At 55.3% G+C, this 56693-nt stretch carries 56 protein-coding genes and 1 pseudogene (2 of these 57 cut by a window edge); 27 read left to right on the top strand and 30 right to left on the bottom strand.

Annotation, left to right across the window (positions count from 1 at the left end; all coding sequences use genetic code 11):
- The 6 genes from E0L35_RS04200 to E0L35_RS04180 all read left to right on the top strand — a co-directional run.
- On the top strand, positions 1 to 2337 hold the 3' portion of the coding sequence (locus E0L35_RS04200) for an acyl-[ACP]--phospholipid O-acyltransferase (RefSeq protein WP_138799704.1). It extends 1137 nt beyond the left edge of the window; only the last 2337 of its 3474 coding nucleotides appear in the window; its start codon lies off the left edge, out of view; it ends in the stop codon at positions 2335 to 2337.
- 232 nt (positions 2338 to 2569) lie between these two features.
- Complete coding sequence (locus E0L35_RS04195) at positions 2570 to 2914, top strand: DUF952 domain-containing protein (RefSeq protein ID WP_138799703.1); 345 nt, start codon at positions 2570 to 2572, stop codon at positions 2912 to 2914.
- Between the two features lie 340 nt (positions 2915 to 3254).
- The gene (locus E0L35_RS04190; protein ID WP_212751657.1) at positions 3255 to 4502 is read left to right on the top strand and encodes a flavin monoamine oxidase family protein; all 1248 of its coding nucleotides are present in this window, start codon (positions 3255 to 3257) and stop codon (positions 4500 to 4502) included.
- Positions 4472 to 4840: an FAD-dependent oxidoreductase gene (locus tag E0L35_RS26435; RefSeq protein ID WP_212751656.1), complete on the top strand. Its 369-nt coding sequence runs from the start codon at positions 4472 to 4474 to the stop codon at positions 4838 to 4840. The genes E0L35_RS04190 and E0L35_RS26435 overlap by 31 nt, the downstream gene beginning before the upstream one ends.
- Positions 4841 to 4853: 13 nt before the next feature.
- Positions 4854 to 5255 carry a cytochrome c gene (locus E0L35_RS04185; RefSeq protein WP_138799702.1) on the top strand — a complete coding sequence of 134 codons (402 nt, stop codon included), beginning with the start codon at positions 4854 to 4856 and terminating at the stop codon, positions 5253 to 5255.
- 61 nt (positions 5256 to 5316) lie between these two features.
- Positions 5317 to 5808 carry a RidA family protein gene (locus E0L35_RS04180; RefSeq protein ID WP_035538940.1) on the top strand — a complete coding sequence of 164 codons (492 nt, stop codon included), beginning with the start codon at positions 5317 to 5319 and terminating at the stop codon, positions 5806 to 5808.
- A gap of 99 nt (positions 5809 to 5907) precedes the next feature.
- On the opposite strand, the gene E0L35_RS04175 is transcribed toward E0L35_RS04180, so the two are convergent.
- The 3 genes from E0L35_RS04175 to E0L35_RS04165 form a co-directional block, all read right to left on the bottom strand.
- A complete protein-coding gene (locus tag E0L35_RS04175; RefSeq protein ID WP_138799701.1) occupies positions 5908 to 6672 on the bottom strand; it encodes an acyl-CoA thioester hydrolase/BAAT C-terminal domain-containing protein in 765 nt (254 codons plus the stop codon).
- A gap of 77 nt (positions 6673 to 6749) precedes the next feature.
- The gene (locus E0L35_RS04170) at positions 6750 to 7499 is read right to left on the bottom strand and encodes an RES family NAD+ phosphorylase (RefSeq protein WP_022519609.1); all 750 of its coding nucleotides are present in this window, start codon (positions 7497 to 7499) and stop codon (positions 6750 to 6752) included.
- On the bottom strand, positions 7496 to 7867 hold the full coding sequence (locus tag E0L35_RS04165; protein WP_022519610.1) for an antitoxin Xre-like helix-turn-helix domain-containing protein: 372 nt from the start codon (positions 7865 to 7867) through the stop codon (positions 7496 to 7498). Before E0L35_RS04165 ends, E0L35_RS04170 begins: the two co-directional genes overlap by 4 nt.
- A 227-nt stretch (positions 7868 to 8094) precedes the next feature.
- Between E0L35_RS04165 and E0L35_RS04160 the strand changes: the two genes are divergently transcribed.
- A complete protein-coding gene (locus E0L35_RS04160; protein ID WP_138799700.1) occupies positions 8095 to 8871 on the top strand; it encodes an aspartate/glutamate racemase family protein in 777 nt (258 codons plus the stop codon).
- 16 nt (positions 8872 to 8887) lie between these two features.
- Here the strand turns inward: E0L35_RS04160 and E0L35_RS04155 are convergent, their stop codons facing one another.
- From E0L35_RS04155 to E0L35_RS04130, 6 genes and pseudogenes are all read right to left on the bottom strand, one after another.
- Complete coding sequence (locus E0L35_RS04155; protein WP_022519612.1) at positions 8888 to 9319, bottom strand: transcriptional regulator; 432 nt, start codon at positions 9317 to 9319, stop codon at positions 8888 to 8890.
- A gap of 92 nt (positions 9320 to 9411) precedes the next feature.
- Positions 9412 to 11147: pseudogene (locus E0L35_RS04150) on the bottom strand (mechanosensitive ion channel domain-containing protein).
- 189 nt (positions 11148 to 11336) lie between these two features.
- Positions 11337 to 11870: a GDYXXLXY domain-containing protein gene (locus tag E0L35_RS04145; protein ID WP_138799699.1), complete on the bottom strand. Its 534-nt coding sequence runs from the start codon at positions 11868 to 11870 to the stop codon at positions 11337 to 11339.
- Positions 11867 to 12937: a DUF4401 domain-containing protein gene (locus tag E0L35_RS04140; protein ID WP_138799698.1), complete on the bottom strand. Its 1071-nt coding sequence runs from the start codon at positions 12935 to 12937 to the stop codon at positions 11867 to 11869. The genes E0L35_RS04145 and E0L35_RS04140 overlap by 4 nt, the downstream gene beginning before the upstream one ends.
- On the bottom strand, positions 12934 to 13905 hold the full coding sequence (locus E0L35_RS04135) for a DUF2157 domain-containing protein (protein WP_138799697.1): 972 nt from the start codon (positions 13903 to 13905) through the stop codon (positions 12934 to 12936). Before E0L35_RS04135 ends, E0L35_RS04140 begins: the two co-directional genes overlap by 4 nt.
- A 58-nt stretch (positions 13906 to 13963) precedes the next feature.
- The gene (locus E0L35_RS04130; protein ID WP_022519617.1) at positions 13964 to 15619 is read right to left on the bottom strand and encodes an FMN-binding glutamate synthase family protein; all 1656 of its coding nucleotides are present in this window, start codon (positions 15617 to 15619) and stop codon (positions 13964 to 13966) included.
- A 173-nt stretch (positions 15620 to 15792) separates the two neighbouring features.
- Here E0L35_RS04130 and msrP point away from each other — a divergent pair, with 173 nt between their 5' ends.
- The 3 genes from msrP to E0L35_RS04115 all read left to right on the top strand — a co-directional run bounded on the left by msrP (position 15793) and on the right by E0L35_RS04115 (position 19321).
- The gene (gene msrP, locus E0L35_RS04125) at positions 15793 to 16809 is read left to right on the top strand and encodes a protein-methionine-sulfoxide reductase catalytic subunit MsrP (RefSeq protein ID WP_138799696.1); all 1017 of its coding nucleotides are present in this window, start codon (positions 15793 to 15795) and stop codon (positions 16807 to 16809) included.
- The gene (gene msrQ / locus E0L35_RS04120; RefSeq protein WP_138799695.1) at positions 16809 to 17426 is read left to right on the top strand and encodes a protein-methionine-sulfoxide reductase heme-binding subunit MsrQ; all 618 of its coding nucleotides are present in this window, start codon (positions 16809 to 16811) and stop codon (positions 17424 to 17426) included. The genes msrP and msrQ overlap by 1 nt, the downstream gene beginning before the upstream one ends.
- Before the next feature lie 101 nt (positions 17427 to 17527).
- Positions 17528 to 19321, top strand: coding sequence for a S8/S53 family peptidase (locus E0L35_RS04115; protein WP_138799694.1), 1794 nt, complete (start codon positions 17528 to 17530; stop codon positions 19319 to 19321).
- A gap of 88 nt (positions 19322 to 19409) precedes the next feature.
- On the opposite strand, the gene E0L35_RS04110 is transcribed toward E0L35_RS04115, so the two are convergent.
- Positions 19410 to 19988, bottom strand: a complete 579-nt coding sequence (locus tag E0L35_RS04110; protein WP_138799693.1) for an NAD(P)H-dependent oxidoreductase — start codon at positions 19986 to 19988, stop codon at positions 19410 to 19412.
- A 183-nt stretch (positions 19989 to 20171) separates the two neighbouring features.
- On the opposite strand from E0L35_RS04110, the gene E0L35_RS04105 reads away from it, so the two are divergent.
- A complete protein-coding gene (locus E0L35_RS04105) occupies positions 20172 to 21074 on the top strand; it encodes a LysR family transcriptional regulator (RefSeq protein ID WP_022519622.1) in 903 nt (300 codons plus the stop codon).
- A gap of 9 nt (positions 21075 to 21083) precedes the next feature.
- Here the strand turns inward: E0L35_RS04105 and E0L35_RS04100 are convergent, their stop codons facing one another.
- The 6 genes from E0L35_RS04100 to E0L35_RS04075 all read right to left on the bottom strand — a co-directional run bounded on the left by E0L35_RS04100 (position 21084) and on the right by E0L35_RS04075 (position 27732).
- Positions 21084 to 21953: an alpha/beta hydrolase-fold protein gene (locus E0L35_RS04100; protein WP_138799692.1), complete on the bottom strand. Its 870-nt coding sequence runs from the start codon at positions 21951 to 21953 to the stop codon at positions 21084 to 21086.
- Between the two features lie 31 nt (positions 21954 to 21984).
- Positions 21985 to 24393, bottom strand: coding sequence for a TonB-dependent siderophore receptor (locus E0L35_RS04095; protein ID WP_230804683.1), 2409 nt, complete (start codon positions 24391 to 24393; stop codon positions 21985 to 21987).
- Positions 24394 to 24476: 83 nt separating this feature from the next.
- The gene (locus E0L35_RS04090; protein ID WP_022519625.1) at positions 24477 to 25451 is read right to left on the bottom strand and encodes a FecR domain-containing protein; all 975 of its coding nucleotides are present in this window, start codon (positions 25449 to 25451) and stop codon (positions 24477 to 24479) included.
- Positions 25448 to 25972 carry a sigma-70 family RNA polymerase sigma factor gene (locus E0L35_RS04085; RefSeq protein ID WP_022519626.1) on the bottom strand — a complete coding sequence of 175 codons (525 nt, stop codon included), beginning with the start codon at positions 25970 to 25972 and terminating at the stop codon, positions 25448 to 25450. The genes E0L35_RS04090 and E0L35_RS04085 overlap by 4 nt, the downstream gene beginning before the upstream one ends.
- Positions 25973 to 26240: 268 nt before the next feature.
- Positions 26241 to 26855 carry a LysE family translocator gene (locus tag E0L35_RS04080; RefSeq protein WP_212751655.1) on the bottom strand — a complete coding sequence of 205 codons (615 nt, stop codon included), beginning with the start codon at positions 26853 to 26855 and terminating at the stop codon, positions 26241 to 26243.
- 217 nt (positions 26856 to 27072) lie between these two features.
- Positions 27073 to 27732, bottom strand: a complete 660-nt coding sequence (locus E0L35_RS04075; RefSeq protein WP_138799690.1) for an NAD(P)-binding domain-containing protein — start codon at positions 27730 to 27732, stop codon at positions 27073 to 27075.
- Positions 27733 to 27832: 100 nt separating this feature from the next.
- Here E0L35_RS04075 and E0L35_RS04070 point away from each other — a divergent pair, with 100 nt between their 5' ends.
- Complete coding sequence (locus tag E0L35_RS04070; protein WP_138799689.1) at positions 27833 to 28726, top strand: LysR family transcriptional regulator; 894 nt, start codon at positions 27833 to 27835, stop codon at positions 28724 to 28726.
- Between the two features lie 9 nt (positions 28727 to 28735).
- Here the strand turns inward: E0L35_RS04070 and E0L35_RS04065 are convergent, their stop codons facing one another.
- On the bottom strand, positions 28736 to 29590 hold the full coding sequence (locus tag E0L35_RS04065; RefSeq protein WP_138799688.1) for a helix-turn-helix transcriptional regulator: 855 nt from the start codon (positions 29588 to 29590) through the stop codon (positions 28736 to 28738).
- A 144-nt stretch (positions 29591 to 29734) separates the two neighbouring features.
- On the opposite strand from E0L35_RS04065, the gene E0L35_RS04060 reads away from it, so the two are divergent.
- Complete coding sequence (locus E0L35_RS04060; RefSeq protein ID WP_138799687.1) at positions 29735 to 30901, top strand: MFS transporter; 1167 nt, start codon at positions 29735 to 29737, stop codon at positions 30899 to 30901.
- A gap of 68 nt (positions 30902 to 30969) precedes the next feature.
- On the opposite strand, the gene E0L35_RS04055 is transcribed toward E0L35_RS04060, so the two are convergent.
- Positions 30970 to 31866, bottom strand: a complete 897-nt coding sequence (locus E0L35_RS04055; protein WP_138799686.1) for an NAD(P)/FAD-dependent oxidoreductase — start codon at positions 31864 to 31866, stop codon at positions 30970 to 30972.
- Positions 31867 to 32014: 148 nt separating this feature from the next.
- Complete coding sequence (locus E0L35_RS04050) at positions 32015 to 32464, bottom strand: Rrf2 family transcriptional regulator (RefSeq protein ID WP_053856872.1); 450 nt, start codon at positions 32462 to 32464, stop codon at positions 32015 to 32017.
- A 266-nt stretch (positions 32465 to 32730) separates the two neighbouring features.
- Between E0L35_RS04050 and E0L35_RS04045 the strand changes: the two genes are divergently transcribed.
- From E0L35_RS04045 to E0L35_RS04035, 3 genes are read left to right on the top strand one after another with little or no spacing between them, the layout of a single operon-like run.
- Positions 32731 to 32949 (top strand): DUF1656 domain-containing protein, encoded by a 219-nt coding sequence (locus E0L35_RS04045; protein WP_022519635.1) that lies wholly within the window; start codon positions 32731 to 32733, stop codon positions 32947 to 32949.
- Positions 32950 to 32972: 23 nt separating this feature from the next.
- Complete coding sequence (locus E0L35_RS04040; RefSeq protein WP_138799685.1) at positions 32973 to 33857, top strand: HlyD family secretion protein; 885 nt, start codon at positions 32973 to 32975, stop codon at positions 33855 to 33857.
- A 3-nt stretch (positions 33858 to 33860) separates the two neighbouring features.
- Entirely contained in the window at positions 33861 to 35936 is a 2076-nt protein-coding gene (locus tag E0L35_RS04035; protein WP_138799684.1) for an FUSC family protein, read from the top strand.
- A gap of 56 nt (positions 35937 to 35992) precedes the next feature.
- On the opposite strand, the gene E0L35_RS04030 is transcribed toward E0L35_RS04035, so the two are convergent.
- Entirely contained in the window at positions 35993 to 36919 is a 927-nt protein-coding gene (locus E0L35_RS04030) for a LysR family transcriptional regulator (RefSeq protein WP_022519638.1), read from the bottom strand.
- 140 nt (positions 36920 to 37059) lie between these two features.
- Here E0L35_RS04030 and E0L35_RS04025 point away from each other — a divergent pair, with 140 nt between their 5' ends.
- A complete protein-coding gene (locus E0L35_RS04025) occupies positions 37060 to 37452 on the top strand; it encodes a RidA family protein (RefSeq protein WP_138799683.1) in 393 nt (130 codons plus the stop codon).
- 376 nt (positions 37453 to 37828) lie between these two features.
- Positions 37829 to 38572 carry an SDR family oxidoreductase gene (locus E0L35_RS04020; protein WP_138799682.1) on the top strand — a complete coding sequence of 248 codons (744 nt, stop codon included), beginning with the start codon at positions 37829 to 37831 and terminating at the stop codon, positions 38570 to 38572.
- Between the two features lie 38 nt (positions 38573 to 38610).
- On the opposite strand, the gene E0L35_RS04015 is transcribed toward E0L35_RS04020, so the two are convergent.
- Positions 38611 to 39621 carry an MBL fold metallo-hydrolase gene (locus tag E0L35_RS04015; protein ID WP_212751654.1) on the bottom strand — a complete coding sequence of 337 codons (1011 nt, stop codon included), beginning with the start codon at positions 39619 to 39621 and terminating at the stop codon, positions 38611 to 38613.
- Between the two features lie 171 nt (positions 39622 to 39792).
- On the opposite strand from E0L35_RS04015, the gene E0L35_RS04010 reads away from it, so the two are divergent.
- Entirely contained in the window at positions 39793 to 40701 is a 909-nt protein-coding gene (locus E0L35_RS04010; RefSeq protein ID WP_138799681.1) for a LysR family transcriptional regulator, read from the top strand.
- Between the two features lie 65 nt (positions 40702 to 40766).
- Here the strand turns inward: E0L35_RS04010 and E0L35_RS04005 are convergent, their stop codons facing one another.
- Positions 40767 to 41324 (bottom strand): sugar O-acetyltransferase, encoded by a 558-nt coding sequence (locus E0L35_RS04005; RefSeq protein ID WP_138799680.1) that lies wholly within the window; start codon positions 41322 to 41324, stop codon positions 40767 to 40769.
- Between the two features lie 28 nt (positions 41325 to 41352).
- Positions 41353 to 41526, bottom strand: a complete 174-nt coding sequence (locus E0L35_RS26230) for a hypothetical protein (RefSeq protein ID WP_022519644.1) — start codon at positions 41524 to 41526, stop codon at positions 41353 to 41355.
- Between the two features lie 60 nt (positions 41527 to 41586).
- On the opposite strand from E0L35_RS26230, the gene E0L35_RS04000 reads away from it, so the two are divergent.
- Both E0L35_RS04000 and E0L35_RS03995 read left to right on the top strand, forming a co-directional pair.
- Positions 41587 to 42114, top strand: coding sequence for a TetR/AcrR family transcriptional regulator (locus E0L35_RS04000; protein WP_138799679.1), 528 nt, complete (start codon positions 41587 to 41589; stop codon positions 42112 to 42114).
- Positions 42111 to 43259, top strand: a complete 1149-nt coding sequence (locus tag E0L35_RS03995; RefSeq protein WP_138799678.1) for an MFS transporter — start codon at positions 42111 to 42113, stop codon at positions 43257 to 43259. The genes E0L35_RS04000 and E0L35_RS03995 overlap by 4 nt, the downstream gene beginning before the upstream one ends.
- 272 nt (positions 43260 to 43531) lie before the next feature.
- On the opposite strand, the gene aroQ is transcribed toward E0L35_RS03995, so the two are convergent.
- The 5 genes from aroQ to E0L35_RS03970 all read right to left on the bottom strand — a co-directional run bounded on the left by aroQ (position 43532) and on the right by E0L35_RS03970 (position 48115).
- Entirely contained in the window at positions 43532 to 44158 is a 627-nt protein-coding gene (gene aroQ, locus E0L35_RS03990; protein ID WP_138799677.1) for a gamma subclass chorismate mutase AroQ, read from the bottom strand.
- A gap of 111 nt (positions 44159 to 44269) precedes the next feature.
- Positions 44270 to 45193: an AraC family transcriptional regulator gene (locus E0L35_RS03985; protein ID WP_022519648.1), complete on the bottom strand. Its 924-nt coding sequence runs from the start codon at positions 45191 to 45193 to the stop codon at positions 44270 to 44272.
- Positions 45194 to 45266: 73 nt separating this feature from the next.
- Entirely contained in the window at positions 45267 to 45674 is a 408-nt protein-coding gene (locus tag E0L35_RS03980; RefSeq protein ID WP_022519649.1) for a DoxX family protein, read from the bottom strand.
- 216 nt (positions 45675 to 45890) lie between these two features.
- Positions 45891 to 47399, bottom strand: a complete 1509-nt coding sequence (locus E0L35_RS03975; RefSeq protein WP_138799676.1) for an ATP-binding protein — start codon at positions 47397 to 47399, stop codon at positions 45891 to 45893.
- Positions 47396 to 48115 carry a response regulator gene (locus E0L35_RS03970; RefSeq protein ID WP_138799675.1) on the bottom strand — a complete coding sequence of 240 codons (720 nt, stop codon included), beginning with the start codon at positions 48113 to 48115 and terminating at the stop codon, positions 47396 to 47398. Before E0L35_RS03970 ends, E0L35_RS03975 begins: the two co-directional genes overlap by 4 nt.
- 592 nt (positions 48116 to 48707) lie before the next feature.
- On the opposite strand from E0L35_RS03970, the gene E0L35_RS03965 reads away from it, so the two are divergent.
- From E0L35_RS03965 to E0L35_RS03955, 3 genes are read left to right on the top strand one after another with little or no spacing between them, the layout of a single operon-like run.
- Positions 48708 to 49157: a (2Fe-2S)-binding protein gene (locus E0L35_RS03965; RefSeq protein WP_022519653.1), complete on the top strand. Its 450-nt coding sequence runs from the start codon at positions 48708 to 48710 to the stop codon at positions 49155 to 49157.
- A gap of 45 nt (positions 49158 to 49202) precedes the next feature.
- Entirely contained in the window at positions 49203 to 51371 is a 2169-nt protein-coding gene (locus tag E0L35_RS03960; protein WP_138799674.1) for a molybdopterin cofactor-binding domain-containing protein, read from the top strand.
- Between the two features lie 31 nt (positions 51372 to 51402).
- Complete coding sequence (locus E0L35_RS03955; protein WP_171051111.1) at positions 51403 to 52416, top strand: XdhC family protein; 1014 nt, start codon at positions 51403 to 51405, stop codon at positions 52414 to 52416.
- Between the two features lie 170 nt (positions 52417 to 52586).
- Here E0L35_RS03955 and E0L35_RS03950 read toward each other — a convergent pair whose 3' ends face one another.
- Complete coding sequence (locus E0L35_RS03950) at positions 52587 to 53540, bottom strand: AraC family transcriptional regulator (RefSeq protein WP_138799672.1); 954 nt, start codon at positions 53538 to 53540, stop codon at positions 52587 to 52589.
- Between the two features lie 170 nt (positions 53541 to 53710).
- Here E0L35_RS03950 and E0L35_RS03945 point away from each other — a divergent pair, with 170 nt between their 5' ends.
- From E0L35_RS03945 to E0L35_RS03935, 3 genes are all read left to right on the top strand, one after another.
- The gene (locus E0L35_RS03945) at positions 53711 to 54769 is read left to right on the top strand and encodes an aldo/keto reductase (RefSeq protein ID WP_022519656.1); all 1059 of its coding nucleotides are present in this window, start codon (positions 53711 to 53713) and stop codon (positions 54767 to 54769) included.
- A gap of 53 nt (positions 54770 to 54822) precedes the next feature.
- Complete coding sequence (locus E0L35_RS03940) at positions 54823 to 55695, top strand: aldo/keto reductase family oxidoreductase (RefSeq protein ID WP_138799671.1); 873 nt, start codon at positions 54823 to 54825, stop codon at positions 55693 to 55695.
- Between the two features lie 80 nt (positions 55696 to 55775).
- Entirely contained in the window at positions 55776 to 56597 is an 822-nt protein-coding gene (locus E0L35_RS03935; protein ID WP_022519868.1) for an SDR family NAD(P)-dependent oxidoreductase, read from the top strand.
- Between the two features lie 43 nt (positions 56598 to 56640).
- On the opposite strand, the gene E0L35_RS03930 is transcribed toward E0L35_RS03935, so the two are convergent.
- A protein-coding gene (locus tag E0L35_RS03930; protein WP_138799670.1) for an NADP-dependent oxidoreductase crosses the window boundary here: on the bottom strand, positions 56641 to 56693 show its final stretch. 871 nt of this gene lie beyond the right edge of the window; only the last 53 of its 924 coding nucleotides appear in the window; its start codon lies off the right edge, out of view; the stop codon is at positions 56641 to 56643.

The following is a 56693-nucleotide window of genomic DNA, read 5'->3' as shown; positions in this document are numbered from 1 at the left end:
CTCACAGCGCTGTTCGCGTTGGCGGGAGTGAATAGCCACTACCTGCTGCTACTTATCGCTACCGTGGCCATGGTGGGCGGTGGTTACACCATTGTTAAGCTACCCCAAAGCTTGGTGCGCTTTCTGTTGAGCTTCCTGCTGACACGCCGCTATCGCGTAGACGTCCATGGCTTACAGAACCTGCCCGCCCAGGGCGGCGTGCTGCTATTGGGCAACCATATCAGTTGGGTGGATTGGGCCATGGTACAGATCGCCAGCCCTCGACCGGTGCGTTTCGTGATGCTCAGATCGGTTTACCAGCGTTGGTACCTGCGCTGGTTCTTCAAAGCCTTGGGCTGTATTCCCATCGAGCGTGGCAGCGGTGCCGAAAAGGCCCTAGCCGGTGTTGCTGAACAGCTCAACGCAGGCGAAGTGGTGTGCCTGTTTCCTGAAGGGGCGATCAGCCGCACTGGTCAACTGGGCGAATTCCGCCGCGGTTACGAGCGTGCCTGTGACATGGCAAATCCAGACGTCAAAATTGTGCCCTTCTACCTGCGAGGCCTGTGGGGCAGCCAGTTCTCCCGATCTTCCAGCAAGCTTAAAGAGCTGCGCAATGCGCCTCTGCACCGCTCGGTAGTGGTCGCCTTTGGCAAGCCGCTGCCCAAGGACACCCCCGCCGATGTGCTAAAACGACGTATTTTTGAGCAGGCTACCCGCTCTTGGCAGCGGGCCATGGGCGAGCTCCCGAGCCTGCCTAACGCCTGGATTCAAAGCGTTAAGCGCCGCCCTAGCGAGCTTGCCCTGGCCGATACGCTGGGCCGCCCACTCAGCGCAAGCCAAGCGCTCACTGCCAGCCTGCTGATGGCAAAGCGTATTCGCAAGCTCAACCCAGGGCAGAACGTTGGCCTACTGCTACCTACCAGCAGCGCCGGGGTTATCGCCAATATGGCGACGCTGCTAGCGGGTAAAACGGTGGTGAATCTTAATTACACCGCCGACCACGAGGCGCTGACCTCTGCCCTTTCCCAGGCGGAAATCGCTACCGTCTTCACCTCACAGCGCTTTGTGAAGAAGCTCGAGCAGCGCGGGCTCGACGTTAGCCAATTGCTTCGCGAGAAGCAGGTGGTTCTTTTAGAAGACCTGCAGGCCACGATTGGCCGTGGCGAACGCTTGAGTATCTGGCTGGCGGTGAGAATACTGCCGACTTGGCTGCTACAGCGCTGCTTCTGCCACGGCCACGATGCCGACGCCACCGCCGCCATCCTGTTCTCCAGCGGAAGTGAAGGCGAACCCAAGGGCGTGATGTTGAGCCACCGCAACCTGATGGCCAATATCAAGCAGACCTCTGACGTGCTCAACACCCAGAGCAACGACGTTGTAATGGGCTCACTGCCGCTGTTCCACGCCTTTGGCCTTACGGTCACCCAGCTGCTACCGCTGATTGAAGGGCTGCCGTTGGTGTGCCACGCCGACCCCACCGATGCCCCCGGCATTGCGGGCGCTATTGCCAAGCACAAAGCCACTATCATGTTCGGCACCTCCAGCTTTTTAAGACTGTTTATACGCAGCTCAAAGGTGCATCCGTTAATGCTGGAGAGCTTGAGGGTGGTGGTTGCCGGAGCCGAGAAGCTCGACGAAAACGTGCGTAGCAGCTTTGCGCTGAAATTCCACAAGCCTATTTATGAAGGCTACGGTGCCACGGAAATCGCCCCAGTCGCCTCAGTGAATCTGCCCGACGCCATGGGCGTTCACTATCAACAGGTGCAGCGGGGCAGCAAAGCAGGCACCGTCGGTATGCCTTTGCCCGGCACCAGCTTCAAAATCGTCGACCCTGACAGCTTTGAAGAGCTGCCGACCGGTGAGGCCGGTATGATATTGATTAGCGGCCCGCAAATAATGCAGGGCTATCTCAATGACCCCAACCGCACGGCCAAGGCGCTCCACGTGATCGATGGCCACCGCTGGTACATAACAGGGGATAAAGGCTTTCTCGATGAAGATGGCTTCTTAACCCTGCTTGACCGCTACGCTCGCTTTGCCAAAATAGGCGGTGAAATGATCAGTCTCAGTGCCGTTGAAACGGCGGTTAAGGCGGCTCTGGAGGATACAGACACCGCGCTGATGGCAGTGAGTATTCCCGATAGCCGCAAGGGCGAGCGCATTGTGCTGCTTTCAGAAACAGCGTTAGACGCCAAAACCATCAAGGCCACTATGCTCGCTAACGGTACGCCACCCATGATGATCCCCAGCCATTGGTTTACGGTAGAGACCATCCCTCACCTTGGCTCTGGAAAAGCGGACTTTGCAGGGGCGAAACGTTTGGCCAAAGAACTGATAGAGGAAGAACTGAAGCATTAAAAGCTGATGTTGGAATGAGATACTGTACAGCAAAGCCCAAACTCAATGTGCGCTGTGCAGTATCGCGCTCTTCTTAATAAATCAGTTCTAAAATCAGCAGGCCGCTTAGCTTAGCCATTGCTCAATCAGCAGCATGACTCCATACCTGATATTACATCTTCAGCGCCACTTGACCTCAAGTTAACTTTAGGTTTTAGGCTACCTTAGTCGGAAAAAAACCACTGGAGCTCTTATGCGCTTATTCAGAGTCGTTAGTAAAACTATTTGGGATCAAACTCAGCAACTTGGCTATGTACCCCGCTGCGGAAACGATCATAAGCTCGACTGCGTTCATTTGAATGTTGAAGAAGCTGTTCTTTTTATCGCCAACAAATACTTCGTCTATGCAGAAGCACCGTTGGTGTTAGAGATTGATGATGCGCTATTTAGCGACCGTATTGAGTGGTTGCCACCCAGTGACGAGCAGCCCTGGCTGCAGCCGAGAGCACATATCGACAACCTGCCCCAAGCAGCCATCATCACCGCCACACCTCTTAGCTACCAAGAGGGGCTTTTTGGGTGGGGAGAAAATATCTAGAAGATTATGCGGAATATAAGGGAAATCAAAAGCAGATATCCGCTTATCAATACACCCTCTTTCGCACCAAAAAGGAGATCCCCCTAGAAATGCGCACTAAGTTGGACGTTTTTATCGGTGCGTGTTTCCTTAAAATCATGTATAAACTTTTACTTATATAATAAAAACAAAGGGTTAATTTAATTTGGCACATCACCTGCATACGTTCAGATATTACGTATATTGGCCGGATAATTAGAGCCCTGAAGATTAATTCAACGCAGCGCCTGCTGCAGTAGGACGACATCACGTTACTGAAAGGACTCTACTTGCCTGCCTATGACTTCATAGTGAGGTAGCAATGTCATTCAATCCAGAAGGTGTAACGCGTCGATCTTTTTTAGGCATGGTGGGCGCGGTGGCGGGAGCTGCGGCCATGTATTCCGCAATGAGCACAATGGGCTTTGCATCTCAGTCTAATTGGCGAGGGCGCTTAAACCTACAGGGAGCCCCTGACAATACCAATATATTAATCTTAGGGGCTGGCTTAGCCGGTATGACGGCAGCCTTTGAACTGCGCAACGCTGGTTATAATGTCAAAGTGCTGGAGTATCGCGATAAAGCAGGTGGCCGCTGCTGGACGTTACGCGGTGGAGATAGCTACACCGAGTTAGGCGGTTTTACCCAGCATATCGATTTTGCTGAAGGCAACTACTTAAATCCTGGCCCATGGCGAATCCCTTCGGATCACTTCGCCGTATTGGATTACTGCAAACGCTTTGGAGTGAAACTAGAACCCTTTATTCAGGTCAATTACAACGCTTACTTACACGACTCAGAAGCCTTTGATGGTCAGCCTCAACGCTTCAAGGAAGTGGCCACCGATTTCAGAGGTCACGTTGCAGAGCTACTTGCCAAAGTCGTTGATCAACAGGGGCTAGATGAGGCAGTTAGTGTTGAAGATGCAGAAAAGCTCGTTGCCGCACTTAAACGCTATGGCGCATTAAATGACAACTTAGATTATATAACGGGCAGCGAGTCCTCCACTTTCCGAGGTTGGAGTCACCCTGAAGGCGGCGGTGTTGATGGAAAGCCTGAGCCATCTCAGGTCAACTCACTCTCAGAAATACTAAACTCAACGTTATGGCGTAACCTTACCACTGGCGATAATTTGCACATGCAGTCCACCATTTTCCAGCCGGTGGGTGGAATGGACATGATTGCAAAAGGGTTTGAAGAACAGGTTGGCGAGCTGATTACCTACAACGCGAAAGTGACTCGCATACGCCACGAAGGCGACCAAGTAACCGCCTCTTGGATATCTGCCGATAGTGGTAGCAATGAGCAGACAGAAACGGCCGATTACTGTATCTGCACCATTCCGTTTTCCGTGCTTAGCCAGATTGACCATGACTTTTCACCTCGCATGAGCAAGATCATTGATTCAATGCCCTATGCATCAGCCTTCAAGGCTGGAATTGAGTTTAAGCGGCGCTTCTGGGAAGAGGACGAACATATCTATGGCGGCATTAGCTATACCAATCTTCCCATTACTTTAATTTCTTACCCCCCTACAACATGTTTAGCGATGGCCCAGGAGTCCTTTTAGCGGCTTACCCCTGGGGCGCCTACGCCTATCAATTTAACGCCCTCTCCCCCGAAGAACGTATCGACAAAGTGATGGAATACGGTTCGCAGATTCACCCTCAATATTACGATGAGTTCAAAACCGGCGCTTCAGTCGCATGGCATCGTGTTCCATGGACCTTAGGCTGCTATGGCCTGTGGCAAGACCGTGAAGCGGACTACCAGGATGCCACTGCAATGGATGGACGAACGCTAATGGCAGGTGAGCATATTTCGTATCTACCTGCGTGGATGGAAGGGGCCGTACTCTCCGCTCTGGATACAGTCGAACGCCTACATACCACCATTACTGAGATTTGAGGAGTCTGTGATTATGAAAATGCTATTCACATCAATGGCAGCACTCTTTCTCTCAATGCCGGCCATCGCCCAGGAGACCTCTATTGATATCACCACTTGGTTCGATGACCCTTCTACGTTAACTCAAACCGACGGGGCTTCCATCTATGCGGGCGTTTGCGCCGGTTGTCACATGCCCAATGGGCAAGGCGCCAAAGGGGCAGGAGAATATCCAGCGCTTGCTAACAATCCCAGCTTAATGGCGACCGCTTACCCTATCAGCCTTGTTATTCACGGACATAAAGCCATGCCCCCGCTAGGCGGCTTACTGGATGACGAGCAAGTTGCTTCGGTGGTGAACTTTATCCGCACCAACTTTGGTAATAACTACACTGATAACGAAGCCAGTACAGAACTGGTTAAGAACATGCGCTAAGGCTTTTCGCTAAGCCTTAAGCAACGCAAAACGCGTTCTTACTCCCAAAAGGAAATATATGATGAGTTTTAAAAGCACGATTATTGGCCTAACACTTCTTTCTGCTTATGCGGGCTCGGCTCTTGCTGAAGACATTATTCGCCACCCCATTCCCAATTCAGATTTCCCTATACTGCAGGCGGTTGAAATCCCTTCCGATAGTACAACGGTTTATCTCAGTGGCACTGTTCCTAGCATCATTAATGAAGATGCTGATCCAAATAGTATGGAGGCGTTTGGAACAACCGAAGAACAAACGGTCACGGTTATGAACCGCATTAAGTCGAACCTGGAAGGTCTCGGTTTAGGTGTCGGCGATATCGTCAAAATGCAGGCGTTTCTTGTAGCCCCTGAGGGTGAGACCGTCGATTTCAAAGGCTTCATGGCGGGATATACACAATTCTTTGGCACCGAAGAGCAGCCTAACCTCCCTGTGCGCTCCGCCATGGTCGTCGATGCGCTGGTCAACCCCGGCTGGCTGGTAGAGATCGAAGTTACCGCCGTTAGGCCATAATTTAAACAGCAGGACAGCAAAACAGCCGACTACATTAATGTAGTTGGCTGTTTTGTGATGGCACCGCTAGCAACTATGGGGCTGTTCGCGCTTCTATTTTTAAGGTTTTATCAAATGCTTTGAGAAAAAATCTAGCAGTAGTTGGCAGTGTGCATTCTGCCCAGAGCTACTGGGTATATGATCTTCACCTTCGTAGTAGTGCACTTCCGGGGCGCGGCCATGCTCGCGCAGGCGTTGTTCCAGGCGTTTGGTCATTTCCACCGACCACATTCGGTCTTTGGTGCCATGGGAAAGCAGTAGCGGCCCTGGGTAGCGTTCGATTTCGATCGACGTGGTCGGTAGCAAGCCTTCGTGACTATCGCGCCATGTCCAGGCGCGTTTGCTGACATCCCAGGCTTGCCAGCCTGGATCCCCTCCATCGCGAAAACTACGTGCATCAAAGGCCCCGCATACAACATCTGGAGGGCTATGCGCGGCAATGGCATCAGGCATACCTTCGATCTTATCTCTTGCCATCAGTGAGCCGAGCAATAATGCATGCTCGGCGCCGCGTGAAATACCATAAAGCCCTACTCGCTCATCAGCGAACTGGAATTCTCGTAGGGCTTTAAATGCCTCCACGCTGCGATCCAGTGGGTGGTCGATAATATGCCCCGCATTCCATGCATTACCGCCGCTTGAATAGCCATAAGGGAACGCCAAGAAGCCATGGGCGGCGAATAGCATCGCATCACGATGGCTCCACCCTGCCCACGCGCCTTCAGAACCATGCAACAACATGACGGCTGGAAAAGAGCCATCGCCCGGCGGGCCATAAGTAACGCCCCAGCCGGGTAGCAAACGCTGCACGATATTTAAAGGCATTTAGACAACCATTCCTTCCTTGTTTTCTGATTCATCCAAACTAACTTTTTGTCAAACCCTGCTCGGAAAGCCGTTCACTAAGCAGGGAAAGGCAACACGCCTTGGTGAAGAAAATCATCCAGGTGGTAGGTATAAACGCCTGATGCGTCTTTGCGTTTAAATGACACTTGAGCGGCACTTGTAACGCAAAGCCAAGGGCGCATATCGGCTGGCTCATGCTGGGCAAGCGCATCAGGGGTAAACAAGCCCACGCACGCACCACCCTGAATATCTCTTGCGGAGGCATACTCAAACGCCTCAACGCCTGCCCCACGCATTGCGCTACCCAATTGCTGACACGGGGCGTAATCAACTGGATGTTTCAGTACCGCAAGGTGGTCGACAAAGAAGCCTGCGTATAGCCTCACTCCCCGTTTAGCGGCATAGTCTACAGAAAAGAGTGTGTGCTCTGAGCGCAGCGAGGCAGTAACGGGATCACCTTCCATGGAGTACCAGAAAACCAGTCGGTAGTAGGCAGATTCAGCGAGAGTGGTAGCAATGCCCTTACCACCGTAGAAAATGCTTGGCTCAAACACACGGCCAAAACGTGACCCCCATTTGAGAGGGGGATACCGAAAAGGGGTTTTTAGAAGATAGTGCAGGTCTCGCTCCTGTTCAGGGTAAGGCGGTTTAGCAGTTTCAAGCAGTGCTTCAAGCATCTCCTGCTCTTCTAACGTGTCGACATAGCTAAGCGTTGCGACTTGCTCCTGACTTTCCACCAGTCGATAAAGGGTTCCGGAAATAGGTTTAATATTTCGCGCGCCGCCACAGGCTTCCCACACACTCACACTTTACCCCGCATACCATCCACGAATCTCAGTACCGCAAACAGCCCCTCCAAACGTGTTACCTGCTCGGCCGGGATGCCACCAGTAACACGATTGGATGTTCGCATAAAATGCTGAATCCATGTTTGGTCGCCTCCGGTAAGAGCGAATAATGCTCGAGCCAAGCGGATAAGCAGCAGAGCTAGTTCACCCTGCTTAGAGTTCGGGTCAAGCTTCAGGCTTTTTTTAAGTTGGGTAATAGTCGTGCGGTGTACGCCTAGCACCTCTGCCAAATCAGACTGCGATAAACCCAATTGCTCAGCAGCACGCAAAACTGCTTTAGCTAGCACCATTTCGGGGGTGGGCTTTGTTTGAGTAAGAGCTGGCATGGCGCACCTCAGAGAGATGGATTTTCATCAATGATAGCAAAAAAGTTCTTTATTCACACACTGAGCACAATTTTCCTATTTATCTAGGTGGCCAGGCGAATGGTTTCATTTAGTGCCGTGCCCCAGCATCGTATAAAGTTTAACTAGCATAGTAGCTAAAAATGACGCTTCCATCGCATTAGAATATTATGGATCATTAGACTTTAGCCGACACCCAGGATATTACTATGCACCAGCCAATCGCTGTTTTCGACGCTGGCATTGGCAGCTATGCCATTGTTGCCGAGATACATAAACGCCTTCCCAAACAGGATATTGTTTATTTCGCTGATCGGGCGAGCTTTCCTTATGGGAGCAAAGGGCGTGAAGAGCTACTCGCTGTCATGCATCGCACACTGCGTTTTCTTGAGGGCTATGCACCCTCTGCCATCGTCATCGCATCGAACGCACCGTCTATCATGGTGCTGGATGATGTTCGCCAAAGCACCTTGGTGCCATTGTTCGGCGTCTACCCGCCCATCGAAGAAGCACTCGCTATGTCGGCGAGCGGCAAGATCGGCATCATGGGGGTGCATTCACTCATCGAAAGCTCGCCGCTCAAGCAGTTCATAGCTCGCCATGCACCCCACCCGGAGAATGTCAGCCTGATCAATGCTTCGTCCATGGTGGAGCTTGTCGAGAATGGCGCCTTTCTCTTCGACCCAAAAGCGACGCAGAAAGCGGTCACTGCTTTTATCGACAGCGTCTTCCGGCAGCACCCCGATATCGACACGCTGACACTTTCCAGCACGCATTTACCATGGCTTCGCTCCTTCTTCGAAGCGGCGAGACCCAGTTGCCGATTCCTCGACCCCGCCGAATCGATTGTCGCTGGATTAGGCGATGGCACGCCGGGCACAGGCCAAATTCAAGGTCTGGTGACAGAAAGCGAGGCCTATGATGTTGAGACATTCCGACGTATGTTGCAGCAGTTCGGCGTCGATATACCGCTAGAGGTAGTCTAAGCGCCATAAGGCTTTATCAGGTCAAAACGCGTAGTTTTTCCCTGGGTTCTTTAAACGAGTCGGTAGCGATGCCAAACCGTTCCGAAAGCTCGCAGATTTGGCGCCAGTTCAGCTTGCGGCGCCCACTGAGAACTTCAGACACCACTGATTGAGCGCCAACTTCAGGTAGCTCGCTCTGCGCTATCCCATGCTCTTGCATAAGGTAGCGAAGTACCTCACTTCCAGACACCTCAGGCATCGGGCGATGTGCTTCATCATAGGACTCAATGATATCACCCAAGCGATTCGCCAGGCCGACAAGTGGGTGTGTCTCATCGTCACCGACAAGATCAAGAATTTCATCAAGCGCCTCGACCCGGGCATCGTATTCAGCTTCGGAATGTGGATCGCTAAGAAGAGGGGCAAGATAAACCCAGTGTTCCGTCGCTTGCTCAACGAGTGCGTGCATAGTCACTCCTTTTTCCACTTACCCTTGTCATAACAAGACTACTTTATGGGTAAAATACGCGAAAGCGTTATCTGCCGCTGCACAAACACCCTTTATTCAAATGGTTTGACCTCAACACTACCCACTCCCTCCGAGCTTTTTCCTTGCGCCCCTCGGGCGATATCGTTGTGGCTGATAACCACAATTTCACGTGGCCACCACTCTGGATGGTTATCGCGGATAAACGCCAGCAGCTTCTCGCGCACATTCATTTCCGCTGTCCAACCCGCCAAAGGGTCTGAGGGTCTGAGGTCATGAGGTAACAAGTGACGGTTTGCGCCGTTCCTGTTTGTGCCGTTACGTAGCAGAGCAGCTTATGGTGTTCGATAACGCTGTCTTCTTCTTTGGCGACCTCGATAAATTTCTCTCTTAACAGTCCTATATCGGCGCTTAAGTGAAGCGTCAGCGTCAATGACCGGTACATCTTGGTACTTTTTACCGACAAATTGTCGAATGGCTTAGAAGTAAAATAGGTAACGGGCACAATCAAACGCCGCTCATCCCATGACCTCAACCGGATAAAGGTATAAAAGATACCTTCGACATAGCACCACTCGTCTTCAAAGATCACCAAATCGCCAATGCGAATGGGTTTAGCAAACGATAACTGAAATGAAGCGAGGATATTGCCAAGTACCGTTTGGCCCGCCACACCCACTAATACGGCCAATACACTGGCAGACGCCAGAATCGATAAGCCAAGAGTTTCGAAAAGCTGAACCTGACCCAGTATGTAGATGGACACGCCAGTAACGGTGATCAGAATAATGACCCGGCGCAACGCGTAGAGCGACGTTAGCAGTCTGCGTTCGTCTCTGGGCTTGGTATCATCGATTTCACCCACAATACGCCGCGTTAAACGCAGCATAATGGTATCCACTAAGCGCAACGCAATCGTGCCGACTCCCCAGGCCATAATACTGATTAACAGCACCCGAAAGGTTGTGGTGGCAACCGCAGAAAACGACACCACATAATCCAGCACCATCTGGGTAACCAGCGACATTGCAATCAGCGCCCCAGGCATACCGATTTGGCTGGCAAAAATGCTCGACACTCCTGAAGGTAACCATTTCGACATCAAGCTGATCAGACGGTGAACTCCCCACCCTACGAGCCCGATAAATAGCACAAACAAGGGAATCGCGATCCATTCCCAAATTCTCAGGACGCCAAACGAGGCCTGGAAGCGTTCGGGAATATAGCTTTCCAGAGCTGAGGGGCCGTACTGTTCATACAGCGCCGGAATATAAGACACACTGATAGGCATGATTAGCCAGACTGGCTCCTGGTCACCCACGCGGTATCGACCCAAGCGGATATCGTAGGTTTCGCCATCGGCTTTTAAAGAGGAGACCTCAACGTTGCGACGGGTCTCGCCAACGCGGGGGTTTTGGCCTGCGGGATCTTCAATCACCGCGTCTTCGCGACCGGGCAGATCGGAAACGCTCAACCACTCGCCGCGTTGAAAAATCTCTGCCAGTTGCCGGGCGAGCTCACCCCCTTGCTCGCGTTGCTCATCCTCTGAGAACTCGGAAAGGTTGAGCATATGGGCAGCGGCTGCATACTCTTCCTGGCCCGTGAGGTGCAAAAAACTCCTGATCGATTCTCGCGGTGTTACTCGGTTTGCCTCTTCGGGAGGTTCACCAAGCCCCGTATTTAACGCATCGATGGTAAACCACCGCTCACTTTCGCTCTCTCCTCCTTGAGTTTGTGCCGCGCATAGGTTGGAAAAGGTCAGTGCCATCACCAACAAAACCCATGCGAGCCACGAGCTGTTTGCTTTCATAAATGCCTTATTCATTGAAGTGGGTCAGTTTGACTACCCACCGACCGGCCCTATCGAGCCAGTCCAGCGTCATTACTGGACTATCCATGTCAGTGGAGGAACAAAGTACAGCCTACCTTACTGAATGAAGCAAGACAGAATGCAATAGTGAAAAGTGGAATGAGAACAGCTCGCCAGATAAAGTAAATTTTACTTAACGCTTTCTCCTAACTTAGTTAATTCTGCATTGTATAAAGCCACCAGCAAGGGCTCGCCCTTGGTATTCACCCTAAACTGACCATAACGCGCTGGCTCATAGCGCTCACCGTGCCCCTCCTGAAAGAAAAACGCATCGGTGGCAAAGCGTACCTGACCATTGCGTAGCCGGTAGCGAAGGCGCCGTTCGTCGTCGCGTAAAGAAGTACCTTCATCCAAGCGCTGAAAGTGAGCGATACGCTGTTCATCCAAACGCACCACTACATAGCCGTTAAGAGCTTTCAGCGAGTCTTCATCACGCTCACTCTGATAAAGCGCGCTTTGAATTTGGTTACCCAGCGCAAAGTTTAGCGCCATATAGTCGCCCTGCATCAATGAGCGCGGGTCGACAGGCGCCAGCTCCAGGTAAACAATTTCTCCCTCGGATAAATGACGCTCTTTCTGCCAAACGGCCCAGTTCACCGCCATCAACACAACGACGGTGGTTAACACTATGATCCAGCGATTTCGCTTGGCTTTCAGCATCATTGCCCATGTCCTTCCACAGAGGTCGACGGACTATTTTCCTCTACGCTCAACCACTTGAGCAGCGTCCAACGTAGCGCCAGCAGCCCTCCCCCCAACACCAGCAACGTTAGAGCCTTGGTTAACAGTGTTGCGTTCAGCCAGTAGTAATAGCTGCCAATGCCCATCAGCAGAGAAAGCACTCCAAGCCCCAGCACTAGGCGATGCCCGATCGCGAACCCTAACAGTACGACGACCAAACCTTGGCCCACACTCGGTGCATAAAATGAGACCAACAGCAGCGCTAAAGGACTGAGATACAACCCCCAATGGGTTTTGGAATGAGGGATAGTATAGAGCAGCAACGCCAGAGAGAGTGCCACTAACACGGCGTTCAACCAGGGTGCTGACCATGCAAAAGCGTTAGTGCTCTGTGCGTCAAACCAGAAGGCAAAGGAGTGGCCGCTATGCGCTAATCCCTGCATCATCAAGAGGCCTATCAACAGGCCGTAGCCCCATGCTTGCACATCTTGAATACGGCCAGAACAGCGAAACTCATTCAGCCAGAGCAGCGCCAATGCCAACAGCACCAATCCACCCGCTGCTGGCGCCATAGCGTTCACTGCCAAAGCCATATAGAGCGCCAAGCTGGCGGCAAAGGCTGAAAAGGTGCGATGAGTTTGGCTTGGCATTACCAGCGCCAGTGCGCACTGTAAGGCCAGCAGCGACCACCACAAATAAGTGGACACATTCCAGAACTCGACCAGCGCCCACGCTATTAGCAGTTGCCCGGCTAAGCTAACCGCAAGCGCCAAGTGCTCGAGCACATCACCGCGAGCTTTGCAAAACAGCCCATAAGCCGCACCGATCATCACAAGCCCCAGGCCCAACGACGCGGCGGGGCTCTCCACCACGAACACCACGCCCATGGCGATAAAGCCGAGCAGAAATAGCGCCGCTAACCAGCCTGAAAAGGCCTGCAGCGCACGTACAAACCAAAGCGTTTGCAACTGCGCTGGGGAGGTAGGCTCGTTTAACGGAATACCCGCTTGGCTCAGCCTAACGCTTAAATCATTAACGTTGTTCGTCACTGGGAAATCTCCCGATGTAGCCGCTTTAGCCATACCACGGCCCCAGCGCCCATCGCCAGTACCGCGATGGTGATCAGCAGCAGACTTCCCTCTTGCCAATCGCCTTCCCAGAGCAACAGCCTGGCAAGCAGCAGTGTGGTCACCGTTAACGCCGAGACACAGCCGCCCGCGATCATAAACAGGTCAGGCCGCCAATAGCGATAAACGCCATACAGCACCGCCAGCCAGAGTGAGTAAATCTCCAGCACTGGCGACCATAAGAGGCCTGCATCGACTATCAACCTCATCGTTAACAGCGTCATAGGCACCCCGCTACCCACCGCCAGCAAGCGTAGTACCCACTGCTGTGACCAGTTCCGACAACGGGCACCCCATTCCCATGTCGCCAGGGCAAGGGTATTGAGCCCAAACAGCCCCCAAAGCGCGGCATCGCTACTGACCAAAACGCCAAACGGCCCGCCCCAGGTACGAAAATAGAGCCCGACGACCAAATTGAGTAACCCCAGCCACAACACCCAGAGCAGCTCAAAGCGCGCCACCCAGACCCAGGGCAGAGCAAGCAGCGCCCAGGTAAAAAACAGTTGCCAGGGGTCGGCACCGGTTTGGTACACCTGCCCGAACAACGCCAACAGCACGCCCACCAATAAAGTGGCCGAGGTTAGCGCCACACGTTGAACCATCGGGCTGGCCTTGGGCCAAACGGCGATGCCTACCGCCAGCACCATCGCTGCCTGCACCACGCCAAAGCGCAGCCAACGGCCCATCTCAGCCCAGTTATAAGCGATGAAAAACAGCACCGCGAAGGCCAGCGCCAGTCCGCCTAGCCACAGCAGTAAGCGATCAATAAACAGCGCCCAAGCGCGAGGCGAAGGGTGCAGCCCAGAAGCTTGCACTGCGCGCGTCACCTGTTCAGGTGGTATCACGCCCTGCTCAATCAGTGGTATCAGTTCACGGCGGGTAGATGCCATGGGGGCTCCCTTCTAAACGGCGCAGTGGAAACAAAGTAATCTAGGCTAAGCGCCACGATCACTCCAACTTAGTAAAGCGCAACCGAGCAACCTGCGCAGGCGGCTGGAAGGAGTCGGCTCGGGCATTTTCCCAATAGTGCTTGAATACCGTGTGCTCGCACTTTGCATTGAGCAGTTCATTGGGTTTTAAGAAGGTGAATATCTGATCGTAGGACTGAATCTCGTTTTCCGAGACACGCCGGATAATGTGCTCGGGCCCCAGCTCACTAGGGTGGCTAAGCCCTGCGGCACCTAGCATTTCCGCCAGCGCTTTTAAGGTATTGCGGTGGAAGTGGTAGACCCGCGCTGTTTTATCGACAATGTCCAAATGGCGGCTGCGGTTAGGGTCTTGAGTAGCCACGCCGCTGGGGCATTTGTCGGAATGGCAGTTAAGCGCCTGAATACATCCTAATGAAAACATAAAGCCCCTGGCCGAATTGCACCAATCAGCACCTAGTGCCATGGTTCGGGCAATGTGAAAACCGGACATAATCTTACCCGCCGCGCCGATACGAATCTCCTCGCGCAGCCCGGCCCCCACCAGGGTGTTATGCACCAGCGTAACGGCTTCTGTTAAAGGCACACCTATACGATTGATAAACTCCAGCGGTGCCGCACCGGTTCCTCCTTCGCCACCGTCCACCACTATAAAATCAGGCCGCTCGCCGGTTTCTAGCATCGCCTTAACGATCGCAAACCACTCCCAGGGGTGGCCAATCGCCAGCTTGAAGCCGATCGGTTTACCCCCAGAAAGCGAACGCAGGCGGGCAATGAATGCCATCAGTTCCAGCGGCGTCGAGAAAGCTGAATGGGCAGCGGGTGAAATCACGTCCTGGCCCATGGGAACTTCTCGCGCTTCGGCAATTTCGGCAGTTACCTTAGCCGCTGGCAATATACCGCCATGCCCCGGTTTGGCGCCCTGGGAAAGCTTGATTTCGATCATTTTCACCTGATCGGCACTGGCGTTAGCTGCAAAGCGCTCCGCATTAAACGAGCCATCGTCGTTGCGACAGCCAAAGTAACCAGAGCCTATTTCCCAGACGAGATCACCTCCATGCTTGCGGTGATAGCCGGAAATAGAGCCTTCACCGGTATCGTGATAGAAACCGCCTTTACCAGCGCCCGCATTCAGCGCCTCGATAGCGTTGCCCGAAAGCGAACCGAAACTCATGGCCGAAATATTGAAAACACTCGCCAGGTAGGGTTGGCTGCAGCGGCTACCGCCCACCCGAATCCTGAAGTCACTGTTTTCGATAGCCTGGGGAAGTAGCGAGTGGTTGATCCACTCATGCCCCGGCTGATACATGTCCAGCAAGGAGCCAAAAGGCTTTTTATCGCTCTCATTTTTAGAACGCTGATAGACCACAGCGCGCTGCTCGCGGGAAAATGGTCGTTCGTCAAGATCAGACTGGATGAAATACTGACGTATTTCCGGCCCAATGGACTCTAGAACATAGCGAAAATGGGCCAGAACAGGATAGTTACGGCTCACCGTTCGCCGCGTTTGGCGTAGATCATAAAGCCCCAGCCCAGCGAGCATGCCAAAAATCGCCACGCCCCAAAGCCATGCTAAAGAAAACACCACCCCCACCAGCGAAACCAACAGCAGGATCAGGCAGGCAACAAAGACGGCATTACGCAGAGGAATACGGGTCAATCCCCGGGCTTCGATCATCTGAACACGAACTCCTTATCAACAGTTCACCACGGGGCGACCAGCTACCCCGACAGGCTCAATTTAAATCGTAAGGGTTTTGTGTAAGTTTTGGCGAACTTACTACACCCATTAATATCGAATGCTGCACTCACCTCGTATGCTACCCACAAAGGCCTTAGTGGAGACACCCAATGCTAATAAAGATTGCCAAACCGATTGACTTACACGAATCCGATGTCACGCCGGAATCTATCTACCTCTCCAGGCGGCGCTTTATGGGCGGTGTGGCAGGCCTAGGTGCAGGGCTTGCCCTATCCGGTCACGCCAGTGCCAACGCCGACTACTCGGACGTGCCTGAAGGCGATGCGCCAGCCTGGTTAAAGGAGAAAATCAGCGAGACCCAATGGCGGGCCATTACCCCTAGCGATCCAGACAAAGATAAAATCGCCCCCTTTGATGACGCCAGTGGCTACAACAACTTTTTCGAGTTCGGCACTGACAAGGGCGACCCCGCCCGCCATGCGGGCAGCCTACAAACAGAGCCATGGAGTGTGGTAGTTGATGGCGAAGTCAATAACGGCGGGCGTTTTGCCCTGGAGGACTTCGCCAAGCCTTCGCAGTTTGAAGAGCGTATTTACCGCCTGCGCTGCGTCGAGGCGTGGTCGATGGTCATCCCCTGGCTGGGCATTCCGCTGGCGGAAATCATCAAGCGCGCCGACCCCACCAGCAAAGCCAAGTACGTACGCTTTGAAACCCTGGTAGACCCGGATCAGATGCGTGGCCAGCGCTCCTCGTTCTCAATCATCGACTGGCCCTACGTGGAAGGCTTGCGCCTGGACGAAGCCATGCACCCGCTAACGCTGCTGGCCATGGGCATGTATGGCCGCGAACTGCCTAACCAAAATGGCGCGCCCCTACGGCTGGTAGTGCCCTGGAAGTACGGCTTCAAGAGTATCAAATCGATTGTGCGCATCTCGCTGGTAGAAGAGCAGCCGGTCAACTCCTGGCAGCAGATTGCCGCCGATGAGTACGGCTTTTATGCCAACGTTAACCCAGAGGTAGACCACCCCCGCTGGAGCCAAGCCACCGAGCGGCGTTTACCCAACAGCCTGTTCAACCCCAACACTATCGATACCTTGATGTTTAACGGCTACGCCGACGAAGTTGCCGAGATGTATGCGGGGTTAGATTTGAGGAAGAACTACTGATGGCAACGCAGCACAAATGGCTAGCCTGGCGCGTCGCGGTATTTCTGGCGGCGCTAGCACCGCTACTGTTTTGGAGCTGGCAGGTGGCGAATAACGCCGCAGGCCCCGAACCGGGGCGCTACCTGCTATTGAATATCGGCATTGGTGCGCTGTGGTTGCTGCTATTCACCCTTAGCCTTACCCCACTGACCAAGCTTACCCGCTGGAAAGGCTTTGCGCTGATCCGGCGCCAGTTAGGGCTTTGGTCGCTGGCTTACGCCACCCTACATATGCTCAGTTACGCGTTGTTTATTCTGGGGCTTAACTGGGCACTGCTGGGTAGTGAGATCGTCAAGCGCCCGTATATTATTGTCGGTATGATCGCGCTAATCGGCCTTTCCGTGCTGGGGGCGACGTCTAACAAGTGGTCGATGAAGCGCCTAGGCAAACGCTGGAAGTCGCTGCACAAATTCTCTTACGCCATTTTGGGGCTGGTGCTGCTGCACTTCTTCTGGGTGGTGCGCGCGGATATGCAGGAGTGGGCAATGTATGCCGCTATGGCTGCGCTGATTATGGCCACCCGCCTGCCGCCTGTTGCCCGCTCCCTGCCTAAACTGCGTTATCGTTTTAGCCGTTAAAGCCTCAATAGATCCCCTTTCGTACCAAACGGGTTCATGTTCTGTTCAGTTAATGCGTTTATGCTGCGTGCAGTCAATCGGATAGCGTTTGGAGTAGTCATATGGCAGCAACGTATTTGGGCGCTGGTCGGCTGGTTTCAGCGCTGGCATTAATGTTGATTGGAACTGTCGCGGTTGCAGAGCAATCTGCGCAAGCTGAACAGCCGTTGCGAGTCGAACAACTGCAGCGCTGTGGCAATCTACTGACGCTGGATATACAAGAGTTCTGTCTTAGCGTCAGTGGGCTTGAGAACAACGACTTTCAGATAAAGCTGAACGGTACAGCACTTCAGCCAAAGGAGATCACCCGCGACAACGACCGGGTGCGTGTAAGCATCAGCAGCGCTGATGCGCAAAGCGGCCCACTGTGGTTTGAGCAGCGTGAGCAGTCCAGCAACCCGGTTTGGCTCAGCCTTAACGGCAGCCACGTAGTAGCCGCCACCGACCAAGAGGTGGCGAAGAACATGGATGGCATCACCACCTACGTGGATCTGATCAGCCTGATTATTGAAGAGAGCCACGACGGTGCCGAGGAAGCCCAGCGTTTGGCAGAGAAGTACGACGCCGAAGTCGTCGGTATGATCCCACCGCTCAATACCTATCAGTTGCGCTTGCCCGCCCGCAACCTGGAAGAGCGCGACGCGCTGGTACTTAGGCTAGGCAGCGAAGTGAGCGTGGATGCGGTGGTGGTCGAAGAGTCGGGGGCAGAAGAGAGCATTGAGAGCGAAACGGAAAAGCCGCCCGCTGCGGATAATCAGGAGTGGGCGTCGAATCGTTTTCTGGATGCCGTGAACTATTACCAGCGACGCTTATCACGTCAGGGGCACGGCGGGGATATCGAGACGCAGCCCATCCGTATTGGCGTCATCGAGCGGGAGGTGGACTTTGACGCCCCGGATTTTGCCGATTACCTGGGTGACTGCCGCACTGATTCCACTAGAACCTGCGTGTACGCCCGCGATGCGGCTAAGCCCGACGGGCATGGCACAACGGTCGCTGGCGTATTTTCCGCGGCCTGGAACGAAGGTGGCAACAGTGGTTTTTTACGCGGGCTGGACGATGTGGGCCCTGGCTTCGATGTAATTGTGGATCGCAACTCAGATGCCGGCATAACGGCTAATGTTGCTGCTTCCGTCAATCTGGTAGAGGACGGAGTACGCGTACTCAACTGGAGTTGGGGCATTCACCGAGTAGGGGCAATCGACATTAACGGGAAGGAGGTCGATTCGCTGGTGCGTTCCGGCATCGCCATGAGCGGTTACGAAGAACTGCTCGAAGAGTTCTTCTTATGGCTGCGCCGCGAACACCCCGACGTAGTCGTCGTGAACTCAGCAGGCAACGCGTCGTCATTTTCAGGAAGTGACGATTATCGCCTGCCCTCTTCTTTTATTACCGACCAACTGTTTGTCGTGGGTGGGCATGAACGCAGCGATGAGGATGTGCAGGTTGAAGATCCCCGCTATGTGGTCAAACGGAATGCATCCAATATCGATATGCGGGTGGATATAACCGCAGCGGCCTGTGTACGAGGCTCCTCCCTGGTAGAGGGTGAGCAAGGCGAAGCCCATTGCGGAACGTCCTACGCGACCCCGCTGGTGGCTGGCCTATTAGCGGCAATGATGTCAATTGACCCCGAACTTACCCCGGCACAGTTACGCATGCTACTTCGCCGCAGTGCCATGACGATCGGGGAGGAGTACGATTTCGAGCCGACAGACGCGGATGATCTGACCGCACCGATACTGCCATCGGAGCGGGCCAACGAGCTGAACCACCCGGATATCGGTCTGTCCGCCCGCCTGGATATGTACAAGGCGCTGGATCTGACGGTGCAAAGCTTGGATCGGGATCGCTAGGTCAGATAAATCAGCCAAGCAAAGCCCACTTCGCGAGGTGGGCTTGTCCGAATTAACTACGTTAAGCCAAATCCTTTAGCCAAGTACTTTAGCCAAGCACTTTGCGAAGATGGGCACGATAAGCCGCTTTATCGCGATCGACATCCGGCATCTTCATTACATCGTTGGCGATAAAGGTCGGCAGCGCTTCTAAGCCGATAAATTCCTGAGATTTGTGGAACGGGAAGTAGACACCATCCACACCGCGCCCTTCGAAGAAGTTGTCAGGCTCATCGAACGCTTCCAAAGGCGCGTTCCAGGTCAGCGATAGCATATAGCGACGGCCCTGTAGCAGGCCACCACGGCCGTACTGCTTGGTCGGGTCTTGGCGGCTGCGGCCATCGCTGGCGTAGAGCGAACCGTGGCCTTCTGTGAATACCTCATCGATGTAGCGCTTAACGATCCAGGGCGTTCCCATCCACCAACCCGGCATCTGATACACAATGGTGTCCGCCCATAGGTAGTTCTGCACTTCGGTCTCAAGATTGTAGCCTTGATCAACCACCGTCTCGCGCACCTCATACCCCATTTCCTGCAACGTACTCACTGCCACGCCGTGCAGGGTATTATTGAGCTTACCGCCAGAGTGGGCAAACGCCTTGCCCCCGTTAATCAGTAGAATCTTCATCTAACGCTTTCTCCCAAAGAGTTTCATCATCAAAGCTAACCGAGTAGATTTGACGTTAATGGCGCGTATTGTGGGAGTAACAGCGCGGAAAAAGAAGCGACGTACCAGCAAGACTCTTTTGATTTTAAATCAACAATGTTAAACACTCACTAAGGCAAACGGCAGCGCTATGAAAAGCAATTTATGAAAAGCACCCTTGAAGAACAGAAAGCATTTGTGACAGTCGTGGATAGCGGTTCTATCACAGGCGCCGCTGAGCGGCTTGGCATGACCGTTTCCGGGGTTAGCCGTACGCTTAACCGTCTGGAGCAAAAACTTGGCGCCACGCTATTACGTCGCACAACGCGCCGCTTGGAACTTACCGAAGAGGGAGAAACGTTTCTAAACCACTGCCGCCATATTCTGGCTGCCGTTGAAGAAGCCGAAGAGGCAATGCTGGATCGCCACAACCAGCCCCAAGGCAGGCTACGAGTTAACGCCGCCCCCAGTTTTATGCAGTTCGTGATTGTGCCGGTGATTGGCGAGTTCCGCGCCCGCTACCCTGGTATTACGCTGGAGCTGGATACTCATGATCGCTTTGTCGACCTGTTGGAACAGCGGGTTGATTTGGCCATCCGCATTGGCAAGCTTGAAGATTCTTCGCTGCACGCCCGCCTCCTTGGCTACAGCCCGCTGCGCCTTCTGGCCAGCCCCGTCTACCTTAAACGCCAAGGCGCGCCGCAAAGCATCGACGACCTTCAAGATCACAGCTTGCTAGGCTTCAGCCAGCTTGATCATCTCAACCGCTGGCCACTGTTCCGCGCCGATGGTCAACCCCTGCACATCACCCCAACGCTGGCGGCTTCCAGCGGCAGTACACTAATCGAGTTAGCCGTTGCGGGAGAAGGCATCGCTTGCTTAGCCGACTTTATGACCATCACTCCCCGTCAAAACGGCACACTGGTGGATGTACTACCCGACTGCACAGAAATGCAGACCCAAGCTGTGAACGCCGTGTACTACCGCCAAACCACGCTTTCACAACGCACCCGGCTGTTTATGGAGTTTTTAGCTGAACAACTGCCAGGGAAGTATTTGATCGCTTAAAACACTCGGTCAGCCGCCCCGAGTGCCCAGAAGCTGTTTGAGAACACGCGACTCCAGCACAAAGGGAACAGACATATGATCTTCGCCCTCTACTTTGTGAAAACTGCTACGCAAACCATATGCCGACAGGTCTTCAAGCCGCTGATAAAGCTGACTAGCATCCTGCTGGTTCTGGAGTGAGTCGTTGTCGGCCACGACCAATGAAAGGCTGTGATGGATGGCATTAACCTCCCCTGCCTCCACCTGCTGACTGAAGTCCCTTTCATGTTTCAACAGGTAGCTATTGTTCCACCAGAGACTGGGGCTGGCCGCGACAATGTGGTTAAACAGCTCCGGCCGAGTAAATAAGGCATAAATCGCAAACATACCGCCGAAAGAGTGGCCATAAAGACTCTGGTGATTAGCATCTACAGGAAAGCGCTCGGCAATAGCAGGCATCAAGCTCTGCTCGATAAAATCCAACAGCTCATCCTGTCCGCCCTGAGGTGGCGTGTTTTGCTCCTCGGCCACCGGCGGTGATAAATCGTAAGAGCGCCGCAGGAAGTTATGCGGCGCTTCGCCCGGATAAGCGATGCCCACAATAATGGCCTGGCGGAACGGCTCCTGTGCCCGCTTGGCCTCATGCAACGAAGCGAAATAAGCGTTGCCATCCAACACGTAGATCACCGGGTAACCGCCGCTGTAGGGTACCTCGCCTTCCGGTTTGCTGATCAGGATACGATAGACGGCACCTTGCTGGTTTTGCATCGTCCATTCCAGCGTCTGATCAAGGGTCACTTGACGCTCAGCCGCCACGTCTGGCTCATCTGCGTATGCTGCCCCTGAACCGGCCATTAAAACCAACCCAGCAAACACTAAACTACTCACAAAAAGTTTCATGACTCGTTGCCCCCGCGACGCTGCCACTTCATCACCACTGGTAAGCGATGCTACCAATCAGACTGCGACCGGCACCGCGATAGCAATAGATGCCCTCACAGGAGATATGCTCTTCATCCGTTACGTTAGTGGCGTTGAGGCTGGCACGAACCCCCTGTAAAGAGCCCGCGAAATCATAGTGAGCCGCCATATCAAACAGGCTGTATGCAGCGTTTTTATTGCTGTTGGCATTATCAATGTACTCACTACCGATATAGCGCACCCCACCGGAAAGACGCAGCCGTTCCAACGCAGGAACGCGATAATCCAACCACAGGGACGCCAGGTGACGCGGGGTATTCGCCAGGTCACTGCCCTCGTTGCCATCATTATCTGCGGTGATTTCGCTGCGGTTGTAGTTGTAGCTTGCGGTCATGCGCAGGTCGTCGGTGACATTCCCAACGGCCTCAAGCTCCAGCCCACGGGTACGCACTTCTCCGGTTTGTACTTGAAATAGCGGGTTCTCGAGATCAGTGGTTTTACGATTGGCCTCATCGATCTGGTAGATCGCCGCAGTCAGCATCGCGTCACTGCCCGCTGGCTGATATTTCAGCCCCAGCTCAAACTGCTCACCTTCAGTAGGATCGAAGTCATTGCCGCTCACATCGGTACCGCTCTCAGGCAGGAACGATTGCGCATAGCTGAAGTACGGCGACAGCCCCGAATCAAATGCGTAGAGTGCGCCAAAGCGCCAAGTGTTTTTCTCATCCCGGCTTTCGCTGGCAGTACCGGTGAGGTGGTTGCGAGTCTCGTCACGCGCCCAGTCGCGGCGGATTCCTGCGGTCAAACGCCAGTTATCGAGCTTGACCTGATCCTGTAAATAAAGACCTCTACGGTGGGCTTTCCCACTGTCGTTTGTCCACACGTTACTCGGCTGGGCTACAGGCTGACTGTAATCCGGGTTGTCGATATCGATCGACGGCGCGCTGCCGCCCGCATAAATGACATCGTTCTCGAGATAGGCGTAATCGGCGCCTAGCATCACCTCATGTTCCACCCCGCCCTGATCAAAGGTTGCCATCAGCCTAGTATCAGTACTAAGAGACTCCATCTCTTCGTAAAGGCCGACACTGCTTCGGCTCAGCGTTGTACCGGATAAGGTGCCTGCTGAGAGGTACTGGTTGGTGGTATCCACCTGGCCGTAGCGCACATTTTGCTGCAGTTGCAGCTGGTCACTCCAACGGTGGTTAAATTCATAACCTAGTGCCCACTGCTCTTGATCCAGCTTGTCAAAGTCTTCATCGCTGGACCAAAAATGAGTCAGGTTATCGCCGTCCTGATAAGGACGCGGTGAAGCAGAGGTCTGGCGTTCCTGATACTGGGTAATAAAGGTAATGTCGGTACGATCGCTAATCTGCCAATAAAGAGATGGCGCCAGCAGCGAGACGTCATTATCCACCTGTTCAATGTCCGTTTGCGCATCGCGCATAACGCCCACCAAGCGGTACTGCACATCGCTGCCCATATCACCACCCACATCGAACTGGCCTTGCAGATGGTCATGGCTGCCCACCTGCAGTTGCACTTCCTGTGGCGCATCAGCACTTGGACGTTTGCTAACCCGGTTCACCAGCCCACCCGGTGATAGCTGACCATAGCGCATCGAATCAGGGCCTTTGACTATCTCAATTCGTTCCAGATTATAGGGCACTGTGGAGTAGTAGGAGAGCCACCCGCTATTGGGTTGGCGCAAGCTATCAAGGAAATCGCCATGATATACCGTCGGATACCCCCTCACCGATATCAAGTCAAAGCGCGGATCCATCCCCGCTGCTTCAACCCGAACCCCAGCCGTATAAGCCACCGCCTGCTCTACTGACGACGGCTGCCGGTCACGAAGCTGCTCTTCGGTGACCACACTGATACTTTGCGCAAGCTCTATCAGCGGTGTGTCGGTTTTGCTGCCCGCTGAGGTGCTGTAAGCCAAATAACCGTCACTACTGATTCGGCTGCCTACCACTGCCACGGTATCCAATACCATGTTTTCTGCAGTACCTGCTTTTTCCATTACATAGTCCGCGGCCCCCCGCTTGACCACTCTCAAACCACTACCCTGAAGCAACTGGGCAAACCCCTCCTCCACGCTATAACGCCCATTCAATCCAGCGCTTTGCAGGTCATCAGTGAGGTCAGCGGGGAAAGACAACACAATGCCCGCATGGCTGGCGAACTTGCTCAATACACTGCCCAACGATCCTGGTTCGATGCTGTATGCCTGCTGGCTAGCAGCCTGTTGCGCCTGCCCGTCCGCTGTTTGTGCTTGCGCTGCTTGTAGGGGCAACAGCGACATCGAACTCATCAGGGCACAGCCTAGTGCGATACCGCCAAGCGCGCACGAGGGTTTGCCATGATGGTATCGAAGGGATATGAGTGTCTGCTTGGGGTTAAAGGGTTTGGTCATCTTTATCTCGTTAATTCCAGAATCGGTTGCTTTATCTCTGGGTCGAACGAGATCGGAAAAGGGACAATAAATAATCCAACTTTTTATTCGCTAGATTTGAGAGTTACCCAATATTGGGTCAGTCGGTCGACGCTAACCGGCAGCGCATTGGCAATGGCTTGCAGCGCCCGGTCGGTATCATCAATAGGGAAAGCGCCTGATACCCTCAGCCCGGCAATGGCGGGATCACAACGCAGCACGCCTGTACGGTAACGACTCAACTCTGCTACCAAACGGCTCAACGGCCAGTCCACCGCTACCAGCAGACCGCGTGTCCAGCTATCCGCCTGGGCGGTGGCGGTGGCAACCTCTACAGAGCGTGAGCTCATCTGCGCCTGCTCTCCAGCAACAAGGCGCTGGGTCTTGCCACCAGCCAACTGCGGAATCAACTCGACCTCATCCTCCAGCACGGTGACTTGGGTAGACGTGCCCTGCTTGCGCACGGTAAACACGGTGCCCAACGGCACAACAGTGCCTTGCTCGGTATGCACCTGCAGCGCTTTAGCGGCGGCAACGCCTTTCGCCCCTTGGCCCGTGCGAATAAAGATTTCGCCTTCATAGAGGCGAATCAACCGCGTGGTCGAGGTTTCCACTACATCCAGCGCGGTGGCCGTGTTAAGTACCAATTGCGTACCGTCGGCCAGGGTATATTCACGGCGTTCTCCCCGTGCGGTGCGGTGGCTGGCCATCCAGCTTTCTACTGGCGCCTGTTGCCAGGCCAACGAGCCCAGCGCGCTTCCTGCTGCCAATAAAGCAAAGCCGCGCAGCACTGCTCGTCGGCTATGACTCTGACGTTGTTTGATCTGCAACGCATTGAGCGAAGGAGTACCAGGAATCACCTGCAATTGCTGACGCAGTTTTTCTACCTGTTGCCAAGCCTGAATGTGGGCCGGATCCTCCGCTAACCAAGCCGCATGTGCGTGTTTTTGCTGTGCAGTAACATCTTCCGAGCACAACAGTGCGTACCAGCGGGCCGCAGCTCTGAGGGTATCTTTGCGGGTTGCCTGGGTATCGCTCATAGTGGTTCTTCAAACATCAGCAGCAAGCAATGTTCAGTGGCTTTGGCCATGTACTTTTTCACCGAGCTGACGGATACCCCCAAACGTTCGGCGATCTCGGCATAACGCAGACCCTCCAAATGGCAGAGCAAAAACGCCTGGCTTACCTTGTTGCCTAACCCTTCCAACATTTCATCGATCTGAAACAGGGTTTCCAGAATCAAGGCCTGCTCTTCCGGCGAGACGACCACCGGCTCAGGTTGATGCTTTAAGGCTTCCAACCAGGCTTTTTCCAAGGCATCCCGACGCACAAAATCCACCCACACCCGGCGAGCAATGGTGGTCAGAAAGTTACGCGGTTCATGGAGTTTGCTAATTTGGTCGGCGTTACTCGGAGAGGTGAGAATGCGCAGAAAGGTATCCTGAGCCAGATCAGCCGCCTGCCAGCTACAGCCCGTTTTGCGCTGCAGCCAACGCTGTAACCAGCCATGATGTGCATTATACATCTCGGCCAATGGCGTATTCTCAGCTGAAACCGGCATCCCCCCTCCCAAACGATCAGCAAACGGAGGGATATTCTAGTAACAGCTGCCAGTTAATACAAATCATTATTATTTTCTTTAACCACACTATTGTCCCTCGATAGCTGCCGCTGAAAAGTGGACGTACAGCCCGCTCTTATTGAACTGCAGACCCAAGCTGTGAACGCCGTGTACTACCGCCAAACCACGCCTCCCAGCGCACCGGCTGTTTATGGAGTTTAAGCAGTGCAACTGCCGGGATGGTATTTGCAAGGGTGAAGGGCGAAGCCTACCCTACGCCATTGCGTGCCAAAAGGGCTCCAGCACCGAGCATTAATCCACCTGTCACTCGATCCCACCATTGGCGAATATTCGGCTTGCGCAATATATCTGCGACACGCTGCATTAGCCAGACAACACCCCACCACCAAACAACACCAATAACCACATCGAGTACACCGAGGATCAAAATCTGACGCACGACATCAGCAGCTGGATCCATGAACTGAGGTAACACACTAAGAAAAAAGACAATGGCTTTGGGGTTGAGCACATTTGTCAGAAAACCACTCACGAAGGCTCGGCAATGGCCTGTGCAAGCGTCTTCGCATTGAACCTCGTCTTGTACAATTTGATGTTGTTCGCTTTTACGCAGCACGCTAATACCTAGCCATATCAGATAAGCCGCGCCTACCCAGCGTATCACTACAAAAAATTCTGCAGATTGCGCAGCGATGGCTGAAAGTCCCATAGCCGCCATTAACATATGCAAGCAAAGACCACTCTGGGCACCCAGAGCAGCGGCGAAACCTAGATGTTTATGCTGCACGGCATAGCGGCTCACTAACAAAAAATCTGGCCCGGGAATTAGATAGGCCAGGAGTACCACAGCGATAAATCCCACCAACTCCATACAACCCTCAGATTTTTATCTAGCATGCAGGAGATTAAGCATGGTTTAGAAAATACAATGCTGCCATTAAATCGCTATGGCCATTCACTTCTTTAGCTTTGCAGAAACGGAACTATAGATAGAGTTTCTGGCAGCTTTCAGTTTAGGTCAGCCCACTACCCACCCGTTTAAGGCGCATGCCTCAGCATCGTTCTCTTTGCTTCTCCTTTCACCGACGCCATGATCCTTCCGGCATATCAATGTCGCGTTGAGCCTCATCGAGCGCCTGACGCACCCCCTCCCGATCAAACGGTATACAGTAAGCTGGTTTGGCGCGCTCAAAACGCCAGCTTTCCGCCAGCGACCCAGCATCGACAACGTCGAAGCCGAACTGTCGCACCAACCTTGCGACGCTCTCCTTAGCCGCATCGTCATCTCCCGCTATCGGTAGGGCGCGCCGGTTTCCCGAAGGCAGCGTCTGCCCACCCTTCTCCAGATCGGAGGCCAGAATCGCGTTGAATGCCTTCACGAGACGGGAGCCTGTCAAATGCTGCGCCAGCAGTCCACTCGTCGTCGCCCTGCGCTCATCCAGTTCGGGGATCGATCCATCTCGATCTGGATAGTAGTTATTGGCGTCCAGCACTATCTTGTCACGCAGTGGCTCAACCGGAAGAGTGGCATATTGATGAAAAGGAATGGCGATCAGTATAATTTCGCCGAAGCCTATGGCTTCATGCAGGCTGCCAATCTGTGCTCCAATTTTCGGCGGAATGCTGCGGAGTGTCTGCGGCCCCCGCGAGTTGCTGATCATGACGTCATGGCCTGCCGCAATCACCTGGCGTGCAAAGGCTTGTCCGATAAAGCCCGCACCAATAACCCCAATCCGCATGTCTTTCTCCCGACCGTTTTAAGATAAGCAGTACTTTATTGCGTTACTCAAACGTGATAAACAGGTCTTTATTGACTTAATAATCCACTGAGAGTTGATAATGCTGGATCGGTTAACGAGCATGGCTATTTTTGTGAGGGTTGCCGATCTTGGCTCTTTCACAGCCACCGCCGCAGAATTCGGCCTATCGACGCAGATGGTTTCCAAACACATCATGGCCCTGGAGCAGTTGCTTGGGTCGCGGCTCTTGCACCGCACCACGCGCAAACAGAGCCTGACCGAGATCGGACATCTCTATCACGAACGATGTCAGGTTATCCTTGCAGAAGTCGAGGCGGCCGAAGCGCTGACGGAACAGGCCCGGGCCGTTCCACGGGGTCGCCTCAGAATCAACGTGCCCGTCACATTTGGCAGTCAAAGCCTGGTGCCTCTTGTCACCCGCTACCTTCGTAAGTACCCAGAGGTGGAGGTCGACCTCACCTTGTCGGATCGTCTGGTCGATCCTATCGAGGAAGGTTACGAAGCTGTCATTCGCCTCGGGCCCATCAGCGACAGCACCACATTGGTGGCACGTCCGCTTGCCCCCTACCAGCTCATCGCCTGCGCCTCGCCTGCCTACTTAGCGAAGCATGGAGAGCCGGAGACGCCTGCGGATCTGGTTGAGCATGAGTGTCTGGGGTTCGCCTATTGGTTCGGCACCTTGGGCAGGCAGTGGCGCTTCAGTCGCGACAACTGCAATTTCGACGCTTCCGTGAACGGGCGGCTACAAGTCAACGACTGGAAGGGGCTGCTTCGCGCAGCATTGGAAGGATTCGGCATTACATTGGGCTACGAAGCTGCATTGACGGAGGCGTTATCCACCGGGCGGCTGGTGCGCATCTTGCCAGACTATGATGGGCCATCAAGACCTATGCACCTGCTCTACGCCGCCGATCAACGCATGACGCCGAAGCTACGCCATTTCATAGACGACGTTGTGACCACGTTCGCTTAACTTCCACCGTTACCTCGCGCCTTTGTCGTCCCTCACCCAGCGGGTAAAAGCAGCACTCTGAGGATCCGCCTCCTTTACGGCATAATAAACCAACCGTAAGTGGCGCTCTTCATCAACGGTTAACGTCGTGTGCTCGAACGCCACTTCGCCCAACTCCTCAAGGTAAAGATGACGTACTCCCTGGCAAGGGGCGTTGACCTCCTGGGTTTTCCACAACTGCTTAAACTCAGGCGATACTTTGGTTAACTCTTCGACAAGCTCATCAATGGTGGGGTCTTGCGCCGCGCGGGCAAAGTCGCGCCGAAAGCTGGATAGCATTTGGCTGACCTGCGTTTCCCAGGGTGACAAGCGCTGACGCATGGCAGGGTCGGTAAATAACAACCACAGCATATTGCGGCGCTCTAGTGCATGGTAAGAAAAGTTGAACAGCTTATTGGCCGCGCCGTTCCACGCCAGCACATCCCAGCGCAAGTTCAGGATATACGCAGGTCGTGTGGGCAGGTCGTCCATCAAGGTTTGAACCAGTGGCGGCACGCTGCACCAGGTTTTGCCTAGCTCAGAGGGTAAACGCTGATGGGCAAGCAAGAACAGATGGCGGCGTTCAGCCGCATCCAGCTTGAGCGTTTTGGATAAGTTGTCCAGAAACGTCGCCGATACGCTAATATCGCGGCCCTGCTCCAACCAGGTATACCAAGTCAGCCCCACGCCCGCTAAAGCGGCGACCTCTTCACGCCTTAACCCCGGCGTACGCCTTCGGCGGCCACGAGGAAGTCCCACCTCTTCTGGGGCGATTTTCTCCCGGTGCATGCGTAGAAACGCAGCCAAGTCTTCCCGTGTTCGAGTCAGCGTCCGTGGAGCGGTCATTTTATTACCTTGAATAACTTATCACTTTTAGTAATAGCATAAACAGTTAAATTGTACCCCCTTTAAAGCCTCTCCAGAATAGCCCTTCGCTGGCAAAAACAGCGCTGGCGGATTCTTTTCTCATGCTTATGCCTGGAGTGCGTTATGGCTGACCAATCTCGTCTATCAGTATATCTCGTGGCACTGGGTGCGTTTGCACTTGGGATGGCCTCTTATGTCACTGCGGGGCTAATTCCCCTCATCGAAGGCGCCTTTAGTGTCTCTGCGGCCACGGCTGCTCAGTTAGTCACGGCATTCACCTTAGCCTATGGTTTAGGCTCGCCTGTCGTCGTTGCGCTACTACCTGGCAAGTACCAACGCCTGGGTTTACTACTAGCGTTAGCCGTTTTTATTGTGGCAAATATCGCCAGCGCCCTGGCCACCAGTTTTATATCACTCGCCATATGGCGGGCGGTCGCTGGCGTTGGCGCAGGGGTTTACCTTGCCATGGGAATTGCCGCCTCAGCCGCCATAACGGTTGAGGCTCACCGCGGTAAAGCGATTGCCATCATTATGGGTGGTATGGCGAGCGGCACGGTACTGGGGGTGCCTATCAGCCTGTTACTGGCGGAGCGTTTAGGCTGGGAGTCAGCGATGTGGCTTATTTCAGCACTTGGGTTAATCGCCTACGCGGGGCTACAGGTAAAACTACCTGCGCTTCCATCCGCACCAACGCTTTCACTTGTTCGCAAGCTCGCTATTTTGCGAAGCCCTCATGCCATGGCCATTCTGGCGGTTTCCTTATTGGGCGCCGTGGCCAGTTTGGGCATGTATACCTTTATTGCCCCGTTTATGGCTGCCACCGAGTCAGGCGCTGTTCAGTCGATTACCGGCTACTTATGGGTGTGGGGGATTGGCGGCGTCATGGGCAGTTTTCTGATTGGGCCTCTGGTGGATAGGTTTATCGGCCCTGTGATTACTCTGGCGATTATGTTGCTGCTCTTTTTGGCGCTCATTGCTCTACCTTTCACGGCGTCGGTTCACCCACTGCTGACGTTACTTCCAATTGCGCTTTGGGGTGCTGTGGGCTGGGCGCTTCAAGTGCCACAAAACAATGAACTCGTTCGTGCACGCCAAGCCCACGGCGACGGTAACCTGGCGGTCGCACTCAATGAATCAGCGCTCTATTTAGGCAGTGCGATAGGCGCGGCGTTCGGGGGCGTTTTGCTGGCTTTCCACCTTCCCGTTTCGACATTAGCCATTGGCGCGGGGGTTATTGCCGCTGCAGGTGCAGCAACACAGCTAATCATCGTCATGCGCATGAAGCGCTAGATCAGTTAGTGCACGCCAAGTGGCACTCTTCATGCCCCTTGGCGGCTCTGCATAGATCAGTCTTTTGCTTAACACCCAAACATCAGCGACCGGTGTGTAGAAAGCCCGGCCATGGCGCCATCAGCCACGGCAAAGGTGACCGACCCTGCGGCGCGGGCCACATCACCGCAGGCGAAAACACCGGGGATTGAAGTGGCCTGCATTGCATCGGTTTTAACAATGCAGCCCATGGGAGACTCCTCTAGCTCGCATCCCAATTGAGCTGCTAACGGGCTAAGGTGAATGCGCGGCGCGACAAATAAGCCCACCAATGGAAACACCCGACCATCCTGCATCACCAGCTCAACGCCAACCTCCGTTTGGGAGACTAGCCGTGCCGCTGCGCCATATTCGATATGAGTACCGCGCGCCTTAAGCTGAGCCAGTTGCTCAGCAGTGGGTTCAAAGGCATCGTTAACAAACAGCATGGTTGCGCCCCAGTCGGGCAGCATCAAACCATGGTGCATCGCGAGTTCTGAGGTTGCCAGCACACCGATACCCTCTTTGCCCAGCTCATAGCCGTGGCAGTACGGGCAGTGGAAAACGCGTTTACCCCACAGCTCGGCGAGCCCCGGTAAGCCTGGAAGCTCATCGGTAACACCCGCGGCCAGAATAATGCGCCGTGCCTGATAGGTGCTTCCATCGGCCAGCGCCACCAAAAAATTATCAGCCGTCCCCGTTACTGCCTCCACCCGCCCCGTGCGCCACTCAACCGTTGGGTACTCCATCAGTTGGCTACGGGCCTCTGCTGCTATCTCTGCAGGTGGCGCACCATCCTGGGTTAAAAAACCATGGGAGTGAGACGCAAAACGGTTGCGGGGTTGTCCCGCATCTATCAGTAATATTTTCCGTCTTGCTCGGGCCAGCTGTAGCCCTGCCGCCATGCCTGCGTAGCTGCCACCGATAATCACTGCATCAAAACTCATTGCCCTTCCTCCGTGTGCACCCAGCCTTTTAAGCCCATGGTGAATAAACTCATTTCATGTATCTTTTATTGATACATTAAAAAGCGCACAGAGGTCAATGGCAATGTTGAGAATGCCGATTAACGTTAATCGGGTAGGTGTTGAAGTATTAAGGCGTCGGCAGTTGGTAGCCTTTGCGCGTCGCAATATCATCAAACTGTTCAGCAAGCTCGGCCAACGTGACCGCTCCCAGGCGGTCAATGAGCAGCGCTTCCGCTTCGCGCATGGCGTCGAAAAGCGCCGCATTAACCACCTGCTCTACCGCGCAGTCCGGGTTATCACGGTCGGTGCCGATGGCGAAAATGCGCGGTCCGCCTACGGCGTTGTGTATATCCAGCAGCGTTACGCTGTGCAAATCACAGGCGATGCGCCAGCCGCCGTTGTGCCCCTTTTCAGACTTTACATAGCCCGCCTTACGAAGGCCCGCCATAGTGCGCCGCACCACGGCAGCATTGGTGCCCAGCATGGCACCAATCTGCTCTGAAGTAATCGGTTGGGATTCCCGCGCGATGTGCAGTAGCACATGCAGCATACGAGAGAGGCGGCTATCTGTTCTCACGGGCAACAGTCAACTATTCAGAGGATAAACAAAGGAAAACAACGAAGCTGCACTTTAGCACACCCGCGAGCGGGGCTGGGAATGAACCCAACCAGGGCCACCGCACACGAACCTACACCTCGTTCGCCGTTATAAGGCAAACTATGCTCTAGCTCTCTATACTGGTGCTGAATCACTTTCACTGGCAGGGGGATAAATGTCTGGCACGTCATTAGCCCCATTTAGCGCCTCCCATTGTCGTTACTTCCAGGCCACTTAAGGATGTTATGGGTCTTCACGAAATCGCTGTCGGTGGCATCTACTTAAGCCCTCTGTTGATCTACGCGCTGATCGGCTTTGTGGCTACGCTGACCATTCGTTCACTACTGCACTGGGTGGTCGGCGAGTACGCGCTCTGGTACGAGGCGTGGTTCGACATTTCATTATTTGTCATCCTCACCGCTGCCACCACGTTCATTTTTACTGTTTTGCTTCAAAGCCCTTAAGACAGCCCTTGAGAGAATCGCCGATGCGCCCTTCGCTCCGTATTTTGCTCACCCTCGTTATTGTCGCCATTGCCGTTGCCGCCGGTGCATGGCTATGGCACTACTACCTCTATACCCCCTGGACTCGTGACGCTCGGGTTCATGCGAAAGTGGTGACGATTGCCCCCGATGTCTCCGGCTGGGTACGCACACTTGAAGTAGTGGACACCGACCATGTTGCCCAAGGTGATACGCTGTTTGAGATCGATAACACGCGTTACCAAGCGGCGGTGGACAGCGCCCAGGCCACGGTTGACCATCGCCAGGCGACCCTGGAGCTAAGCCGCGCCGAGGAGAGTCGACGTAACCAGCTGAGCAACAATCGTGCGATTAGCGCAGAAAATCAGCAGATTGCCCAGATCAACTCGCGCATTGCCGCTGCCGATTTACAGCAGGCTCAGGCAGAACTAGCCAGCGCTCAGCTTGATTTAGCGCGCACCCAAATAACCGCGCCGGTAAGCGGCCATATCCTCAATGTCCATCTTCCCGCTGGCACTTACGCTAATCGGGGTACGCCGGTGATGGCGCTGATCGCGGATAACTCCTTCTATGTCGTGGGTTACTTCGAAGAGACCAAAATGACGTCGATCGACATGGGTGATCCGGTGGATGTGATCCTGATGAACGGCGACACCCATCTGGAGGGCCGGGTGGCGGGTATTGGTCGAGGCATTGCCGATAGCAACACGGCTCTTAACCAGCAGTTGCTGCCCCAAGTGGAGCCCACCTTTAGCTGGGTGCGCCTGGCGCAGCGTATTCCGGTGCGCATTGCACTAGAAGATGTTCCTGATGACACTCTGCTAAGCGTCGGCATGACGGCAACGGTGCGCGTCCGTCCTGCTAAAAACGCTGCCGAACAGTCTGAGTAACCCATGTCGCCGTTTGTTAGTACCTACCTTACGCCCAACGCCACGGCGGTCAAGTTTGCGATCAAGACCACCCTGGCGATGATGCTCGCGCTCTATATCGCGCTTATGTTCGACTTGGAGCGCCCCTACTGGGCGCTGATGTCGGCAGCGTTTCTGCAGATACGCCCAATGAGCGGCATGGTGGTAGAAAAAGGCATCTGCCAACTTGTCGGCACCTTGATTGGCGCCATGGCGGGTATCGCGATCATGGCACTCTTTGCCCAGGCTCGCGTGCCTGCGCTTATCGTGCTGACCGCTTGGATTATGCTATGCACTTACGTGGGCTCGCTGTGGCGTAATAACTACACCTACGGCTGTCTGATGGCCTCCGTAACCGCGATGCTGATCGTGGTCATCTCCAGCGGCAGCACGCCCGCCGGAATCTTCGATATCGCCGTGGCGCGCCTTACCGAACTGGGGCTGGGCGCCATCTGCGCCATGCTGGTCAGCTCGCTGCTCTGGCCATCCCATGTGGGCGCCCACCTTGCCACTCAGGCCGACAGCGTGATCAACGAAGCCTTCGAGCATGCCGCCCTGCGTTTAGAAGCCAGCGACGATATTCCGGCGATGCAGAAAGCCCTGCGCAGTAGCCTCGGGCCGTTAACCCTGCTGGAAACCGATAGCCAGGCCGCCCGCTTTGAAGGCCCGGTAGGCCCCGGCCGAGTGCGCGCAGCCCACGTACTAACCCGCCGCACGCTGCGCTTTTTCGCCAACCTGCAGGCGCTGCACCAACTGATGCACGACCACGCTGACCGGCTCGCCCCACAAAGTATCGAACTCGCGGGCGAGGTCGCAAAAGGCTTTCGCGATGCTGAAAATGTCAAAGGGGTCATTGAGGCCAGAAAAGCTCTCCAGTCGCTACGCCACCGGGTTCATGAAAGCGAGGAAGAGGCCAGCTTAGCCCCTCTCGATCGGCGTCTGCGGTTGGGGCTACGTGAATCGATCGGCCACGCCATGATCATGCTCGATGCCCGGGAGGCGATTGCCTCGCCGGAGAGCCATAAACTGCGCTCATCGCCACTGGCCTGGCACCGCGATCACCTCGCCGCCGGTATTAACGCCATTCGCTCAGGGCTAGTATTTTCGCTACTGGCGACTTTCTGGGTCGTCACCGCCTGGCAGAGCGCCATGATCGCGATGATGCTGGGCACGCTGTTTTCAGCTTTTTTCGCCAGCCGCGATAATCCCCTTGCCATCACCATGATGTTTTATAAGGGCATGCTGGCGGCGATTCCCAGTGCTTTTCTGTTCGGCCATGTATTGCTCTCCCAGGCCAACGGTTTTCCGATGCTAGCAATGCTGTTTGGTACACCGCTGTTCTTGGGACTATTAGGTGCCACTAATCTAGCCACCATGGGCTACTGCCTGGCCTTCACTATCTTCAATATTCTGCTAACCATGCCCGGTAACGGCATGGATTTCTCGTTCGACAGTTTTGCCAACCGGGTGGTGGCCGTAGTGATTGGGCTAAGCTGCGTGGTCATGGGCTTTCGTCTACTGCCGGGGCTGGGCACCCGACTTCGGCGGCGACGTTTAATCAATGCGATTTCCACCGATATCCATGAGCTAAGCCAGCGCTCGATTCGCGACGCCGAAACCCGCTTCAGCGGCCACATGGCGGATCGGCTTCTGCAACTGGCGCAGCATGACGACATGCTACCCGAAGACCAACGCCACCTGTTTATTCTTGGCTTGACCGGGCTGGATGTTGGCACCGCTACGCTGCGCCTGCGTGATCGGCTTGATGATGCACCGCACCCGCGAATCCGCGAGGCGCATCGCCACCTACTAGGCACGCTAGCTAGCGGGTTTGAAGAGAGCGCCAACGGGTGCCAGCCACAAGGAATTCGCGAAGCAGGCCAGCAGTTGGAAGAGGCAATAGAGGCTTACGGTGACGTGCCCGCTGACCGCCGTGTACTGTTGGAAGGCTTGGTTGAGCGGCTCGAATTGGCTCTAGAGCGTCTGGGGCGCATCATGGCGGAGCGGCCACAGATTAAGTCTATGCATAAAGCCCCGAACGCTCCCGTGCTAAAAAAATAAGTGTCCGTTCATGGAATTACCAGAGTAAAGCGCTAGTGAACTAGCTACTTGTATCGCTACTGCCCCCGTCGATCAACCATGGGCGCATGCTGAGCCATCAACTCCACAACCCAATCGATAAACACGCGCAGCTTGGCGCTTACGTGCCGATTCGGTGGAAAAGCGACGTACATCGGCATTGGGTCGAGATGCCAGCCATCAAATAGGCGAACCAGCTCCCCGCGAGATACTTGCTCACTGACCATGTAGTCAGGAAGCCACACTACGCCGAGCCCCGCTATGCCTGCCGCAAGACCGGCATTACCGTCATCGACCGAAATCACATAGCGCCCTTGTACGGTAACGCGCTCTCCGTTGCGGTACATGGCGTAGGGAGAAGACGCCCCGGCACGGGCCCATCGGAACCCTACAATGTAGTGAGGGGGAGCTGAGAGTTCTTGCGGGTGCAAAGGCAAACCAGCGCTTTCCAGATAGCTCGGCGCGGCGTAAATACCGATCTTCAGGTCGCCTACGCGGCGCGCCACTAACGATAAATCCGTGAGTTCTCCGCCGCGCACCACACAGTCCACGCTTTCACCGATCAGATCCACCATGCGGTCACTCGCCCCCATATCAATTTGAATATCGGGGTATTGAGCGTGGAAAGCAGGCAAAGCTGGTATCAAGATCATGCGCGCGAAAGGGCTGGGCACGTCCACCCTTAGTCGGCCGCGAGGCGACACCGAGGCGTTGGACAGGCTGGTTTCAGCATCATCCATATCGGCTAATAGCTTTATAACGCGCTCGTAATAGGCGGCGCCGTCAGCCGTTACGTTCACCTTGCGCGTGGTGCGGTTGAGCAGCTTTACCCGTAGCCGTGCCTCTAATTGTTGCACGAGTTGCGTCACGCTGGTTTTGCTCATGTGAAGTGTTTCAGCTGCTTTGGTAAAGCTGCCCGTCTCCACGACCCGAGCAAAAGCCTGCATTGCGTTAAAACGATCCATGAGGGTGCCAAACACCTTTGATTGTTTGAAAACTACAAACAATGTTGAACAGAATTCGCCGTTTATCTACCAAAAATGGAGGTCTAAAGTGACTTCATCGTAAACAACGGGTCGGTTTCGACCTACTGATGGAGATTCACATGGCTAAGCGTGACGCTGTTTTCCCCTCCGGCCGCCAGGCACTTTATGACCAGAATACCTATTCCGCCGCTGTTCGCTCGGGCGATTTTCTGTTTGTCTCGGGCCAAGTGGGCAGCCGTGAGGACGGCTCGCCCGAGCCAGATTTTGCTGCTCAGGTGCAGCTTGCTTTCGACAACCTACAGAGAGTACTGGAAGCAGCGGGCGCAAGCTTTGACGATATCGTCGATGTGACGAGCTTTCATACTGACCCGGAGGCCCACTTCCCTATCTGGCTGGAAGCCAAGGCGCGTGCGTTTCCGGAAAAACCTTACCCAAACTGGACAGCGGTCGGCGTGACATGGCTGGCAGGTTTCGATTTTGAAATCAAGGTCATTGCCAGACTACCCGAGTAATCAAGTGCCATGTGGCACAAGCGCCTATTCGCAGGGACATCGCTGCATGGTTACTGGCTGCCTCGATAGTTTTCTGACAGCGCAGCCTGTTTAGCTGCGCTTGGCATACGTCCGGGTGGCCTATTTGAGTGGATTCGTCTGATTTTCTCCCGCCTTTCAACTCAACGTTAGCAAGATGCTGAAGGTATTCACCCGCCCCTGCAGGATCAGGCAAGTTTTGCGCAAGGGTTGGCAAGCCCTGCCGCCGTGGAATTGTTAAAAAGTAAAGGTCAGCGCAGCCGTTCAGGGGCCTCACCAACGAAGCGGTTCGAGCTGCGCGACTATCGATGTCCATATTGATGACATTGAATCCTAATGATAGGCGGAGTGTATAACAGTGAAAACATCAGGAAACACCATTCTCATCACCGGCGGTGGCTCCGGCATTGGCCGTGAGCTTGCTCTACGCTTTAACGCGCTGGGCAACACCGTCATCGTCGCTGGACGACGCATGGAAACGCTGGAGGAAACCATTGCCGGTCACCAAAATATGCACGCGATGGTCGTCGATGTAGAGGATCCGCGAGCAATTGTGGCCTTTGCTGAGCGTGTCATCGCCGAGCACCCCCGCCTTAACGTGCTGATCAACAATGCGGGTATCATGCGCCGCGAGGACTTGACCAGTACCCATGACCTCATTGATGCCGAACAAACGGTCGTCACCAATCTGCTTGGGCCTATCCGGCTGACCAACGCACTGACCGACCACCTGACAAGCCAGCCAGACGCGACGATCGTGAACGTATCGTCCGGGTTGGCGTTTGTGCCGTTAAGCGGCACGCCCACCTACAACGCCACCAAGGCGGCCATTCACTCCTATACGATTTCGCTCCGCGAACAGCTCAAGGGCAAGGTCGAGCTTATCGAACTGGCACCTCCCGCCGTGCAGACGGAACTGACACCCGGCCAGTCGACCCGCAAAGGCTATATGCCGCTCGATGACTTTATCGACGAAGTCATGACGCTTTTCCACGAAAAACCCACGCCCAAGGAAATACTGGTGGAAAACGTCAACTTCCTGCGCTGGGCGGAACGCGACGGACACTTCGATGAAGCGGTGGAGATGCTCAGTCAATTTTGAACGGCACGGCTTCACTACGACTGACGGGCTACCCCGGATCAAAACTGCCAATTGGCCGGAACCCAGGCATAGCCGTTGTCGGTCTTGAGCATTCGGCCAATGCCCGGGAAGGGAAAGTGGAAGCCGAGAACGGGTAGCCTGTCTGCCGCGGCCATATCGAAGATCCGGCGGCGCGAGGCGAGTGCCGTTTCCTTGTCACGATCCGGCCCGGGCAGCCATGAGTGATCAATATTGACGATAGGATGATAGGCAAGATCAGCGGTCAGCAGTAGCTGATCCTTCCCGGAGTGGACAAGGAAGTTCGCCATGCCGGGGGTGTGGCCCAGTGCCGGAAGCGTGGTCAAGCCAGGAACGATTTCTGTGCCAGCTTCGTACAATTCGATATCGCCGGTGACCGGCGTGAGGCTCTGCCGGATGGCTGTGGCGAAATGGCGGCGAAAATCCTCGGGTACCGGCATGTAGGAAAGATCCGGATCGTTAGTGATGAAGAAGTCCCAATCGGCACGGGGCGCAAAGACTGTTGCCCGCGGAAATGCCTTGCCACCATCGGCCGTTCGCAGGTTGCCGACATGATCCGGGTGCGTGTGCGAGATAACCACAATGTCGATATCATCGGGCCGTAAACCGATAGCGGCCAGATTATCGAAGATGCGACCGCCTAGCGACCCCATGGTCTGCCCGGCACCAGCTTCGAGAAGAATTCGCCGGCCATTCGTTTCAATAAGAAGGGTATTGAGATTCAGCGTCATGTGGTCGGTCGGCAGGAAGGCTTGCCTCAACACCTCCTCAAGTTCCGCCTCCGACGCATCGCTGGCGTAAACCTGCGGTGGGCCGCCTATCAGCCCATCGCTCAACACGGTGGCAGAGATGTCGCCGACGCGAAAACGATAATAGCCGACATTGCCACTCGCATTTATACCCTGAGCCGTAGATGACGCGGTGGAAGCCTGCTGTGCAAAGGCTATGCCGCTGGCCGGCAAGATCACCCCCGCCGCTACCGACGCCGCTGTCAGCATCACCTGCCGACGATTCACTGTTATTCCGCTCATATGTCCACCCTGTTCGAGTCACTGATTGCTCTGCAGTACTTGTTTTCAGCGCCGGCCAAGACCAGGGGTAACCAAAACCGAGTCATTGCGATGCGCTTTTAAAGGATGACCCAGAACAGGCATGCGGATAAGCTAACGAAAACGGATCAGCTTATTAAGCAGGGCTTTGCAATGAGCCAACTACGCCTTGACAGCTTAGAGATATTTGAAGATGTGGTGCGCTGCGGTGGCTTTAGAGCCGCTGCCCTTGGCAGGGGCGTGTCATCGTCCGCCATTAGCCAGTCGATCAGCGCACTTGAGGAAGCGCTGAGCATTCGGCTGCTGAACCGAACGACACGTAGCGTCGCGCCCACTGAAGCAGGCGAACAGCTTCTTGAGCGACTTGGACCCGCTCTTCATGACATCAGAACAGCGATCGACGATCTCAATCAGCTTCGAGAACGCCCATCTGGCAGCGTGCGGATCAATGCCCCAGGGCCAGCGGCCGACCATGTGCTGTGCCCATTGGCCTTTGAATTCATGAAAATGTATCCCGATGTCAATGTTGAGATCGTCAGTGATGCTGCGATCGTCGATATTGTGAAGCAGGGCTTCGACGCTGGCGTGCGCTTCGGGAATCAACTCGCCCAAGACATGATCGCCATGCCCCTGGGCCCCTCCTTGCGATATGCCATCGTGGCCTCGCCCGATTATCTTCGCGAGCGTGGTCGGCCCGACTCACCGCGCGATCTCTTGCAGCATGACTGTATTCGCCGCCGTTTCCCCGGCGGCACCATGGTAACGTGGACATTCGAGAAGGACGGCGATGAAGTGGAGATCACGCCGCAAGGCCGGTTGACGCTGAGTTCAGCGCACCACGAACGCCAGGCGGCGATCGCGGGATCAGGAATCGCTCATCTGTTTGAGGACTATGTCCTCGCCGATCTCGAACAGGGCAGCGTTATTGAATTGCTCAGCGACTGGAAGAAGAAGCTGCCGAGTTGGTATCTGTATTATCCGAACAGGCGGCATACCAGCGCGGCCATGCGGGCCTTCCTCGACTATATCCGCCATCGTGAATGGCCTCCTGTCAGCAACTAATGCTTCACAGGCTATGCTTGCTTATTCATTTAAACCAATAGCAAAGTAAAAAATAACCGCCCCCCTTAAACGTCGATGGTTTTAATAATGTTGGTGGGATTACCCCCTACCACAACATTATCTGGCACATCTTTAATAACGACGGCCCCCGACGCGATAACAACGTTATTACCTACACTAACACCTGGGTTAATGATGGCACCGCCACCAATCCAGACGTTATTTCCAAACGTAATCGGCTTTGCGTACTCTTTGCCCGAATTACGCTCACGCGGATCCAAGGGGTGCGTGGCCGTATAAATCTGCACATTCGGCCCAAGCATGCAGTTATCACCAAATCGTATTTCACAAACATCCAGCAGTGTGCAGTCGAAGTTTGCAAAGAAGTTTTCACCGACATGGATATTATATCCATAATCCAGTCGAATATTTGGCTCTACATGAAGGCACTTCCCCGTAGAACCAAATAAATCTTTTAACGCTTTCAAGCGCTGAGCATCGGTTTCCAACACTTGATTGTATTGCCAAACCTTGCGCTTTGTTTCCTCATGCTCTTTTCGCAATACCGGATCAGCAGGGTTATAGAGCTCTCCTGCTAGCATCTTGTCTTTTTCCGATCGCATTATTCGCCTTCCTTGCTAGAACTCTATGTTAATCACCCCCAACCGGTATTGTCTCGCTCCGGTTCGGAATCAAGCGGTGCAGCCAGTTCAAGATATCATCGACACCACTGTAGGCAACGGGAATCACCAGCAGACTCAAAAACATCAACGTGACCAGCCCACCAATGACCGCGACGGCCAGGGTGCCCAGAAGCTGGATCACCCTCCTCCCTTGAGCTCAGTGAGAGTTGATCATGTAAAGTGATCATTTTACACTACTCACATGGATACTAAAACAAAGCTTATTTCAACAGCAGAGCAGCTTTTCGACCGGCACGGCTTTACCGCCACCGGGATGGACAAGCTAACCAAGGCGGCTGGCATGTCGAGCCGAACGCTCTACAAGCATGCGGGCAGTAAAACGGCGCTGATAACGGAGGTGCTCAAAGAGCGCCATCGACGGTTCCAGCCACACATCGAAGTGGGCAGCGTTGATGCACTCTTCGACGCGCTGGAAGAATGGATAAGGAGCGAGAGCGCAAGAGGATGCCTCTTTTTGCGTGCTTACGGCGAAACCGGCGGTGACACACCGGCAATCACTGAGGCCGTGCTGGCTCACAAGACAAGGCTTTATGAGAAGATCCAGGACATTGTCGCGATAGAAACCGATGGCCAGGAGATGCCGGAACTCGCCGAGCAGATCCTTATTCTGTACGAAGGCGCCACCGCGGCCGCGATTTACCGTGGCCCGGAGGCGATAGCCTCGGCACACAAAGCCGCATCAGCACTGCTCAAGCAGGCACGATCATGAGCCCCAACGTGTACCTCGGCGCGGCGGGGTTTGGCCTGATTGCGGTGTGCTATGGCTTTGCGCGCTTCGCCTTCGGACTCTTCCTGCCCCAGATCGACACTGACCTTGCTCTCACGCCCACCTTGAGTGGCTTTATCTCAGGTGGATCTTTTCTGGGCTACTGTGTCGCCATCATTCTATCAGCGTACCTGACCGAACGGATCGGCGCCCGCGCCGTCGCCATTGGCGCGGCGCTGGTCGCGGCAGTCGGCATGGCGGGCATCGCCATGGCTCCTTCCCCCCTATTGCTCGCCTGCGCGGTCATGCTGGCAGGCTCCAGTACGGGGTTAGCCTCTCCGCCCATGGCGGCAGCGGTGGCCGCCGCCGTCCGCCCTAAACGGCAGAGTGCCACCAACACGATCATTAATGCCGGAACGAGTGCCGGTGTGGTGCTTTCCGGGCCGGTCGCGTTACTGATGGGAGGTCAATGGCGGTTAGCGTTCGCGTGTTTTGCAGTGGCAGCTTTTGTAATGACGGTAGTCGCCGCGCTCAGCGTACCCAGCGGCACCAAGGCGACCCAGGCCTCTGGCGCCTTGCCACCCTTTAACAGCGTTATTATGCGCTTGATCGCGGCTGCTTTTCTGATGGGCGCGTCCAGCACCGCTATTTGGTCTTTCGGCGGCACACTCGTCGCGCTGCAGCTTGGCTGGGGCAATACCGGCGCGGGGCTGCTTTGGATCGCTATCGGCGCCGCCGGTATTGTGGGCGCAGGCGCAGGTACACTAGTGGCACGCTTCGGGATCGACCGGGTGCATTGGCTTTTTCTGGGAGCATTGGCGGCAGGCACTCTTTTGGTTGGTACCAGCGCCACCACTCCCCTACTGGCAATCGTCGGTGGCATGTTGTTCGGCGCGGCTTATATCATGGTGACAGGTGTCTATCTGGTATGGGGCGTTACTGCGCTGCCCGACCGGCCCGCTACAGGCCTGATGATTGGCTTCCTGACCATCGCGATCGGCCAGACGGCTGGCGCCCCACTCTTTGGCTTTTTGATGGATCGGCTGACCCCCGACTACGCTGTGCTGGTCTTCGCATGCATTGCCTTTACCGCGGGGCTGGCAAGGGCCGGCAGCGCCATACCCAAGCCCGCCCCAAAAGCCACCTAGTCAACACAAGAGGTAGGTCGCCTAATAGCGGGGTTACTGGCCATACATCGACAATAACGAGGCAGCGTTAACACTCCTGACACAACACGTTGAAGCAGCCATCAAGAGCTGCTCGACGGGTATGTTCAGCTATTCGCCGCCGTACTCAAGCCACACAGTGTTTTACCGCTAGAAACGTTAAAACAACGCTGCATTGGACTGATCGACGCAGGCTGGGTGGCACATGCCGGTTATCAGAGTAGATACACGCCCCTTTCTTGCCAACACCGAACTTATTGCACGTCCACATTTGCAGTGTCGGTGGCTTCGTAAAGTGGGCGTAATGCCTCTTCCCGGGCTACACCTCCTACACCGTCATTCACCAAGGTTTCGGCATTATTTTCAAGATATTGCCTAACGCCTTCGCTTTCAGCAACAACCTGAAAGTCGCGAAGTGAAGCCATCAGTTGTGGTGTTAATTGGTCAAGTTGGGGGCGAATATCTTCGGCAAGGTCTGGCGGGGATTCAAAGGGAGGCTGCTCTGTTTGCCTCCATTGTTCATGGAGCCGATGCTGGATAACCTTGCTTGCCTCAAACTGATGTTTGAAAAACGTCTGGGCAAAGGCTTCATCGATACCCGCCCGCGTGGCTTCAGCCACGACCCTCTCTAGAATTTGCGCTTCTCGTGCGGGAGCATCAATAGGAGCACCAGAGTTCCATTTAGCCTTTGCAACATCGGGTGCAATAGCCAGCCGCTCATCAACCAACCGAAGCAGCTGATCCACCGTCTGTCTGACGTCATTGGAAGGCTCGGCGGCACGGACCTGATATCCAACACCGAGCACCAGCGCCACCAGGAGAATGGCGCACAACATGACACGCAGGGAAGCAAGAGAGATCGTTCTTGGAGTGACCATCATGACCGTCCATAGCTAGTTAGAGTGAAGTCAATTTTTCTGTTTGCGACGCGCCAAAGTTTAGCAAAAGGCATAGTGGCCAACACGCTTTACGCATTCAATGGGACGCAAAGGTCACGCTGTGGTAACCGTTAACGGCGATACTCTATGTTCAATAGATCTTCGAGCTCGCAAAGCGTCCTGTTTCGGCGGCTTCTGAAACAGCCGCCCATATTCACGGGTAAACTGGGGCACGCTCTCGTAGCCCACCTCAAAAGCAGCGCTGCTCGCAGAAAACCCTTCATTGAGCATCAAACGGCGCGCTTCAATCAGGCGAAGTCGCTTCTGGTACTGCCCCGGCGTGAGCGACGTCATGTGCTTAAAGTGCTTGTGAAACGAGGTGCTACTCATTCCCGCTTCTGCCGCAAGTCGCTCAATGGGCACACGCGACTGATACTCAGCTCTGAGTACCGTAATGGCGGCGGCAAGACGGCTTGCATGGCTGTCCGGGTCTGCCAGCGTCCGCAAAGCATTACTGTGAGGCCCAGACAGGAGCCAATAGTGCAGCTCCCGCATGATTCCTGGGCTCAAGAGCGGCGCCGCTTCCGGGCGATCCAATAGGTGCATCAGCCGTGATGCGCAATCGAGCAGTGCGGCTTCGGTGTCGATGGCGAATAGCGTAGGCATCCCTGAAGTGCGCGGCGGGCGGGGGGTATCGATATGGGCGGTGAGTTCGCGCAACAGCGCCACCTCCAGTTCGACAGCGATCGCCAGATAGGGCTCGCTCTGGCTTGCTTGCACGACCCGTCCGGTGACCGGCATGTCAGCACTAACGAGGACAGACTTCCCGCTAGAAAAAACCCGTTCCTCATTCCCCACTATCAAGCGCTTTGCACCCTGCAGTACCAGGCATATCAGCGGCCTGTAAACCGAATGCAGATCGCCAGAGGGCGCCTTGAGGCACATCATTCGTAAACCCGGCACCGGGGTTAGCGCCATACCACGGTTGTCGGCGTAGCGGCTGGTATAAGCCCGGACAGCCTGTTTGAGCGAGTTCATAGGACTCCTCCCGCATTTCAGCTGGAACTTATCATGAAGGGATGGCATGAGGGGATAGTTTCAAACAGCGGTCTCACCCCACCCGACTTTGCGCTCGCGAAGCATCAAAGCTCCACACGCCTGGGCCTGCGGCACTAATATAGAGAAAGATGAAGCAATAAAGCATGGCCGCTTCACCGTGGTTGAGAACAGGAAAAAAACTGTTCGAGCTGTGCGCGATAAAGTAGGCAAATGCCATTAAACCAGAAAGTAAGAAAGCCGTTGGTCGCGAGAACAGACCCATTAATAGCAACAACCCGCCCACTACCTCCAGGATGCCAGCGGTATAAAGCATAGGGTTAAGGGGATACTCGAAAGGGGCGGGCCAGCTGAAAAGCTTCATCGTCCCATGTGTCAGGAAAGACCCAGCGGCAAAGATTCGCAGAACGCTGAGAAAGTACGGAGCCAATTTGCTCAAGCGGTGCATTGGTAGTGTCGGCATATTGTCCTCGCTCTATGCTAGAGATTACTGTGCCGAGCTAACTAAGCTCTGCGGCGACAACGAGGATGGTAGGTGATGGTTGTGTCCATGATATGCCGTAGTTTTGGTTATTTTGTAGCAAACTGTGCCACTAACGCTAAATCACAATAAACAATGTGATGAGTTTGCCTCGCAACATTGGGCATGGGTTACTGGAGTGTCAGGACAAGAAACAGGCTATTTAGGTGAGTGAGCGCTTTGCACGGGTCGTGAAGTTCTTTTAAGTCGCCAGATGCGCTCTTTTCTCACTGGCGCTGCATCTACACTGCCTTCTCTAGGAAGCGAGATGATGGCTTGCATACCGGCTTCGCCATTGAAAAACGAGATATCTCCCCCGTGCTGCCGCGCGACTGCGCGCACTATCGAGAGGCCGAGACCGATGCCTCCGGTCTGTCTGTTTCGCGACGTTTCAAGCCGGACAAAAGGCGCGAAAACCTTCTCTTTCATGTCGTCCGGAATCCCCGGCCCACGGTCTTCAACGACGATATCAACCGTGGAAGGAGTCTCCCGAAGAGACACTTTTGCCTCCCCCCCATAACGCACCGCGTTCTCGACCAGATTTCTTAACGCGCGGCGAAGGCTATCTGGTCGACAACGGTACTTCATCTTAACGCTCTCGACATGGGTGACCGGATGTCCCAGATCAGCGTGGTCGTCACAAATACTCCCCACAAGCGCTTCCAGATCAATGGTGCGCGTTTCCTCTTTAATCGACTCTCCACGCGCAAACGAAATCGCGGCTTCCGTCATCGACTGCAGCTCGTCAATCGTCACTATCATTTTGCACTGGATATCTTCGTCGTTGACGAATTCGGCTCTCAGCCGCAGCGAGGTCAGCGGCGTCCGTAAATCATGGCCAATCGCTGCAAGCATCTTCGTCCGATCCTCTACGAAACGATGTAGACGGCTTTGCATCTTATTGAAGGATTGAGCTGTGCGCCTGATCTCTTCTGGCCCCTCTTCCAACAATGGCGGCAGGTTTTGCCCTCGCCCTAAAGCTTCAGCGGCTGTGGCCAGATTTCGTAGTGGTTGAGCGATACGGCTTGCTATAAAAATGCTGATCAAAGCGAGCATGATAGCAGTAAGCCCAAGCGAAATCAGAGGCTTGGATGTCCACAAACTACCTTTATCGTGCTGGTAAAAGGCCGCATTCAACCAACGCCCGTCACCCAGTTGCGCCTTGTACCCATACCCAAGACTGCCTGAAAATTGGAGCACCTTGGTTGGCTGCGACAGCATCCACAAATAGGGAGTTGGAGTCCACCATGGGTCATCGGCGTTTGCAGTGGCCACTTCGTCGACGTTCGGTAATTTCGGATGGGGAGAGCCAGCCCATCCTAATGTTCCGTTTGGATCGACGGCGCTATCCAAAGGCCGGGAAAGCTGGGAGAGGGCCGCTAATCTCCAGGCATTAGGATCCGCAGGGTCGCTGTCGGTCAACCAGTATCTTAAATAACTGCCTTCACTTGCACGCAGAGCCTGCTCTCGCAATGGCGGCGATAGCGATTCCACCAAGCGGGTCACTGATGACGCTCGGCTGATAAATTCAGCTTTTACCCCTGCATCGAACTTTTTGGTGTACTCATCCATGGAAATCAGGAAGGTAAGCGCCTGGGAGACGATTAACGCCGCTAGCGTCAGCCCGATGATTTGTATAGCCAAGCTTTTACGCCAAAGACGAATCATTCGAACACGACCTCAGTACACAGGCTGTAGCCACCGCCCCAATGGGTTTTGATGATCGACGGATTCTTGGCATTCTCCTCAATCTTCTTTCGCAGACGGCTAACTTGGTTATCAATGCTACGGTCAAAGATGTCGGCTGTCCTCCCAACCGTCAGATCAAGAAGCTGCTCTCGGCTGAGTATTAACCCAGGTCGCTCAATGAAAACCTTGAGAAGACGAAATTCCGCTGTACTGAGAGGAATGCCAACACCATCGTCACCGAAGATCTCCTGGCGCCCTAAATCGAGTTTCCAATGTCCGATGCGCACTATCCTACGATTGAGAATTGTACCCACCGGCGTAGAACTGGTAGCACGACGGAGGACGGCTCTAATTCGAGCAAGAAGCTCACGCGGATTGAATGGCTTAACCAGGTAATCGTCCGCGCCAAGCTCGAGACCGACGATACGATCTGTATCTTCGGCCATCGCAGTCAGAAATATGATAGGAACATCTCCGGATGCCCGAACCTCCCGGCATAGCGAGATACCGTCCTCACCGGGCATCATGACATCGAGAATGATCAGGTCGACCGTCTGTCGCGCGAGGATTCGTCGTAGGGTTGCCCCCCCTTCCGCTACGCTGACCTTGTAACCTTGATGCTCGAGATACTCCCGCACCAGATCCCGTATATCATTATGATCGTCAACGACGACTACATGTGTGGCCTCGTGCATTGCCCTAACCTCCGCGCCGTGAACCTGAAACTCTCGTCAGCCGATATCTGGCCAGCCTTCTTAGCCAGTTCATCATAGAGTCGCGTCGCCTTCGCCAACCCCGACTTCACTTTAATCATTGACGGGATCCTAGGAACCCCACCGTGCGCTTCTGGATTAGTTGCGGCATAGGCAGCATAGAGTGTCGAGAGCGCTCCGGGTGAGACGTGATGCAGAGCATAATCAATACGATCAATTTGTCGCTTAAGTGTGCCGTACCGATACCAAATTGTAGCAAAGTGTCTCCCAAAGGAGGCGAGCTGGGCGGGCAAATCCTTTCAGTTCCACTTGTGACTTCAGAATCGACCAAATAGAGCGAATCTATCTGTTTCCCTGCCGCATTCAGGTTGAACTTAGCATGATGTCGAAGGCCTTCCTCGCCCCCTGCAGGAAAAGGCAAGGTTTGCGCAGGTGCTGGCAAGTATTGTCTCCATCAACTTGTTAAAAAAGATAACGCAGCCTTGGCCGAAGCCAACTGCTGCCTCTAAAGCAATCGAGAAGAGCCAACAACCCTGCCATGCTACGACCCGAAATGAGGCCAAGGAGCCCCCCCATGACAGCATTTACGATCAACGGACGCGCGGTAGACGTTACCGCCGAGCCGGGTACACCGCTTCTCTGGGTGATCCGGGAGCAACTAAAACTCACCGGCACCAAGTTCGGTTGCGGCATCGCGCAATGCGGTGCGTGCATGCTGCATGTGGATGGAGAGCCGGTGCGTGCCTGTGTTTTCCCGTTATCTGGCGCCGAAGGCAGATCCATCACCACGATCGAAGGGTTGTCCGAAGATGGCTCGCACCCCGTCCAGCAGGCCTGGGTGGAACTGGACGTCCCGCAATGCGGTTACTGCCAGTCGGGTCAGATCATGAGCGCCGCTGCGCTTCTGGCGCGCAATCCGCGCCCTACCAATGCGCAGATCGATGACGCAATGAGCGGCAATCTTTGCCGCTGCGGCACCTATGTGCGCATCCGGGCGGCCATACACCGTGTCGCCGAAAGCTAACCGGCACCGTATCACCTCAAGACTTATGGAAAGGACAGGTCAACAATGAAAACACATCATTTATCCTTTAGCCGTCGCGCCTTTCTAGGCGGCACCTTAGTGGCAGGCGCCGCGCTCATCATTCCCCTTCGTCTCCCCACGGCCTGGGCACGAGAGGAAGAGGATTCACTCTTTTCGCACGCTTATATCCGCATCGACACGAACGGCCAGGTGACCTTCCTGCTACCCACGAGCGAAATGGGCCAGGGCACCCACACGGGCCAGGCCCAGATTCTCGCCGAGGAGCTGGGCGCCGACTGGTCGAGTATTACTGTCGGCATGCCGAATCAGCTCTCCGACGACTACAGGATTCCGTTCATCGGCCAGATGCGCTCTGTGGGTTCGTTCGGCATCCGTTTCTGGCACGGCCCGCTGCGCCGCGCGGCCGCCCAGGCACGGCAAATGCTGACCCAGGCGGCGGCCGAGCGTCTAGACGTAGCAGCGGCAGCCTTGCACGCCGAGAACGGCTTCATTGTCCACGCCGACAGCGGCCGAAGGATTCCCTTCGGTGACCTGGTGGAAGACGCCATGGCGCTGCCGATGCCTGAGGATCCAACCTTCCGACCCGATAGCGAACGCACGCTGACCGGGCGCAAGGTAGCGCGTCTCGATACCCCGGCAAAGGTGACAGGCAAAGCCGTATACGGGATAGACGTCGAGCGCGAAGGCATGCTGTATGGCGCCGTCAGACTCGCCCCGGTCTTTTCCGCCGATGTCGAGACATTCGATGAGAGCAGCGTCTCCGGGATGCCGGGCGTTGTCGCCGTGGTTAGCGTGCCGCGCGGCATGGTGGTGGTTGCCGACTCCTGGTGGCAGGCCAAACAAGCAGCCGACACCCTGGATATCACCTTCACACGAACACCGGCGGACACGCTTTCCACCGATGAGATAAATGCAATGCTTCGCGAGGGACTGGATCGAACCGATGCCCCCGTCACCACGCTGCGGGGCGAGGCTGAGGCAACCCTATCGGACGACGGCCAGGTCGTCGAGGCCGAATACTCGGTGCCGCTTCTGACTCATGCCAGCATGGAACCGATCAACTGCACGGCCGAGTCCACCGAGGAACGAACAGAACTATGGATCGGCACACAGGGCCAGGACGTCGTACGCATGACGCTCGAGAATGCGATGCAGATACCGGCTGACCGGTTTTTTATCAATACCACCTATTTGGGTGGTGGCTTCGGGCGCAAGACCCACGGCGAGATCGCCCTTCAGGCAGCGCTCGCCAGCCGCGCCGTCGATGGTCGGCCGGTCAAGGTGCTATGGGCGCGCGAGGATGACGTTCAGCAGGGCCAGTATCGCCAGACGATGATGTGTCGCTTCCGGGCGGTTCTGAACGAGGCCGGCCAGATCACCGGCATGCGCATTCGCGTCTCCGGGCCGCAAATGGGCCGCGAATACGGCATTGATCCGGAGCAGCGGGCGCAGTCGACGGGCAATCTCGCCAACTTCGATCCCTTCTCGCTCGGCGGCCTGTCGGACATGCGCTACGTCATCCCCAATTTTGTCGTGGATCATGCCGTGGTCGACCTGCCGATCCCGCTTTGCCCCTGGCGTTCGATCGCCCACTCCTTCAACGGCTTCTTCTTCGAAAGCTTTATGGACGAATGCGCTGCGGCAGCGGACCGCGATCCGTTGGAGTTTCGCAGAAGCCACTGCACCGATCAGGCAAGGATGCTCGCCGTCCTTGACCGGGTCGCCGAGATATCACACTGGCAAGAGCCTGCGGCAGAGGGAATCTCGCGCGGCTTGGCCGTGGTAGAAAGCTACGGCTCCTACGTTGCCCAGGTAGTCGAGGCTCGAGCTGACGATGAAGGTATCCAGGTTGAACGTGTTTATGCCGCTATCGACTGCGGGCGCGCGATCAATCCGGGCCAGGTGGAAGCGCAAATACAGGGCGCCGTCATCGATGCGCTCGGAGCCGCCATGAGGCAGAAAGTGACGATTCGTGACGGCCACGCCGAGCAGTCGAACTTTCACGACTATCCGTTGCTCCGCATCGGGGAGGCACCAGCCGTGACGGTGAGCATCGTCGATATCGGCTCGCCGCTAGGCGGCGTGGGTGAGCCGGGCATTCCCCCGCTCGCCCCGGCGCTGGCCAACGCGCTATTTGCCGCTACGCAGCAACGAATCCGCCACCTGCCGCTTTCCGATCATGTTCAGGGTTAGCACAGCAGAGCATAGACCAACGAGGCCTAACATGTATCTGGAACACGCACAGGATATCCTTGGACAGTGGCTCGACTGGCGCAGGGAAGGCAAGGTGGCACTGGTTATCGTGACTGCGACGGAAGGGGGCGCCGTGCGCATGCCGGGCGCCCTGATGGCCGTGTCCGCCACGGGTGACCGTTGCGGCTACATTTCAGGCGGGTGCATCGACGCGGATGTGGCCAATCATGCGCGGCAAGCGCTTAGCACGGGGCGGGTCAAACGCCTGAGGTACGGCAAGGGCTCACCGTTCATCGATTTGCCGCTACCCTGCGGTGGTGCCATTGATGTTTGCGTACTTCCCAACACCCAGGCCAGTGTTCTGCGTGCCTGCCATGATCAGCTCGCCTCGCGCCAGCCGGTATCGATCACGCTTTCTGACTCGGGCTCGCTCGGATTGGGACATCTTCCCACCCCAGGTGCTCTGTCTTTTCAGTACATGCCCAAGCTCCGCCTGCGCATCGCCGGGCGCGGCGCCGATAGTCTGGCGCTTGCCCGGCTGGCGACGGCAAGCGGCATCCACACCGAGCTGCAACTCCGCGACACTGCCGAAGCCCAGGATGCCCAACGGTTAGGAATCGAGCGCGTTACGACGCTGACGGTTCCTTCGGCGCTTCCCAAGCTGGACGATGATCCATGGACGGCATTTCTGCTCGCCTTCCATGACGTGGACTGGGAGGAGGCTCTACTCGCCCAGGCGCTTAAAGGCGCCGCCTTCTATATCGGCGCCATTGGCAGCAAAGCTACCCATGCGCGGCGCTGTGAGAGGCTTCAGTCAATCGGTTTTACCGAGAGACAGACTCACTGCATCCGCGGGCCCGTCGGATTGATACCTTCCATGCGCGACGCTTCATCGCTTGCCGTGTCCGTGCTCGCCGAGATCGTAGAAGCCTATCAACGCAAGGTGCGATCTCCCTTCAGTTCGACCGCCCTTGCGCTGCTCACCGATATGCCGAACGTTCCAGATACACACCTATTTCAATCTTCGTCCTGCACAAACGTCTGAGCGCTCCGCGGTCATGTCCGTTGGAGGGGTAACCCATCTGCCACCTGCCATCTTCGCTAGCACTAGCTGAATTGGATCATTTAGTCGAAGCAACTCGAGTCGATGGTGGATTGGGATCCTAACGGTGAAAGCTCAGCCGACCGCGCGATTGCATGCCTAAGAGTTTCAGCTCAAGCAATGGATCCGGTCTCCGGTGAGCTATCGGCTTCGGCCTGTAGCACCCCAAACGAAGCACCCCGGGCATAACGGGCAGGCGGAAGCCCGACATGACGGCTAAAGGCGACACTAAAGGTGCTGGCGGAGCTGTAGCCAACCCGTTCGGCGACGTCAGCGATACTGGCTTTTTCTCTGCGCAGCAAATCCTTGGCCAAGGCCATACGCCAGGCGAGCAGGTACTCCATTGGCGCCATGCCCACCGCGCGACCAAACCGCTCGTAAAATGCGGAGCGGGAGAGTGTCGCTTCATTTGCAAGCTGTGCAACCGTCCAGGGGCGCTCGGGACTCTCATGTATCCGGCGGATCGCGATCGCAATCCGCTCGTCGGTAAGACCGCGCAGTAGCCCGGGCGAGGTGTCCGTCGTACCGACAGAGCGAAGGGCCTCGATGAGCAGGACTTCCAGCAGGCGTTCCAGAACCACATCCCGCGCCGGCCGTTGCGCACGCGCTTCATCGCCGACGAGTTGCATGAGAGTGGCCAGCCGATCCACTCCCCGAACATGTACAAGCTTGGGGAGCAGCGACGAGAGCAGAGCCGCATCCGGGGAGCGAAAGACACAGTAACCCACCAGAAAGCGGACATCGGGAGAGTCGTCTGGGTTGCCGACCCTGTGTTCGCCATCGGGTAACACGATGGAGGTATGAACGATGTCTTCGGGGGTCGTGGGCGAGTGGCTCGACATTGAGAAGTTATACGCGGAGGGGAGGAGCACGAAATCCCCCTCTTCGAGGGCGATCTCGTCGTGCCCGTCGGCTTTGAGACGGCATGCTCCCTCAAGAATGGCGCAATAGAAAGGGCGCCCGACCTCTGTGCGGAGCACTCTCCAACGACCGGCGCCGCTACCCCGTTTCGAAAACGGGGTAGCGGGTTGAAGGAGCGTGACTACCTGGGCAAGCGGATCGAGCAACACAGGACACCTGCAAACTAAATACGGACGATTTATTGTAGTGCATCCTGTTTCGGCTTGCCATACTCGACTCATGGCAGATGCCAGAAGCGCTCTGCAGCGGGGATCTCTCCCGCGACTGTTGTGAACATGATTCACCTGCACCGTTGCCATCATACGAGGAGAGCACCATGCAATATCGTCAACTTGGCCGTACCGGCATCCAGGTCAGCCCCTACTGCCTGGGCACGATGATGTTCGGGAAAATCGCCAATGCTGATCACGATGAATGCGTCGGCATGATCCACAAGGCACTGGATTTCGGCATCAACTTCATTGATACCGCCGATGCCTACAGCCAGGGCGAATCTGAAGAGATCGTTGGCAAGGCACTGAAGGGGCGGCGAGACGATGTCGTCCTTGCCACCAAGGCTTCTCTCCCGATGGGGGACGACCCTAACCGCCGGGGTGGGTCGCGGCGTTGGCTGACCCGCGCGGTCGAAGACTCGCTGCGCCGCCTGCAGACCGACCACATCGACCTTTATCAGATTCATCGGCTGGCGCCGGATACCGATATCGAGGAAACCCTGTCGGTTCTCACCGATTTGATGCGCGAGGGCAAGGTGCGCGCCATCGGTGCCTCGACCGTTCCTGCTTCCGCCATCGTGGAGGCGCAATGGGTCGCCGAGCGACGCGGGCTGGCCCGTTTCCGCACAGAACAACCACCCTACTCTATTCTCAACCGTTCAATCGAGCGGGAAGTGCTGCCCTCCTGCCAGCGTTATGGCATGGGAGCGATGGCGTGGAGCCCGCTGGCTAAGGGTATGCTCACAGGCAAATACCGCAAGGGTGGAGAGCAACCGGACTCGCTGCGCGCGAAATATTTCCCCAAGGCGATGTCCGACGAAGCCAGCCTCGACGCTGTCGAGCAGCTCATCCCGCTGGCCGAAAATGCGGGCCTGTCGTTGACCCACATGGCACTGGCCTTCGTCGTGACGCATCCGGCGATTACATCCGCTCTCATCGGCCCCCGCACGCCCAAGCAACTCGACGATCTGCTCGCCGGCGCGGAGGTGCAGTTAAGCGATGAAATCCTCGACCGGATCGACGAAATAGTCCCGCCGGGCGTTGATGTGGCGCCGCTGGAAGGAGCGGCCTATGTCCCGCCTGCGATCGCCCAGACATCCCTGCGGCGGCGTAATCCCCAGGAGCGGGCGGCCATTGTGCGTGGTGAGCAAGGAGAAAGCTGAAGGCAGTGCCGTGTTTATGCCCTTGTGGCGGAAATCAAAAACAGGAGACTTTCATGAACGACATCGAACAGGTAGGCACCTTTAAATTAGGTGATCGGCAGATCAAGCGCATGGGATATGGCGCAATGCAACTGGCCGGCCCCGGCGTATTTGGCCCACCGAAGGACAAAGAGAGCGCCATTGCCCTACTTAGAGCAGCCGTGGAATACGGTGTGGATCATATTGATACGTCCGACTTCTATGGCCCCCACATCACCAACCGAATCATTCGGGAGGCCTTGCATCCCTATCCCAAGGAGTTAACGCTTGTCACAAAAATCGGCGCCCGGCGTGACGACAAAGGTGACTGGCTTCCGGCCTTCTCTAAGGCTGAGCTTACGCAGGCAGTCCACGACAATCTGATTAATCTAGGCTTGGAGCAGATAGAGGTGGTGAACTTGCGGGCAATGTTTTCTGCGCACGGTCCGGCTGAAGGTTCCATCTCTGAACCCTTTTCAGTACTTGCAGAACTACAGCAAGAAGGGCTTATTCGCCATTTGGGTGTCAGCAATGTCACCGAAAAGCAAATCGAAGAGGCCCGCGCCATTGCGCCTATCGTCTGTGTGCAGAACCATTACAACCTTGCCCACAGACATGACGATACTCTCATCGAGCAGCTTGCACAGGATGGAATTGCCTATGTCCCTTTCTTCCCCTTAGGAGGCTTTACACCGCTGCAGTCTACAATTCTGCAACAAGAGGCAGAAACGTTGCAGGTATCGCCGTTGCAGGTTGCTCTTGCCTGGCTGTTACAGCGATCCCCAAACATCCTGTTAATCCCTGGAACATCATCCCTGGTACATCTACAGGAAAATTTGGCTGCCGCACAGTTAGTTTTGCCGGAAGAATCGGTCAACAATCTCAATCGCATTGCCAGCGAAGCTTGAGTGGAAGCAACACGGGTAATACCGCCCCCCTATAAGAGAAGATGTTGCTGACAACAATCTGAAGCACAGGAGGAAACACCATGAGCGCACACAAGACAATCCTCGTGACGGGCTCAACCGATGGACTTGGCCGTCGGGTCGTCGAAGAACTTGCACGACCCGGCATGCATATTCTGGTGCACGGACGTGATACGCGACGCGGAGCGGCCGTTGTCCATGCCGTCGAACAGGCCGGAGGAACCGCCCGGTTCTTCGAGGTGGACTTCGCCTCTCTTGGCGACGTGCATAGACTCGCTGATGCGGTTCACGCGGAATGCTCTCATCTTGACGCTCTCGTCAATAATGCCGGAATCTCGAAGCCCGATGGGCCACGCCGAGAAAGCACGGATGGCTACGAGCGACATTTCGCGATCAACTACCTCGCGACCTTCTTACTGACGGAACGCTTGTTGCCCTTGCTCAAAGCGGGCGGTGGCGAGGATCCTTCGCGCATTGTGACCGTCGCTTCAGCAGGCCAGAGCGCCATTGACTTCGACGATGTGATGCTCAAGCACGGTTACCAGGGTTATCGCGCCTACGGGCAAAGCAAGGTCGCACAGATCATGTACACGATCGACCTGGCAGAGAGGCTGGATGCAAGAGAGATTATCGCCAATTCGCTCCACCCCGGCACTCACATGGATACGACTATGGTACGGCAGGCCGGCATCACGCCGAGCACAGCAGTTGGTACGGGGGCGGCCGCTGTGATCGCCCTTACAACCGGTCGGGATCGCGCGACGATAACTGGCCGATATTTCGACGGTCAGCGCGAGTCACGCGCGATATCGCAGGTATATGATGCATCGGCGCGCCACACACTGCGGGCTCTCAGCGAGGACTTAACAGGACTGAACCGATAAATACCGCAATCTTCAAGCTCTAAGCTGGCGGCTGCAGTCACGCTCAATCAAATGTGATGATGATTTTGCCCCGTGCATGCCCCGAGGCCTGATGTT

The sequence above is a fragment of the Halomonas sp. ATBC28 genome (assembly GCF_005937175.1).
Lineage (GTDB): Bacteria > Pseudomonadota > Gammaproteobacteria > Pseudomonadales > Halomonadaceae > Vreelandella > Vreelandella titanicae.
Note: the sequence above shows the minus strand (reverse complement) of the source record. Positions and strands in the feature narration are given on the sequence as shown.

Bases quoted from the DNA above. Each gene is read 5' to 3' on its own strand.
- E0L35_RS04195 (WP_138799703.1), top strand. From the start codon at position 2,570: ATGCGCTTATTCAGAGTCGTTAGTAAAACTATTTGGGATCAAACTCAG.
- E0L35_RS04190 (WP_212751657.1), top strand. From the start codon at position 3,255: ATGTCATTCAATCCAGAAGGTGTAACGCGTCGATCTTTTTTAGGCATG.
- E0L35_RS26435 (WP_212751656.1), top strand. From the start codon at position 4,472: ATGTTTAGCGATGGCCCAGGAGTCCTTTTAGCGGCTTACCCCTGGGGC.
- E0L35_RS04185 (WP_138799702.1), top strand. From the start codon at position 4,854: ATGAAAATGCTATTCACATCAATGGCAGCACTCTTTCTCTCAATGCCG.
- E0L35_RS04180 (WP_035538940.1), top strand. From the start codon at position 5,317: ATGAGTTTTAAAAGCACGATTATTGGCCTAACACTTCTTTCTGCTTAT.
- E0L35_RS04175 (WP_138799701.1), bottom strand. From the start codon at position 6,672: ATGCCTTTAAATATCGTGCAGCGTTTGCTACCCGGCTGGGGCGTTACT.
- E0L35_RS04165 (WP_022519610.1), bottom strand. From the start codon at position 7,867: ATGCCAGCTCTTACTCAAACAAAGCCCACCCCCGAAATGGTGCTAGCT.
- E0L35_RS04160 (WP_138799700.1), top strand. From the start codon at position 8,095: ATGCACCAGCCAATCGCTGTTTTCGACGCTGGCATTGGCAGCTATGCC.
- E0L35_RS04155 (WP_022519612.1), bottom strand. From the start codon at position 9,319: ATGCACGCACTCGTTGAGCAAGCGACGGAACACTGGGTTTATCTTGCC.
- E0L35_RS04145 (WP_138799699.1), bottom strand. From the start codon at position 11,870: ATGATGCTGAAAGCCAAGCGAAATCGCTGGATCATAGTGTTAACCACC.
- E0L35_RS04135 (WP_138799697.1), bottom strand. From the start codon at position 13,905: ATGGCATCTACCCGCCGTGAACTGATACCACTGATTGAGCAGGGCGTG.
- E0L35_RS04130 (WP_022519617.1), bottom strand. From the start codon at position 15,619: ATGATCGAAGCCCGGGGATTGACCCGTATTCCTCTGCGTAATGCCGTC.
- msrP (WP_138799696.1), top strand. From the start codon at position 15,793: ATGCTAATAAAGATTGCCAAACCGATTGACTTACACGAATCCGATGTC.
- msrQ (WP_138799695.1), top strand. From the start codon at position 16,809: ATGGCAACGCAGCACAAATGGCTAGCCTGGCGCGTCGCGGTATTTCTG.
- E0L35_RS04115 (WP_138799694.1), top strand. From the start codon at position 17,528: ATGGCAGCAACGTATTTGGGCGCTGGTCGGCTGGTTTCAGCGCTGGCA.
- E0L35_RS04110 (WP_138799693.1), bottom strand. From the start codon at position 19,988: ATGAAGATTCTACTGATTAACGGGGGCAAGGCGTTTGCCCACTCTGGC.
- E0L35_RS04105 (WP_022519622.1), top strand. From the start codon at position 20,172: ATGAAAAGCACCCTTGAAGAACAGAAAGCATTTGTGACAGTCGTGGAT.
- E0L35_RS04100 (WP_138799692.1), bottom strand. From the start codon at position 21,953: ATGAAACTTTTTGTGAGTAGTTTAGTGTTTGCTGGGTTGGTTTTAATG.
- E0L35_RS04095 (WP_230804683.1), bottom strand. From the start codon at position 24,393: ATGACCAAACCCTTTAACCCCAAGCAGACACTCATATCCCTTCGATAC.
- E0L35_RS04090 (WP_022519625.1), bottom strand. From the start codon at position 25,451: ATGAGCGATACCCAGGCAACCCGCAAAGATACCCTCAGAGCTGCGGCC.
- E0L35_RS04085 (WP_022519626.1), bottom strand. From the start codon at position 25,972: ATGCCGGTTTCAGCTGAGAATACGCCATTGGCCGAGATGTATAATGCA.
- E0L35_RS04075 (WP_138799690.1), bottom strand. From the start codon at position 27,732: ATGCGGATTGGGGTTATTGGTGCGGGCTTTATCGGACAAGCCTTTGCA.
- E0L35_RS04070 (WP_138799689.1), top strand. From the start codon at position 27,833: ATGCTGGATCGGTTAACGAGCATGGCTATTTTTGTGAGGGTTGCCGAT.
- E0L35_RS04065 (WP_138799688.1), bottom strand. From the start codon at position 29,590: ATGACCGCTCCACGGACGCTGACTCGAACACGGGAAGACTTGGCTGCG.
- E0L35_RS04060 (WP_138799687.1), top strand. From the start codon at position 29,735: ATGGCTGACCAATCTCGTCTATCAGTATATCTCGTGGCACTGGGTGCG.
- E0L35_RS04055 (WP_138799686.1), bottom strand. From the start codon at position 31,866: ATGAGTTTTGATGCAGTGATTATCGGTGGCAGCTACGCAGGCATGGCG.
- E0L35_RS04045 (WP_022519635.1), top strand. From the start codon at position 32,731: ATGGGTCTTCACGAAATCGCTGTCGGTGGCATCTACTTAAGCCCTCTG.
- E0L35_RS04040 (WP_138799685.1), top strand. From the start codon at position 32,973: ATGCGCCCTTCGCTCCGTATTTTGCTCACCCTCGTTATTGTCGCCATT.
- E0L35_RS04035 (WP_138799684.1), top strand. From the start codon at position 33,861: ATGTCGCCGTTTGTTAGTACCTACCTTACGCCCAACGCCACGGCGGTC.
- E0L35_RS04030 (WP_022519638.1), bottom strand. From the start codon at position 36,919: ATGGATCGTTTTAACGCAATGCAGGCTTTTGCTCGGGTCGTGGAGACG.
- E0L35_RS04025 (WP_138799683.1), top strand. From the start codon at position 37,060: ATGGCTAAGCGTGACGCTGTTTTCCCCTCCGGCCGCCAGGCACTTTAT.
- E0L35_RS04015 (WP_212751654.1), bottom strand. From the start codon at position 39,621: ATGAGCGGAATAACAGTGAATCGTCGGCAGGTGATGCTGACAGCGGCG.
- E0L35_RS04010 (WP_138799681.1), top strand. From the start codon at position 39,793: ATGAGCCAACTACGCCTTGACAGCTTAGAGATATTTGAAGATGTGGTG.
- E0L35_RS04005 (WP_138799680.1), bottom strand. From the start codon at position 41,324: ATGCGATCGGAAAAAGACAAGATGCTAGCAGGAGAGCTCTATAACCCT.
- E0L35_RS04000 (WP_138799679.1), top strand. From the start codon at position 41,587: ATGGATACTAAAACAAAGCTTATTTCAACAGCAGAGCAGCTTTTCGAC.
- E0L35_RS03995 (WP_138799678.1), top strand. From the start codon at position 42,111: ATGAGCCCCAACGTGTACCTCGGCGCGGCGGGGTTTGGCCTGATTGCG.
- aroQ (WP_138799677.1), bottom strand. From the start codon at position 44,158: ATGATGGTCACTCCAAGAACGATCTCTCTTGCTTCCCTGCGTGTCATG.
- E0L35_RS03985 (WP_022519648.1), bottom strand. From the start codon at position 45,193: ATGAACTCGCTCAAACAGGCTGTCCGGGCTTATACCAGCCGCTACGCC.
- E0L35_RS03980 (WP_022519649.1), bottom strand. From the start codon at position 45,674: ATGCCGACACTACCAATGCACCGCTTGAGCAAATTGGCTCCGTACTTT.
- E0L35_RS03975 (WP_138799676.1), bottom strand. From the start codon at position 47,399: ATGATTCGTCTTTGGCGTAAAAGCTTGGCTATACAAATCATCGGGCTG.
- E0L35_RS03970 (WP_138799675.1), bottom strand. From the start codon at position 48,115: ATGCACGAGGCCACACATGTAGTCGTCGTTGACGATCATAATGATATA.
- E0L35_RS03965 (WP_022519653.1), top strand. From the start codon at position 48,708: ATGACAGCATTTACGATCAACGGACGCGCGGTAGACGTTACCGCCGAG.
- E0L35_RS03960 (WP_138799674.1), top strand. From the start codon at position 49,203: ATGAAAACACATCATTTATCCTTTAGCCGTCGCGCCTTTCTAGGCGGC.
- E0L35_RS03955 (WP_171051111.1), top strand. From the start codon at position 51,403: ATGTATCTGGAACACGCACAGGATATCCTTGGACAGTGGCTCGACTGG.
- E0L35_RS03945 (WP_022519656.1), top strand. From the start codon at position 53,711: ATGCAATATCGTCAACTTGGCCGTACCGGCATCCAGGTCAGCCCCTAC.
- E0L35_RS03940 (WP_138799671.1), top strand. From the start codon at position 54,823: ATGAACGACATCGAACAGGTAGGCACCTTTAAATTAGGTGATCGGCAG.
- E0L35_RS03935 (WP_022519868.1), top strand. From the start codon at position 55,776: ATGAGCGCACACAAGACAATCCTCGTGACGGGCTCAACCGATGGACTT.